General features: G+C 65.3%; 53 protein-coding genes and 2 pseudogenes (2 of these 55 only partly in view). 15 read left to right on the forward strand and 40 right to left on the reverse strand.

What is annotated here, in order from left to right; all coding sequences use genetic code 11:
- The 3 genes in view from kynB to kynA are tightly spaced (at most 23 nt apart) and all read left to right on the forward strand, a layout consistent with a single transcriptional unit that may run on beyond the window.
- On the forward strand, window positions 1-189 hold the end of the coding sequence (kynB, locus tag HZS63_RS03400; RefSeq protein WP_180682643.1) for an arylformamidase. It extends 450 nt beyond the left edge of the window; only the last 189 of its 639 coding nucleotides appear in the window; the start codon falls outside the window, past its left edge; it ends in the stop codon at window positions 187-189.
- 4 nt (window positions 190-193) lie between these two features.
- Window positions 194-1,477: a kynureninase gene (kynU, locus tag HZS63_RS03405; RefSeq protein WP_180682644.1), complete on the forward strand. Its 1,284-nt coding sequence runs from the start codon at window positions 194-196 to the stop codon at window positions 1,475-1,477.
- A gap of 23 nt (window positions 1,478-1,500) precedes the next feature.
- The gene (kynA, locus tag HZS63_RS03410; protein WP_180682645.1) at window positions 1,501-2,388 is read left to right on the forward strand and encodes a tryptophan 2,3-dioxygenase; all 888 of its coding nucleotides are present in this window, start codon (window positions 1,501-1,503) and stop codon (window positions 2,386-2,388) included.
- Between the two features lie 14 nt (window positions 2,389-2,402).
- On the opposite strand, the gene HZS63_RS03415 is transcribed toward kynA, so the two are convergent.
- The 6 genes from HZS63_RS03415 to HZS63_RS03440 all read right to left on the reverse strand — a co-directional run bounded on the left by HZS63_RS03415 (window position 2,403) and on the right by HZS63_RS03440 (window position 8,567).
- Window positions 2,403-3,320: a ribose-phosphate diphosphokinase gene (locus HZS63_RS03415; protein WP_180682646.1), complete on the reverse strand. Its 918-nt coding sequence runs from the start codon at window positions 3,318-3,320 to the stop codon at window positions 2,403-2,405.
- A 2-nt stretch (window positions 3,321-3,322) separates the two neighbouring features.
- Window positions 3,323-4,852 carry a thymidine phosphorylase family protein gene (locus tag HZS63_RS03420; protein WP_180682873.1) on the reverse strand — a complete coding sequence of 510 codons (1,530 nt, stop codon included), beginning with the start codon at window positions 4,850-4,852 and terminating at the stop codon, window positions 3,323-3,325.
- A gap of 70 nt (window positions 4,853-4,922) precedes the next feature.
- Window positions 4,923-5,942, reverse strand: a complete 1,020-nt coding sequence (locus HZS63_RS03425) for a Bug family tripartite tricarboxylate transporter substrate binding protein (RefSeq protein ID WP_246316125.1) — start codon at window positions 5,940-5,942, stop codon at window positions 4,923-4,925.
- 50 nt (window positions 5,943-5,992) lie between these two features.
- Entirely contained in the window at window positions 5,993-7,213 is a 1,221-nt protein-coding gene (locus HZS63_RS03430; RefSeq protein ID WP_180682647.1) for an FAD-dependent monooxygenase, read from the reverse strand.
- An 8-nt stretch (window positions 7,214-7,221) separates the two neighbouring features.
- Window positions 7,222-8,181 carry a S49 family peptidase gene (locus HZS63_RS03435; protein WP_180682648.1) on the reverse strand — a complete coding sequence of 320 codons (960 nt, stop codon included), beginning with the start codon at window positions 8,179-8,181 and terminating at the stop codon, window positions 7,222-7,224.
- 8 nt (window positions 8,182-8,189) lie between these two features.
- Window positions 8,190-8,567, reverse strand: coding sequence for a Rieske (2Fe-2S) protein (locus tag HZS63_RS03440; protein WP_180682649.1), 378 nt, complete (start codon window positions 8,565-8,567; stop codon window positions 8,190-8,192).
- Window positions 8,568-8,623: 56 nt separating this feature from the next.
- Here HZS63_RS03440 and HZS63_RS03445 point away from each other — a divergent pair, with 56 nt between their 5' ends.
- Both HZS63_RS03445 and HZS63_RS03450 read left to right on the forward strand, forming a co-directional pair.
- Entirely contained in the window at window positions 8,624-9,229 is a 606-nt protein-coding gene (locus HZS63_RS03445) for a Maf family protein (RefSeq protein ID WP_180682650.1), read from the forward strand.
- The gene (locus HZS63_RS03450; RefSeq protein WP_180682651.1) at window positions 9,226-10,002 is read left to right on the forward strand and encodes an SAM-dependent methyltransferase; all 777 of its coding nucleotides are present in this window, start codon (window positions 9,226-9,228) and stop codon (window positions 10,000-10,002) included. Before HZS63_RS03445 ends, HZS63_RS03450 begins: the two co-directional genes overlap by 4 nt.
- 513 nt (window positions 10,003-10,515) lie before the next feature.
- On the opposite strand, the gene purH is transcribed toward HZS63_RS03450, so the two are convergent.
- The 3 genes from purH to dusB are packed head-to-tail and all read right to left on the reverse strand — an operon-like array spanning window position 10,516 to window position 13,424.
- Window positions 10,516-12,114, reverse strand: coding sequence for a bifunctional phosphoribosylaminoimidazolecarboxamide formyltransferase/IMP cyclohydrolase (purH, locus tag HZS63_RS03455; RefSeq protein WP_180682652.1), 1,599 nt, complete (start codon window positions 12,112-12,114; stop codon window positions 10,516-10,518).
- Window positions 12,115-12,174: 60 nt separating this feature from the next.
- Window positions 12,175-12,414, reverse strand: a complete 240-nt coding sequence (locus HZS63_RS03460) for a helix-turn-helix domain-containing protein (protein ID WP_180682653.1) — start codon at window positions 12,412-12,414, stop codon at window positions 12,175-12,177.
- A complete protein-coding gene (gene dusB, locus HZS63_RS03465; protein WP_180682654.1) occupies window positions 12,411-13,424 on the reverse strand; it encodes a tRNA dihydrouridine synthase DusB in 1,014 nt (337 codons plus the stop codon). Before dusB ends, HZS63_RS03460 begins: the two co-directional genes overlap by 4 nt.
- A gap of 132 nt (window positions 13,425-13,556) precedes the next feature.
- On the opposite strand from dusB, the gene HZS63_RS03470 reads away from it, so the two are divergent.
- Window positions 13,557-14,045, forward strand: coding sequence for a YqaA family protein (locus HZS63_RS03470; RefSeq protein WP_180682655.1), 489 nt, complete (start codon window positions 13,557-13,559; stop codon window positions 14,043-14,045).
- 5 nt (window positions 14,046-14,050) lie between these two features.
- Here HZS63_RS03470 and HZS63_RS03475 read toward each other — a convergent pair whose 3' ends face one another.
- The 4 genes from HZS63_RS03475 to ettA all read right to left on the reverse strand — a co-directional run bounded on the left by HZS63_RS03475 (window position 14,051) and on the right by ettA (window position 17,438).
- On the reverse strand, window positions 14,051-14,386 hold the full coding sequence (locus tag HZS63_RS03475) for an Hpt domain-containing protein (protein WP_180682656.1): 336 nt from the start codon (window positions 14,384-14,386) through the stop codon (window positions 14,051-14,053).
- 11 nt (window positions 14,387-14,397) lie between these two features.
- Window positions 14,398-15,090, reverse strand: a complete 693-nt coding sequence (locus HZS63_RS03480; protein ID WP_246316126.1) for a helix-turn-helix domain-containing protein — start codon at window positions 15,088-15,090, stop codon at window positions 14,398-14,400.
- Between the two features lie 72 nt (window positions 15,091-15,162).
- A complete protein-coding gene (locus tag HZS63_RS03485) occupies window positions 15,163-15,774 on the reverse strand; it encodes a DUF1415 domain-containing protein (RefSeq protein ID WP_180682657.1) in 612 nt (203 codons plus the stop codon).
- Window positions 15,774-17,438 (reverse strand): energy-dependent translational throttle protein EttA, encoded by a 1,665-nt coding sequence (gene ettA, locus HZS63_RS03490; RefSeq protein ID WP_180682658.1) that lies wholly within the window; start codon window positions 17,436-17,438, stop codon window positions 15,774-15,776. The genes HZS63_RS03485 and ettA overlap by 1 nt, the downstream gene beginning before the upstream one ends.
- Window positions 17,439-17,686: 248 nt before the next feature.
- On the opposite strand from ettA, the gene HZS63_RS03495 reads away from it, so the two are divergent.
- Complete coding sequence (locus HZS63_RS03495; RefSeq protein WP_180682659.1) at window positions 17,687-19,366, forward strand: DEAD/DEAH box helicase; 1,680 nt, start codon at window positions 17,687-17,689, stop codon at window positions 19,364-19,366.
- Window positions 19,367-19,411: 45 nt separating this feature from the next.
- The gene (locus HZS63_RS03500; protein WP_180682660.1) at window positions 19,412-20,188 is read left to right on the forward strand and encodes an SDR family NAD(P)-dependent oxidoreductase; all 777 of its coding nucleotides are present in this window, start codon (window positions 19,412-19,414) and stop codon (window positions 20,186-20,188) included.
- 7 nt (window positions 20,189-20,195) lie between these two features.
- Here HZS63_RS03500 and HZS63_RS03505 read toward each other — a convergent pair whose 3' ends face one another.
- The 4 genes from HZS63_RS03505 to HZS63_RS03520 are packed head-to-tail and all read right to left on the reverse strand — an operon-like array spanning window position 20,196 to window position 23,472.
- Complete coding sequence (locus tag HZS63_RS03505) at window positions 20,196-20,999, reverse strand: slipin family protein (protein ID WP_180682661.1); 804 nt, start codon at window positions 20,997-20,999, stop codon at window positions 20,196-20,198.
- Between the two features lie 27 nt (window positions 21,000-21,026).
- Window positions 21,027-22,499, reverse strand: a complete 1,473-nt coding sequence (locus HZS63_RS03510) for an NfeD family protein (RefSeq protein ID WP_425505910.1) — start codon at window positions 22,497-22,499, stop codon at window positions 21,027-21,029.
- A gap of 41 nt (window positions 22,500-22,540) precedes the next feature.
- Complete coding sequence (locus tag HZS63_RS03515) at window positions 22,541-23,029, reverse strand: DUF6152 family protein (protein WP_219339072.1); 489 nt, start codon at window positions 23,027-23,029, stop codon at window positions 22,541-22,543.
- Window positions 23,030-23,052: 23 nt separating this feature from the next.
- Window positions 23,053-23,472 carry a hypothetical protein gene (locus tag HZS63_RS03520; protein ID WP_180682662.1) on the reverse strand — a complete coding sequence of 140 codons (420 nt, stop codon included), beginning with the start codon at window positions 23,470-23,472 and terminating at the stop codon, window positions 23,053-23,055.
- Between the two features lie 88 nt (window positions 23,473-23,560).
- Here HZS63_RS03520 and gloA point away from each other — a divergent pair, with 88 nt between their 5' ends.
- A complete protein-coding gene (gene gloA, locus HZS63_RS03525; protein ID WP_180682663.1) occupies window positions 23,561-23,974 on the forward strand; it encodes a lactoylglutathione lyase in 414 nt (137 codons plus the stop codon).
- A gap of 45 nt (window positions 23,975-24,019) precedes the next feature.
- On the opposite strand, the gene serS is transcribed toward gloA, so the two are convergent.
- From serS to HZS63_RS03540, 3 genes are read right to left on the reverse strand one after another with little or no spacing between them, the layout of a single operon-like run.
- Complete coding sequence (gene serS, locus HZS63_RS03530; RefSeq protein ID WP_180682664.1) at window positions 24,020-25,342, reverse strand: serine--tRNA ligase; 1,323 nt, start codon at window positions 25,340-25,342, stop codon at window positions 24,020-24,022.
- A 33-nt stretch (window positions 25,343-25,375) separates the two neighbouring features.
- Window positions 25,376-26,314 (reverse strand): 4-hydroxy-3-methylbut-2-enyl diphosphate reductase, encoded by a 939-nt coding sequence (gene ispH / locus HZS63_RS03535; RefSeq protein ID WP_180682665.1) that lies wholly within the window; start codon window positions 26,312-26,314, stop codon window positions 25,376-25,378.
- Entirely contained in the window at window positions 26,314-26,760 is a 447-nt protein-coding gene (locus HZS63_RS03540) for an FKBP-type peptidyl-prolyl cis-trans isomerase (protein WP_180682666.1), read from the reverse strand. The genes ispH and HZS63_RS03540 overlap by 1 nt, the downstream gene beginning before the upstream one ends.
- Window positions 26,761-26,836: 76 nt before the next feature.
- Here HZS63_RS03540 and radC point away from each other — a divergent pair, with 76 nt between their 5' ends.
- Entirely contained in the window at window positions 26,837-27,511 is a 675-nt protein-coding gene (gene radC, locus HZS63_RS03545) for a RadC family protein (RefSeq protein ID WP_180682878.1), read from the forward strand.
- Window positions 27,512-27,558: 47 nt separating this feature from the next.
- Window positions 27,559-28,221, forward strand: a complete 663-nt coding sequence (locus tag HZS63_RS03550; RefSeq protein WP_180682667.1) for a Smr/MutS family protein — start codon at window positions 27,559-27,561, stop codon at window positions 28,219-28,221.
- Between the two features lie 4 nt (window positions 28,222-28,225).
- Here the strand turns inward: HZS63_RS03550 and HZS63_RS03555 are convergent.
- Window positions 28,226-28,356, reverse strand: a pseudogene (locus tag HZS63_RS03555) (transposase); the annotation flags it as partial.
- Between the two features lie 36 nt (window positions 28,357-28,392).
- Between HZS63_RS03555 and HZS63_RS03560 the strand changes: the two are divergent.
- Window positions 28,393-28,542, forward strand: a pseudogene (locus tag HZS63_RS03560) (pirin-like C-terminal cupin domain-containing protein); the annotation flags it as partial.
- Between the two features lie 71 nt (window positions 28,543-28,613).
- Here the strand turns inward: HZS63_RS03560 and HZS63_RS03565 are convergent.
- From HZS63_RS03565 to upp, 5 genes are all read right to left on the reverse strand, one after another.
- Window positions 28,614-30,884 carry a xanthine dehydrogenase family protein molybdopterin-binding subunit gene (locus HZS63_RS03565; RefSeq protein WP_180682669.1) on the reverse strand — a complete coding sequence of 757 codons (2,271 nt, stop codon included), beginning with the start codon at window positions 30,882-30,884 and terminating at the stop codon, window positions 28,614-28,616.
- A 13-nt stretch (window positions 30,885-30,897) separates the two neighbouring features.
- Complete coding sequence (locus HZS63_RS03570; RefSeq protein ID WP_180682670.1) at window positions 30,898-31,362, reverse strand: (2Fe-2S)-binding protein; 465 nt, start codon at window positions 31,360-31,362, stop codon at window positions 30,898-30,900.
- Window positions 31,363-31,698: 336 nt separating this feature from the next.
- Entirely contained in the window at window positions 31,699-32,139 is a 441-nt protein-coding gene (locus HZS63_RS03575) for a group II truncated hemoglobin (RefSeq protein ID WP_180682671.1), read from the reverse strand.
- Between the two features lie 3 nt (window positions 32,140-32,142).
- Window positions 32,143-34,671 carry an ABC transporter permease gene (locus HZS63_RS03580; protein WP_180682672.1) on the reverse strand — a complete coding sequence of 843 codons (2,529 nt, stop codon included), beginning with the start codon at window positions 34,669-34,671 and terminating at the stop codon, window positions 32,143-32,145.
- Between the two features lie 45 nt (window positions 34,672-34,716).
- Entirely contained in the window at window positions 34,717-35,349 is a 633-nt protein-coding gene (upp, locus tag HZS63_RS03585; RefSeq protein WP_180682673.1) for a uracil phosphoribosyltransferase, read from the reverse strand.
- A gap of 113 nt (window positions 35,350-35,462) precedes the next feature.
- On the opposite strand from upp, the gene HZS63_RS03590 reads away from it, so the two are divergent.
- Window positions 35,463-36,794: a glutamine synthetase family protein gene (locus HZS63_RS03590; RefSeq protein WP_180682674.1), complete on the forward strand. Its 1,332-nt coding sequence runs from the start codon at window positions 35,463-35,465 to the stop codon at window positions 36,792-36,794.
- On the opposite strand, the gene HZS63_RS03595 is transcribed toward HZS63_RS03590, so the two are convergent.
- The 6 genes from HZS63_RS03595 to HZS63_RS03620 form a co-directional block, all read right to left on the reverse strand.
- On the reverse strand, window positions 36,776-37,663 hold the full coding sequence (locus HZS63_RS03595) for a formate dehydrogenase accessory sulfurtransferase FdhD (protein ID WP_180682675.1): 888 nt from the start codon (window positions 37,661-37,663) through the stop codon (window positions 36,776-36,778). The two genes, HZS63_RS03590 and HZS63_RS03595, sit on opposite strands and share 19 nt — an antisense overlap.
- 27 nt (window positions 37,664-37,690) lie before the next feature.
- Entirely contained in the window at window positions 37,691-38,875 is a 1,185-nt protein-coding gene (locus tag HZS63_RS03600) for a formate dehydrogenase subunit gamma (protein ID WP_180682676.1), read from the reverse strand.
- Between the two features lie 13 nt (window positions 38,876-38,888).
- Complete coding sequence (locus HZS63_RS03605; protein WP_180682677.1) at window positions 38,889-39,134, reverse strand: hypothetical protein; 246 nt, start codon at window positions 39,132-39,134, stop codon at window positions 38,889-38,891.
- Window positions 39,131-39,733 carry a formate dehydrogenase FDH3 subunit beta gene (gene fdh3B / locus HZS63_RS03610; RefSeq protein WP_180682678.1) on the reverse strand — a complete coding sequence of 201 codons (603 nt, stop codon included), beginning with the start codon at window positions 39,731-39,733 and terminating at the stop codon, window positions 39,131-39,133. The genes HZS63_RS03605 and fdh3B overlap by 4 nt, the downstream gene beginning before the upstream one ends.
- 10 nt (window positions 39,734-39,743) lie before the next feature.
- Window positions 39,744-42,704, reverse strand: coding sequence for a formate dehydrogenase subunit alpha (locus tag HZS63_RS03615; RefSeq protein WP_180682679.1), 2,961 nt, complete (start codon window positions 42,702-42,704; stop codon window positions 39,744-39,746).
- Window positions 42,705-42,774: 70 nt separating this feature from the next.
- Window positions 42,775-42,987, reverse strand: coding sequence for a formate dehydrogenase (locus HZS63_RS03620; protein WP_180682680.1), 213 nt, complete (start codon window positions 42,985-42,987; stop codon window positions 42,775-42,777).
- Between the two features lie 405 nt (window positions 42,988-43,392).
- Between HZS63_RS03620 and HZS63_RS03625 the strand changes: the two genes are divergently transcribed.
- Both HZS63_RS03625 and HZS63_RS03630 read left to right on the forward strand, forming a co-directional pair.
- Window positions 43,393-44,817, forward strand: coding sequence for a sigma-54-dependent transcriptional regulator (locus tag HZS63_RS03625; protein WP_180682681.1), 1,425 nt, complete (start codon window positions 43,393-43,395; stop codon window positions 44,815-44,817).
- 3 nt (window positions 44,818-44,820) lie between these two features.
- Entirely contained in the window at window positions 44,821-46,926 is a 2,106-nt protein-coding gene (locus HZS63_RS03630) for a sensor histidine kinase (protein ID WP_180682682.1), read from the forward strand.
- Window positions 46,927-46,941: 15 nt separating this feature from the next.
- Here HZS63_RS03630 and HZS63_RS03635 read toward each other — a convergent pair whose 3' ends face one another.
- From HZS63_RS03635 to HZS63_RS03670, 8 genes are all read right to left on the reverse strand, one after another.
- On the reverse strand, window positions 46,942-47,559 hold the full coding sequence (locus HZS63_RS03635; protein WP_180682683.1) for a TorD/DmsD family molecular chaperone: 618 nt from the start codon (window positions 47,557-47,559) through the stop codon (window positions 46,942-46,944).
- Between the two features lie 13 nt (window positions 47,560-47,572).
- A complete protein-coding gene (locus HZS63_RS03640; RefSeq protein ID WP_246316128.1) occupies window positions 47,573-49,747 on the reverse strand; it encodes a 4Fe-4S dicluster domain-containing protein in 2,175 nt (724 codons plus the stop codon).
- The gene (locus HZS63_RS03645) at window positions 49,744-50,373 is read right to left on the reverse strand and encodes a DUF3306 domain-containing protein (protein ID WP_246316129.1); all 630 of its coding nucleotides are present in this window, start codon (window positions 50,371-50,373) and stop codon (window positions 49,744-49,746) included. Before HZS63_RS03645 ends, HZS63_RS03640 begins: the two co-directional genes overlap by 4 nt.
- Window positions 50,366-51,004: a DUF3305 domain-containing protein gene (locus HZS63_RS03650; protein WP_180682684.1), complete on the reverse strand. Its 639-nt coding sequence runs from the start codon at window positions 51,002-51,004 to the stop codon at window positions 50,366-50,368. Before HZS63_RS03650 ends, HZS63_RS03645 begins: the two co-directional genes overlap by 8 nt.
- A gap of 79 nt (window positions 51,005-51,083) precedes the next feature.
- Window positions 51,084-52,394 (reverse strand): benzoyl-CoA 2,3-epoxidase subunit BoxA, encoded by a 1,311-nt coding sequence (gene boxA, locus HZS63_RS03655; RefSeq protein ID WP_180682685.1) that lies wholly within the window; start codon window positions 52,392-52,394, stop codon window positions 51,084-51,086.
- 4 nt (window positions 52,395-52,398) lie between these two features.
- Window positions 52,399-53,826 carry a benzoyl-CoA 2,3-epoxidase subunit BoxB gene (gene boxB / locus HZS63_RS03660; RefSeq protein WP_180682686.1) on the reverse strand — a complete coding sequence of 476 codons (1,428 nt, stop codon included), beginning with the start codon at window positions 53,824-53,826 and terminating at the stop codon, window positions 52,399-52,401.
- Between the two features lie 89 nt (window positions 53,827-53,915).
- A complete protein-coding gene (gene boxC / locus HZS63_RS03665; protein ID WP_180682687.1) occupies window positions 53,916-55,589 on the reverse strand; it encodes a 2,3-epoxybenzoyl-CoA dihydrolase in 1,674 nt (557 codons plus the stop codon).
- 131 nt (window positions 55,590-55,720) lie between these two features.
- Window positions 55,721-55,881 carry the end of a helix-turn-helix transcriptional regulator gene (locus tag HZS63_RS03670; RefSeq protein ID WP_425505913.1) on the reverse strand. 787 nt of this gene lie beyond the right edge of the window, so the window shows 161 of its 948 coding nt (coding positions 788-948); its start codon lies off the right edge, out of view; it ends in the stop codon at window positions 55,721-55,723.

Raw genomic sequence — 55,881 nt, forward strand, 5'->3', positions numbered from 1 at the left:
AGCATCGACCCGGCCGACAGCAAGACGCTGGACAGCCACCAGGTGATCCGCCGACGTGACATGCGGGTGCTGGAAAACCTGTGTCTGGACGCCGTGCCCGAAGGCGACTACGAACTCATCGCCCTGCCCCTCAAACTCATGACCGCAGACGCCAGCCCCGTGCGGGCCGTGCTGCGCACCCTGGACTGAACCCATGACCACCCTGACCGACTGCCAGAAGCTCGACGCCCAAGACCCCTTGTCGCCGCTGCGCGAGTTGTTCCGCATTCCCGAGGGCGTGATCTATCTCGACGGCAACTCGCTCGGCGTCATGCCCCAGGCCACACCGGCACGCGTGCAAACGGTGGTCGAGCAGGAATGGGGCGTGGGGCTGATCCGCAGCTGGAACACCGCCGGCTGGTTCGAATGGCCGCAGCGCATCGGCGACAAGATCGGCCGCCTCATCGGTGCCGATCCGGGCCAGACCGTGGCCACCGACAGCACCTCCATCAACCTGTTCAAGGTGCTGAGCCTGGCCATGGCCTTGCAGCAACGCCGATCCCCCGGGCGCCGTACCGTGATCAGCGAGCGCAGCAACTTTCCCACCGACCTGTACATCGCCGAAGCCCTGTGCCGGCAACACGGCTGGACGCTGCAACTGATCGATGCGCAGGATCTACCGGCCTGCCTGAACGCCAACACCGGCGTGCTCCTGCTCACCCATGTGAACTACCGCACCGGTGCCATGCACGACATGGCCGCCCTCACCGCTGCCGCACACGCCGTCGGCGCCCTGACCGTGTGGGACCTGGCCCACAGCGCCGGGGCCGTGCCGGTGGACCTGAACGGTGCGGACGCGGATTTCGCCGTCGGCTGCGGCTACAAATACCTCAACGGGGGACCGGGTGCCCCCGCCTTTGTCTGGCTGAATCCACGCCATGCCGCCGCGTTGGACGCCGACCTCTGGCAACCCCTGGCAGGTTGGTGGGGCCATGCCGCGCCGTTTGCCTTCATGCCGGATTACCAGCCAGCCCCCGGCGTCACCCGCTTCCTGTGCGGCACCCAGCCCATCATCAGTTTGGCGGCGCTCGAGTGCGGGGTAGACACCGTGCTGGCCGCAGAGCCCCTGGGCGGCATGGCGGCGCTGCGGGCCAAATCCCTCTCGCTGACCGACCTGTTCATCGACCTGGTGGAGACGCGCTGCGCCGGCCACGGCCTGGAAATGGTGACACCCCGGACCCATGCCCAGCGCGGCTCACAGGTCTGCCTCAGCCGGCAGGAGGGGGCCTACGCCATCGTGCAGGCGCTGATCGCGCGCGGGGTGATCGGTGACTTCCGCGCGGGCGATGCCGAACAACCCGACATCCTGCGTTTCGGCTTCACGCCGCTGTACCTGAGCCATGCCGACGTCTGGCATGCCGTGGAGCACCTGCGCCAGGTGCTGGAAAGCGGCGAATGGCAGCGACCCGAGTTTCACCGCCAACACGCAGTGACCTGACACCCAACCCGAGAGAAACTTCCATGTGCCCCCACGACCAGCCCCAGCACAGCGGTTGCCCGATGCATGCCACGGGTGCCACAGAAGCCATCGTCCACGAGGAAAAGGCCCAGCTCGATTTCAGCCGCGCCATGAGCTACGGCGACTATCTGCAGCTCGACGCGATCCTGAACGCGCAAAAACCGCTGTCGCCCGACCACAACGAGATGCTGTTCATCATCCAGCATCAGACCAGCGAACTCTGGATGAAGCTCATGCTGCACGAGCTGCGCGCCGCCGTGAACTGCGTGGCCAACGATCAGCTACCGGCGGCGTTCAAAATGCTGGCCCGGGTCAGTCGCATCATGGAGCAGTTGGTGCACGCCTGGGACGTGCTGGCCACCATGACGCCACCGGAATACAGCGCGATCCGGCCGTACCTGGCGCAATCGAGCGGTTTCCAAAGCTACCAGTACCGCTGCATCGAGTTTGCTTTGGGCAACAAGAACGCCGCCATGCTCAAACCCCACGCCCACCGGCCGGACCTGCTGGCCATGGTGCAGGCCGCTTATGAAGCCCCGTCGCTGTACGACGAGTCGCTGCGCCTGTTGGCGCGCCGGGGCCTGTCGGTGCCGGCCAGCCATGTCGAGCGCGACTGGACCCAGCCCTACGAGGCGAGCGACGCCGTGGAGGCCGCGTGGCTTCAGGTTTACCGCCAACCCGAGCAACACTGGGACCTGTATCAGCTCGGCGAGGAGCTCACCGACCTGGAAGATGCCTTCCGCCTCTGGCGCTTCCGGCATCTGACCACGGTGGAGCGGGTGATCGGCTTCAAGCGCGGCACCGGGGGCACCAGCGGTGTGGGCTACCTGCGCAAGATGCTGGACGTGGTGCTGTTCCCCGAAATCTGGAAACTGCGCACCGACCTCTGACGCCCGGTGCCGGTTCAGGCCGGCGGTATCATGGGAACGGGCGAAACCGCCAGCACGCCTTGTACGGCGGCAGCCAAGGCGTCCGACATGGACACCACGTTGGAGGGATGCGGGATGCAATCGGTGCTCCAGACCGCCCCCACGCCGGCCGCTTGCAAGACCTCCAGGGCATCACCGGCAAACAGCGCGTGCGTAACGGCCACGTCCACCGAGGCTGCGCCGGCTTGCCGCAACAGCCGCGTGGCTTGCGCCACGGTATGGCCCGTGCTGGCCATGTCGTCGAGGATCACCACCTGGCGCCCCGCCCAGGCCCGGTCGGGCAACTCGATGCGCACCGAACGGTCCCCATCCCGGACCTTGCGGCAGACCGCGCTGTCGTTGCCGTGCCGCCGGGCAGCCTGCGCCACCCATTGCGCGGACTCCTCATCCGGCCCCAGCAGCAGGGCTCCCGGACGCTGCTGGGCAATCCAGTCAGCCAACGCCGGGGCGCCACTGAGCACCACCGGCTGGGCCACCGGCACCGCTTCGGCCAACGTGGCCACCCGGTGCAGGTGTGGATCGACCGTGATCACGGCATCGAAGAGGTCGGCCAGAAACCCGCCGACGATGCGCTGACTCACCACTTCGCCAGGGCGAAATGCCATGTCCTGCCGCATGTAGCCCAAATAGGGGGACACGAGGCAGAGGTGCGCCACCCCCGCCTGACGGGCCGCCCGGGCCACCAGCAGCAGTTCGACGAGCTTTTCATTGGGCTGGTGCAACCCCCGGTACACGACCACCTGCTCGGGCAGAACCTCGGGCAACCGAAGCTTGAGCTCGCCGTCGGGAAAGCGGTGCCGCTCCACGGTCGTCAGCGCCCAGCGCCCGGCAGCGGCGAGCCGCCGCGCAGCAGCGCACTCGTCTTCGAAACACAGCAACAAGGGATCGGTCATGCTCAGAATTCCACGAACACGCCGGGCACCTCCTCAGGCGGCCCTACGCGATAGGCGCTGTCACGCTGGATGGCCTGTCTGGCAAAGGCCAGGTCGGACTGATAAGCCGCATGGACCCGGTACAGCACCTCACCGGCCGCCACCGCATCGCCCAACTTGCGCATCAGGTCCACCCCGGCCCCTTTGACCTTGGGCGCACCGGCCAGTTGGGCGATGCGGGCGATCTGCAGGTTGTCGATGCCAGTGACCACCCCGTCGCGCTCGGCCACCACCTCGAAGGTCAGCGAACCCAGGGTCGGGCGCTCGGGATCGAATGCCACCCCGCCTTGGGCCGCGATGATCGCCTGCATCTTTTCCAAGGCCCGCCCGGAGTCGAGGATGTCACGCGCGATGGCATAGCCATCGCCGCCGCGGATGTCCGGGTCGCACTCCAGCAACCGCCCCGCCAGACGCAGGGATTTCTGGCGCAGATCCTGCGGTGCCATCGGGTGGTTCTGCAGCACCCGCATCACATCGCGGGCTTCCAGGGCCGGGCCCACGCCCTGCCCGATCGGCTGACGACCGTCGGTGATCACGACGTCCAGGGACAGCCCAAGCCGGTGCGCCACGTACTCGAACAAGCGGCGCAACTTCTGGGCCTCCGGCATGGAGCGAACCTTGGCCGTGGGACCGATCGGGATGTCCAGCACCAAATGGCTGGAACCGGCGGCCATCTTCTTGCTCAGGATCGACGCCACCATCTGACCCGGCGAATCGAGCGACAAGGGCCGCTCGACCGCAATCAGCACGTCATCGGCTGGAGAGAGTTTGGCCGTGCCGCCCCAGGCCAGGCAGGCCCGGTGCTCGCGCACGATTTCGCTGAGACGGTCGAACGGCAGCTCCACATGGGCCAGCACTTCCATGGTGTCGGCCGTGCCTGCCGGCGAAGTGATGGCCCGGGAGGATGTTTTCGGGCATACCAGCCCGTGCGCCGCCACGATGGGCACCACCAACATGGAGGTGCGGTTGCCGGGTATGCCACCGATGCAATGCTTGTCCACCACCAGACGCTCGTGCCAGTCCAACCGGCGACCGCTGGCGATCATCGCTTCCGTGAGGAAGTACACCTCTTCGCGGTCCAGCTCCCCACGGTGGGTGGCCACCACGAAGGCCGAAAGCTCGATCTTGGAGTAGCGGTGCTCGGCAATGTCGCGCACGATGGCGTGAAAATCCTCTCGCGTCAGGCGCTCGCCGTGGATCTTGCGATGCAACGCGGCGATGGAAGCCGGGGGTTCGGCCTGCGAAATGAAAGCGGGATGCCCCGGCTCCACGCCCATCTGGGCAAAAGCATCTTCGGACAACCCGAGCTCGTCACACTGCACGATGCGCGGATCGGAGGTGACGTTGAGCGTGGCCAGGATGCGGCGGCCATTGGCACGGACTTCGACCTTGGACAAGGCCTGAAACCCTTCGGCACGGTACACCGCGCAATCCCGGTGCAGATAGGCCACGTTCTCGCGGTAGGTGTCGATCGCGACGCGGCGCAGCCGCAACCCACCGTCACCCGCATCAACCTCGGGTGTGCTCACTGGATCGTTGGTCAAAGGATTCACCACGCGCTCCTCACTGTGGACGGATGTTGTGGCGTTCGATCACGTCACGCATACGGGCAGTGTCCACCCGGACCCGGTTGGCCAACCCCTCGGCAGAGGTGCCGGCCACCTGCCAGCCCAGGGCGAAGATTTTGTCGCGGATCTCGGGGCGACGCACGATCTCGGCCAAGGCTGCCGACACGCGCTGGATATGTTTCGGGTTCATGCGGGCCGGGGCAGCCACCGCATTCCAGATTTCCATCTGGAAACCCGACAGACCCAGTTCCGCCAGACTGGCCACCTGAGGCACCAGGGCGCTGCGCCCCGCCGAAGTGAGACCGACGGCCTTGAGCTTGCCGGCCTGTACCTGGGGCATGGCCAGACCGGGAGGCAGCAGCGCGACCTGCACATCGCCCTGCATCATGGCGTTGATCACCTGCGGGTTACCAGGATACGGCACATGCACCGCCTGCCAGCCCGCCGCACCCTTGAACATTTCCATGCCGATGTGGGCCACGGTACCGACCCCGGGCGAGCCATAGTTCCAGCGCGCGCCAGCGGCACGGCCTGCGGCCAGGATGGCCGCGGCATCACCGGGCACCTGGGCACCGGCAGTCAGCACCAGGGGGGAAGTGGCCAGCAGGGAGACCGGCGCCAGGTCGGTCAACGGATCGTAGGGGGTGGCGGGATTGAGGATCTTGGCGATGGTCATGTTGCCGTTGATCAGCAGGCCCAAGGTGTGGCCATCGTCGGCACGGGCCACCGCGTCGGCCGCCACGTTGCCGCCGGCACCCGGACGGTTTTCCACCACCACCGGCTGACCCAGCGCCTGGGCCAGCGGCTCGGCGATGGTGCGCGCCATCAAGTCGGGCGAAGAACCGGGAGGAAAGCCCACCAGCAGGCGAACGGGGCGGCTCGGCCATGCGGTCTGGGCCCAGACCAGACCATGCGCCCAACCCAGACTGCTCAGCCCCAGACTGGCGGCCACCGCCTGCACGAGCCGACGTCGGCCGCGCTGTAGGGGTGGGTCCATGGAATGTTGTGGTGTCATGCGGGTATCGTATCCTGTGTAACGCAGACTGCTCCCTCAACCATAACCGATCAAGCGGGGGCCGCAGGCCCTGCGTACAGCCGGGGAACATCCAGCAGCCGTTCGCCCAGGCAGGCCATGGCGGTGTCGCGCCCCCAGCGCAGCCACCCATCGGCGTGAAAAATCGTCCCGTTGCGCTGGGATCGGGCCTGCACCCAGGCACAGCGCCGCCAGCGGTGCCCGGCCCAGTGCTGCAACACGGAGGACCAACGAATGGGCGGGGTCGGAACTGCCGTGAGCAACCGGCCCAGCGTCCAGGCGTCCTCCAGAGCCATGGCCGCTCCCTGGGCCAGATAGGGCCGCATGGGGTGAGCCGCATCGCCCAGCAGCGCCACCGGGCCCTGCGCCATGGCCTCGGGCCCTGACACGGGTGGGCGCCCGAACAGCGGCCACAGGCGCCAGCCTGAAACGGCCTCCAGCACCCGTTGCAGGTCTGGCGCCACCACCCCGGCGGCCCGATGCAAGCCCTCCACACTGGCCTGATGATCCCACCCCGCCGGCTCGCTGGGCAGCTCACCGTGGACCACCACGACCACATTGAGCCATTCGCCACGCCGCACTGGGTAGTGGACCGCATGCATGCGCGGGCCCAGCCAGGCACACACAGCCGAGGACACCCCGCCGACAGCCACATCGGCCATGCGGACCATGCCCCGATACGCCAGATGTCCACTGAACCGGGCCGGCTCGTCCCTCCACACCCGCTCACGGACCCGGCTCCAGAGCCCGTCGCAACCGAGCAGGACCCGAGCCTGCCAGCACGTGCTTTCGGCAGTGGAGGCGCTCACCCCCTCTGGCTCCACCTGAACCGTTTCGATGCACTGCCTCAGATGACACGACACCCCGCCCGAAGCGTTCACAGCGTCCAGCAGCAGCCGGTGCAGATCGGCTCGGTGGATGGTGGCGTAAGGCGCGCCGTAGCGATCCACGGCCCGCTCACCGAGCCGCAACGCTCCCAGCGCACGACCCGAGCGGGCGTCGCGCACACGCAAGTCAGAGGGAAAGGCGGCCACCGACCGCAACGCCGCTTCCAGCCCCCAGTCGCGCAACACGCGCACCGCATTGGGCCCCAGCTGGATGCCGGCTCCCACTTCGGAAAAGGCATCGGCCTGTTCCACCAGATCCAGTCGCATCTCAGGGCGCGCCTGACGAACCGCCAGCGCCGCAGCCAGGCCCGCCATGCCGCCGCCCACGACCAGCACATCGGTCTGGGCCGAAGCGGTTTCGGACATCGTCACGCTCAACGCAACACCCAGCCCCAATCCCGCAAGGTATGCAGGGCGCTTTCCCCCACGCCAGCCCCGAAACGGCGCGCCAGCCGCTGCGCCACGTTCTCGCGCTGCGTATAGTCGATGATCTCCTCGGCCTGAATCACGTCCCGGGCCACCTGTTCCAGGCTGGCCAGCTCGTCGGCCAGGCCGAGCGCCACCGCACGTTGACCGCTCCAGACCAGACCACTGAAGATTTCGGGCGTCTCCACGAGGCGTTCGCCACGCCCACGCCGGACCACTTCGATGAACTGCTGGTGGATGTCGTCGAGCATTTCCTGCACGTGCCGCATCTGCGCCTCGGACTGCGGGCTGAACGGGTCCATGAATCCCTTGTTCTCCCCTGCGGTCATGAGCCGCCGCTCGACACCGAGCTTGTCCATCAGCCCGGTGAAACCGAAACCGTTCATCATCACCCCGATGCTGCCAACGATGCTGGCCTTGTCCACATAGATGTTGTCGGCCGCCGAGGCGATGTAGTACGCCGCCGAGGCACAGGTTTCCTCGACCACGGCATGAATGGGTTTGCCGTGCAGCGCCTTGAGCCGGTGGATTTCGTCAGCGATGATCCCCGCCTGCACGGGGCTGCCCCCGGGAGAGTTGATCAGCAACACCACACCCTGGGCACCGGGATCCTCGAAAGCCGAGCGCAACGAGGCGACGATGCTCTGGGCGCTCGCCTCGGCATCGGCCGCGATGGCCCCCCGCACCTCGATCAAAGCCGTGTGCGGCTTGCTCACACTGCTTGAAAGCGACAAGTCGCGCTGAATCAGCCACACCAGCGTTGCCAGCAGCCCGATCCACAGCAACCGAAAAAAGATTTTCCAGCGCCGGGCGGCGCGCTGCTCCGCCACCGTGGCGAGAACGAGCTTTTCGAGCGTCTGCCGCTCCCAGCCGACGGAGGATGATTCAGAAGAGTGGGGATCTTGCATGTTTGAACTCAGAAGGACACCGGTTGAAGGTTGTATTGTGACCGCCAAAACACCACCCCTTCGTGCTCCAGCACCTCGATCTTCACCAGGGGTCCGCGCCCTGGCCCACCGACGCAGGCACCGGTATCGGGCCGAAACAGCGCACCGTGCGAAGCACAGACCAGCCAATGCCCGGTGAGATCGAAGACATGGTTGGGGCGCCAGTCCAGCTCCATCGCCACATGGCTACAGCGGTTGAGATAGGCATAGACCACTCCCTGATAGCGGATGGCGAACGCCCGGCACGTCTGGCCCCCATAGACCACGTCGAACGGACAGGCCAGTCCACCATCGACAAGATCGCGGCTGTTGCACAGGGCGTGGAGGTCGGGTTGCGGCGGCGTCATCGCCCTCTACGGTATCGCAAAACCGCCGGCCAGCGAAATATCCCGACAATACCGGCATGAACCACCCTTCCCCTGCCAAGATGGTCCGCCCCCTGGTGCTGGGCTCGACCTCGCGCTACCGGCGTGAACTGCTGCAACGCCTGCACCTGCCGTTCGATGTCGTCTCGTCCGATGTGGACGAAACCCCCCTGCCCGGGGAATCCCCTGCCGCGCTGGCGCAGCGCCTGGCGCTGGCCAAGGCCCGCGCCGTGGCGGCCCTGCGACCGGACGCCGTGGTGATTGGCAGCGACCAGGTGGCCGATCTGGCCGGCGAACCACTGGGCAAGCCCGGCAACCACGAGCGCGCTGTGCATCAATTGCGCCGCATGAGCGGCCAGACCGTGGTGTTCCAGACCGCCGTGGCCGTGGTGTGTGCGGCCACCGGCTTCGAACGGTGCGAACTCGCCGAAGTGCGCGTGGTGTTTCGCACCCTCTCGGACGCCGAAATCGAGCGCTACCTGCGCACCGAGCAACCCTATGACTGTGCTGGCAGCGCCAAGAGCGAAGGCCTGGGCATTGCGCTGCTCGATCGCATCGACAACGACGACCCGACCGCGCTGGTCGGTCTGCCGCTGATCCGCACCGCCAGGCTGCTGCGCGAAGCCGGACTGGTGCTGCCATGAACCCACTCACCCGCCCGGGCACGCTGTACCTCGTGCCCACGCCGCTGGATTTCGGTTGCGAAGCCGCGCCCGATCTGTCGCATGCGCTGCCCGAGGCGACCATCGCCATGGCCGCACGCCTCTCCCACTGGATCACGGAAAACGCCAAGAGCACGCGCGCCTTTCTGAAACGGATCGATGCCACGCACCCGCTCGCCGCGCCCTTGCAGGCGCAACAGATCACCGAGCTGCCGCGCCAGGTGCACAAAAAGGGCGATCACGACCCGACCAGCGCCTTCGATGCCCGCCCGCTGCTGGCCGCCGCCGTGGCGGGTGAGGACATGGGGCTGGTCAGCGAAGCCGGTATGCCCGCCATCGCCGACCCTGGCGCTTCCGTGGTGCGCGCGGCGCACGCCTTGGGGCTGCCGGTGTTGCCACTGGTGGGGCCGGTGTCGCTGATGCTGGCGCTGGCGGCCAGTGGGTTGAATGGCCAGCACTTTGCCTTTGTGGGCTATTTGCCCCAGGAAGCGACTGCAAGGGCCCAGCGGGTGCGGGAACTGGAAGCCCTGGCGCACAGGACCGGGCAGACGCAGCTGTTCATCGAGACGCCTTACCGCAACGAAGCCTTGTTGCAAGGGCTGTTGACCACGCTGAAGCCGACCACGCGGCTGGCGCTGTGCTGCGGGGTCACGCTGCCTGAACAGGCGGTGTTCAGTGGCACGGTGGCGGACTGGAAAAAGCGCAAACCGACATTGCCGTTGGCGTTGCCGGCGGTGTTTTTGGTGGGGCGGTGAGAGAGGGTTTGGGTTGCTGACAGGCTGAGACAGGTTTTTGGGTGGTAGTGCCTTTGGGTGGTCGAGTCGGGGGTGAGCCCATGGCCTCATACCGTCCGCTGCGCGGCCACAAAGCGGCCACAGGCTGCCCCCCGCCTCGCCTCGCGGCATCGCTTCGCGCCCCGAAGAACTCCCCCTCGTTGATCGGGGTACAGGCTCACCTTGGGATTCGCCAATGAAACACTTCGCACACTAAGGTCTGGGTGGGGCGCAGCCTGCCGGCCTCATACCGTCCGCTGCGCGGCCACAAATCGGCCACAGGCTCACCCCCGACTCGCCTCGCGGCATCGTTTCGCGCCCAGAAGAACTCCCCCTCGTTGAACGGGGTACAGGCTCACCTTGGGATTTGCCAATGAAACACTTCGCACACTAAGGTCTGGGTGGGGCGGAGCCTGTTGGCCGATTTGTGGCCGCGCAGCGGACGGTATGAGGCCGGCAGGCTGCGCCCCACCCAGACCACCCCGCCAACGCCAATCAATGCCGGAAGTGCCGGACCCCGGTGAACACCATCGCCACGCCACGCTCGTTGGCGGCGTCGATCACTTCCTGATCGCGCATCGAGCCGCCAGGCTGGATCACGCAGGTCGCGCCAGCGTCCACCACCACATCCAGACCGTCCCGGAACGGGAAAAAAGCGTCTGACGCCACCGCCGAGCCTTGCAGGCTCAGACCGGCATGTTCGGCCTTGATGCTGGCGATGCGCGCCGAATCCAGGCGGCTCATCTGACCGGCGCCCACCCCCATGGTCATGCCGTTCTTGCAGAACACGATGGCGTTGGACTTGACGTACTTGGCCACCTTCCAGGCGAACAGCAGGTCGTCCATCTCCTCGGCCGTGGGCTGCTTGGTGGTCACCACCTTCAGGTCGGCCAGCTTCATGTCGTGGTTGTCGGCCGTCTGCAGCAGGATGCCCGAGCCGACGCGCTTGACATCCACCGCGTTGCGGCCGTTGTCCCAGTCGGTGGTGCCGCCGTTGGGCAACGCGATCTTCATCAACCGCACGTTGGCTTTGCTCTTGAAGACGGCCAGCGCCTCGGGGGTGAAGTCGGTGGCGATGAGCACTTCCACGAACTGCTTGACCACCGCGTTCGCCGCCTCGCCGTCCAGCGGGCGGTTGAAGGCGATGATGCCGCCGAAGGCGCTGGTCGGGTCGGTCTGGAAGGCTTTGCTGTAGGCCTCCAGCGGGTGGGCACCCACCGCCACGCCGCACGGGTTGGCGTGCTTGACGATCACACAGGCCGGTACATCAAAACTCTTGACGCATTCCCAAGCCGCGTCGGCATCGGCGATGTTGTTGTAACTCAGCTCCTTGCCCTGCAGCTGCAACCCGGTCACGAGCGAACCCGGTGCAGGGTACAGGTCGCGGTACAGGGCGGCTTGCTGATGGCTGTTTTCACCGTAGCGCAGATCCTGCACCTTGACGAAGCGGCCATTGCTTTGGCCGGGGAACAGCAGGCGCCGGGGCTCGCTGGCGGTGTCAGGCACGCCGGCGCTCAGATCCACGGCCGACAGGTAGTCGCTGATGGCGGCGTCGTAGTTGCTGATACGGTTGAAGGCGGCCACAGCGAGCTGGAAGCGCGTCAGATCGCTGACCTTGCCGCTGTCCTTCAGTTCGGAAACAACAACGGCATATTGGCTGGCATCGGTCAGCACGGCCACGTCTTTCCAGTTCTTGGCGGCGGAACGCACCATGGCTGGACCGCCGATGTCGATGTTCTCGATCGCGTCGGCCAGGGTGCAGCCGGGCTTGGCCACGGTGGCCTCGAACGGGTAGAGGTTGACCACCAGGATGTCGATGGCACCGATGCCGTGCCGTTGCAGTGCGTCCATGTGCTCGGGCAGGTCACGGCGGGCCAGCAGCCCGCCATGCACCATCGGATGCAGGGTCTTGACGCGACCGTCCAGCATCTCGGGAAAGCCGGTGATTTCGGCCACCTCGGTCACCGGCAGGCCGTTATCGGCCAGCAGCTTGGCGGTGCCGCCGGTGGAAATCAGCTGCACGCCCAGCGCATGCAGTTCGCGCGCCAGGTCGAGCACGCCGGTTTTGTCGGAGACCGAGAGAAGAGCTTTCATCGGGAGGGTTCCAGGAGTCAATGAATCGGTGGGATCGGCCGCAGTGGCTGAGCCTGCGGTTCAACTGTCGAGCAGGCCATGCTCCAGCAGTTTTTTGCGCAAAGTGTTGCGGTTCAGGCCCAGCCATTGCGCGGCACGAGACTGGTTGTGCTGGGCGCGCGCCATCACCACCTCCAGCAAGGGCTTTTCCACCGCGCGGGTGAGCATCTCGTGCATGTTGGCGGGCTCGGTGCCGTTGAGATCGTTGAAATAGGCCTCGATGTTGGCCTTGACGCAATCGGTCAGTGTGGGGGTGCTCATGCGGCCAGGATCCGGGGTTCTTGAGCGACGGCCTCGTCAAAGTAGGCACGGACGCATTGCAATTGGGCGTCACAGCTTTCGCTGCGGTTGATGGCTTCGCGAAACAGCGCGGCACGTGCCGGGTGACCCGGCAGCGAGCGGGCATACCAGCCCAGGTGTTTGCGCGCCGTGCGAACGCCGGTGTATTCCCCATACAGGGTGTAGTGGTCGTGCAGGTGTTCCAGCATCCATTCCCGCAGTTCAGCAGGGGTGGGGGGCGGCAGGCGCTCGCCCGTCGCCAGGAAATGAGCCACCTCCCGGAACAACCAGGGTCGGCCCTGGGCGGCGCGGCCGATCATGATGGCGTCGCAGCCGGTGGCTGCGAGCACGTCACGGGCTTTCTCGGGACTGTCGATATCGCCATTGGCCACCACCGGAATGCGAACGCTGGCCTTGATGGCGGCGACCGTTTCATGTTCGGCCACCCCCTTATAGCCCTGCTCGCGGGTGCGGCCGTGGATGGTGAGCATCTGCACGCCAGCGCTTTCGGCGGCGCGCGCCAACACCGGGGCGTTTTTGGCGGTCTGGCACCAGCCCGTTCGCATTTTCAAGGTGACGGGCACCCCTTGTGGCGCGCAGGCCGCCACCACGGCCTCGATGATTTCCAGCGCCAGCGCCTCATCCTGCATCAGCGCCGAGCCGGCCCACTTGTTGCATACCTTCTTGGCCGGGCAGCCCATGTTGATGTCGATGATCTGGGCGCCCCGATCGATGTTGTAGCGCGCGGCCTCGGCCATCATGGCCGCGTCGGTCCCCGCGATCTGCACGGCGATCGGCCCAGGCTCGCCCTCGTGATTGGCCCGGCGCGAAGTCTTCAGACTGTCGCGCAACTCCGGGCGCGAGGTGACCATTTCGCTGACCGCATAACCCGCGCCCAGCCGCTTGCACAGGCGGCGAAACGGCCGGTCCGTCACCCCGGCCATGGGGGCGACGAACAGCCGGTTGGGCAAGGAATACGGGCCGAGGTGCATGGACAGAAAACAAAAGCACCCGCCTCGGGCGATACCCAGGCACGACGCGGGCACGCCAACGGATGCTGAAATTTTGTGCACGATTGTAACGCCCTGACCCGGCATCATGCGATCTCCCTATACTCCCGCCCCATGGAAGCCTGGTTGTGGTCCCTGCTGGAAACCCTGAGCCTGCCTCAATACGGGTTGAGCTCGGTGTTCGTGGTGGCGTTCGTCTCGGCAACCTTGTTGCCCATGGGGTCGGAGCCTGCGGTGTTCGGTCTGGTCAAGCTCAACCCCGAACTGTTCTGGCCCGCCATTCTGGTGGCCACGGTAGGCAATACGCTGGGGGGCGTGGTGAGCTGGGCCATGGGTTACGGCGCCCATCAGGCCATCGACAAGGCCCGGGGTTCGTCCACCCATCTGAAAGCGCTGGACTGGCTCGAACGCTTCGGCCCCAAGGCCTGTCTGTTGAGCTGGCTGCCCGTCGTCGGCGACCCACTCTGTGTCGTGGCGGGCTGGCTCAAATTTCCCCTGCTGCCATGCATGCTCTACATGGCCATCGGCAAGTTTCTGCGTTATCTGGTGATGACGGCGGCACTGCTGTGGCTGCTGCCGGGCGACTGGCTGCCTGCAGTGTGAGCCCCTCAACGAGGCGGCAGCGCAAACGCCGAGACGATGGCCTGCTCCAGGCCGTGCCAACCCGATACGGCCTGCGCCCAGGCCGATGCATGCACGAGCTGCTCCAGATCCCGGGCCGCTGCGCCGAGCTCGTCATGCCCCAGCGTTTGCAGCACGCTCTTGAGACTGTGCACGATACGCCGCAGCGCGACCCGGTCTTGCGCCGCGATGGCGGCCGCGGCTGCCGAGAAATCGGCCTGGAACTGGGCGATGCATGTGGCCTTGAAGGCGAGGAACAGTTCTCCATCCCCTTCGAAATAGCGGTCAACGGCCAGCCGTTCGCCTGCGGTCCAACCGGACACCTCACCCGGCATCATGCCGCCGCCGGCGCCTCGGTGAGTGGCTGGTCTGCGGGCATGAGGTGCGCCATCGCCTCCTGGATGAGAGGCGGCAACTCCTGTACCAGCCGGGGCTTGTGCACCACTGGCACCCCGTCGAGGGCAAAGGCATAAGGCGCGCGCTGCTCGTCGTCCAACGAGGTCAGAACGATCAGCTGGCACTTCCCGAACAGGGCGTGGCGACGCAAACCGGTGATCATGGTGGCCCCGTCGATGCCCGGCAACAGAATGTCAACGATGATCAGGTCAGGCTGCAGGTGCCCGAACGACACCAAGCCCGTGATGCCATCATGGGCGATGTGCAGCTCGACGGCTGGAAACCGCTGCTTGACCAGCATCGACACCAAATTCTGAAAGTGTGAAGAATCCTCGATCAACAGGATGCGCGGCACATGCACGGCGACCCGACGGCGGCCGCCGGAACGGCCCTCGGGGCTGCCGTGCAGGGCGGCCACCCCGGTGACCCCGGCGCGGCTGCCCTGTATCCACCGCTCCAACGACTCCCGGGTGATGCGCCGGTGACCCCCTGGGGTCTTCCATGCCTGCAGATCACCTCGATCGACCATTAACTGCACCGACCGCACCGCCATGCCCAGGATCTTCGCCACCTCAAGCGTGGTGTAGTAACTGCCGGACGACATGTCTCCGTGATTCTTCACCGTGTTCATGGTGCCATTCTGCAACAAAAGGTGAGTGAAATGCAACGGAAATGGCAATAAATCATCCGCCTTCTGCTAACGCTACCCACTTCCCCGGTCATACAACGCCGCTGCCTGTAGGCGCATACAGCCCCCCTCGTCCATCCATGCCTGCCAGCCCTCCAAGCCCAGCCGGCGCAAAGTCGCCTCATTGCGGGCAACGATGGTGTCGGCATCGTCGCCGCCAGCCACGGCGCGTTCGATGCTGGCTTCGCGCAGCAGGTGCAGGGTGGGGTACGGCGCCCAGTTGCTGGCGTTGGTGATGTCTCCAGCCTCCACGCCTTCGAACTGGAAGCGGGGATGGAACGGTGCCACCTGCAGCACGCCTTCCAGATCATGCTCCCGGATCACCTCGTCCACCACGCCCAGGAAGTCATTGAAGACGAGAAAGTCGGGAAACAGCGTCGGGTGCACCAGCAGCGTGGTGTCCACTTGCGCGGCAGGGATGTCACGCAACAGGAGCAGCTCGCGGTCCAGGTCGTCCAGAAAGCCGTCGAGGTGGCGTGCCCGGCTCACGACGATGCGCACCTGTCCCTTGACATAGACGGCTTTGGCAAACGGACACAGGTTCAGGCCGATGACGGCGCGCTCGATCCAATGGCGCATGCGTGCCACGACCTGGTCGTCGGTCTGAGGGGTGGTGGGTGCGTCCATCAGGCCAGCGACTTGAACCGGGCCCGCTTGGGACGTGCACCCTCCTCCCCGAGGCGGCGCTTCTTGTCCGCCTCGTACTCGGTGAAGTTGCCGTCATAGAAGTACCACTGGCTGTCACCCTCGTAGGCGAGGATATGGGTACAGATGCGGTCGAGGAACCAACGGTCATGCGAGATGACCATGGCGCTGCCGGCGAATTCCAGCAGCGCTTCTTCCAGCGCACGCAGGGTTTCCACGTCGAGGTCGTTGGAAGGTTCGTCGAGCAACAGCACGTTGCCACCTTGGGCCAGCGTCTTGGCCAGGTGCAGGCGGCCACGCTCCCCGCCAGAGAGGTTCTTCACCAGCTTCTGCTGGTCGTTGCCTTTGAAATTGAAGCGACCGATGTAGGCGCGGCTGGGCATCACGAACTTGCCCACCGTGATGTTGTCCAGCCCGCCGGACACATCTTCCCAGACCGTCTTGTCACCGTCCAGCGAGGCCCGGCTCTGATCCACGAAAGCCAGCTTGGCGGTCTGGCCGATGAGGATCTCGCCGCTGTCGGGCTGCTCCACCCCCTGGATCATACGAAACAGCGTGGACTTGCCCGCCCCGTTGGGGCCGATGATGCCCACGATGGCACCGGCCGGAACGTTGAAGGACAGGTTGTCGATCAGCAGGCGGTCGCCGAAACTTTTGCTGACGTTCTTGAACTCGATGACCTGCGAACCCAGGCGCTCGGCCACCGGAATGAAGATTTCATTGGTTTCGTTGCGGCGCTGGTAATCGACATCGCTGAGCTCTTCGAAGCGGGCCAGGCGCGCCTTGCTCTTGGCCTGACGGCCCTTGGCATTGGAGCGGACCCACTTGAGCTCTTCCTTCATGGCCTTGATGCGCGCGTCTTCGCTCTTTTGTTCCTGCTCCAGGCGGCGCTCTTTCTGGTCCAGCCAATCGGAGTAGTTGCCCTTGTAGGGAATACCGTGGCCGCGATCGAGTTCGAGTATCCACTCGGCGGCGTTGTCCAGGAAATAGCGATCATGGGTGATGGCCACCACAGTGCCCGGAAAACGCTGCAGGAATTGCTCCAGCCAGTGGACGCTTTCGGCATCCAGGTGGTTGGTGGGTTCGTCCAGCAGCAGCATGTCGGGCTTGGACAGGAGCAGGCGGCACAGCGCCACGCGGCGCTTCTCGCCGCCCGAGAGGTTTTTGATTTGCGCATCCCAAGGCGGGAGGTTCAGCGCGTCGGCAGCCAGCTCCAGTTGCAGGTCCGCGTTTTCGGAGCCACTGGCAGCAATGATGGCCTCCAACTCGGCCTGCTCGGCGGCCAGGGCATCGAAGTCGGCATCGGGTTCGGCATAGGCGGCATACACCTCTTCCAAACGCTGCTTGGCGGCCAGCGCTCCACCGATGCCTTCCTCCACCGCCTCACGTACCGTCTGGTCGGGGTTGAGCTCCGGCTCTTGGGGCAGGTAACCGATCTTGATGCCGGGCATGGGAATGGCTTCGCCTTCGAACTCCTTGTCCACACCGGCCATGATTTTGAGCAGGGTGGACTTGCCCGAGCCGTTGAGCCCCAGCACACCGATCTTGGCACCGGGGAAGAAGCTGAGAGAAATGTCCTTCAAGATCTGCCGCTTGGGCGGCACGGTCTTGGAGACGCGGTTCATCGAAAAAACGTATTGAGCCATGGTCGTGCTGTGAAAAATGCAACGCCTGAAAAGGCGTGTGAAGCTCCGATTATCCCTTTATGCGACAATAGCAGCTGTGCGCACCTTCAGTCAGTGCCACATCAGCGCCCAGCTGGGGTTTGTTCTGCTCAGGCAGTTCACTCGTAACAAACCCGATTTCACGACCCATCAGCCACCCTGACTGGCCCGCACGAGGTGCGGGAAGCGGCCGATACTCCTTGCGCCCAGGATGGGCGCCCGACACCTACATGACATTTGAAGAACTGAAACTGGCCCCGGCCATTCTGGACGCCGTGCGTGAGCAGGGCTATGACCAACCCACCCCCATCCAGGCCGAGGCCATTCCCGCCGTGCTGCAAGGCCACGACCTGCTCGCCGGCGCCCAGACCGGCACTGGCAAAACCGCCGCCTTCACCTTGCCCATGCTGCACCGGCTGCAAGAGGGCTGGGAAGCCCCCAAGCGCGGTCAGAGCCGCCCGATCCGTGCCCTCGTACTGACCCCCACGCGTGAACTGGCCGCCCAGGTCGAGGAGTCCGTGAAGGCTTACGGCAAGCACCTCAAGCTCAAATCGGCCGTGATCTTCGGCGGCGTGGGCATGAACCCGCAGATCGAGAAGCTCAGCAAAGGCGTGGACGTGCTGGTGGCCACCCCCGGCCGCCTGCTGGACCTCGCCGACCAGGGGCATCTGGATCTCAGCCAGGTACAGATCCTGGTGCTGGACGAAGCCGACCGTATGCTGGACATGGGCTTCATCCACGACGTCAAGAAGGTGCTCAAGCTGTTGCCAGCCACCAAGCAAAGCCTGCTCTTCTCGGCCACCTTCAGCGACGAGATCAAGGAGCTCGCCCATGGTCTGCTGCGCAGCCCGAAGCAGATCCAGGTCACACCACCGAACACCACGGTGCAGCGCATCAAGCAGACCATCCATCCGGTGGGGCGTGGCAAGAAGAAGGCGCTGCTGGTGCACATCATCAACCAGCACAACTGGAGCCAGGTGCTGGTGTTCACCCGCACCAAGTTCGGCGCCAACAACGTGGCCGACTACCTGAACAAGCACGGCATCACCGCCATGGCGCTGCACGGCAACAAGAGCCAGACCGCACGCACCCAGGCGCTGGAAGGCTTCAAGACTGGCGCCATCCGCGCCCTGGTGGCCACCGATATCGCGGCACGCGGCATCGACATCGACGACCTGCCGCACGTGGTGAACTACGACATTCCCAATGTCTGCGAAGACTATGTGCACCGCATCGGCCGCACCGGCCGTGCGGGCGCCGAGGGTGAAGCCGTGAGCTTGGTGAGCCTGGATGAAGAAGGCTTCATGATGGCCATCGAGAAGTTCACCCAGCAGGAAATCCCGGTCCAGATCTTCCCGGAATTCATGCCTGAACCCGGCGAAAAGGCAGAGCCCATCGCCATGGGCCGCCAGACCATCTGGGGCGGGGCCGGCAAGCCACCGAGCCGCGAAGTCATGGCCGCTGCCGCCAAGGCCGCACGCCAGGAGATGATGGAGCGCATCCGCGAGAAAAAGCAACAGGAACGCCAGCCCAAGCAGGCCCAGGCTTCAAACCAGGACGACCAGGCCGACATGGCGGACGACGGTGCCGACGACGGCCAGCCGCCACGCCAGCACGGCCAGCCGTTCAACCCGAACGGCCCGCGCCGCAAGAAGCGCAAAAACCGTGGCGGTGGCCAGCAAGCCCAGCCTGGCCAGCAGCCCCGCCAAAACCAGGGGCAAGGTCAGGGTCAGCGCACCCATGGTCAGGGTGGCGGCGCGCAGCAGCCCCGCCAGCCCGACCCGCTGCGCACCGGCATCGATGCGTTGGGCGAGCGCGGCGGCCGCAACCGCCACCGTGGCAACCGCCCCGGCAAAGGAAGCGGGGGCGGCATCGACCCGCTGCGCACCAGTTTTGGCCGTATCAAGTAAGGCCAGACGCACATATCCGCCCCCTCATGGCGCTAACATGGCGCCATGACACGACGCATCTCATTCGGACTGGAAGGGCGGGTGGCCATCGTGACCGGTGGCGCCCAGGGTATCGGCGAGGCCTGCGTACGCCGCTTGCGGCAGGAAGGCTCGCAGGTGGTGATCGCCGACGTGGCCAGTGAGGCGGGCAACCGACTTGCGGGCGAGACCGGGGCGGCCTTCGTCCACACCGACGTGGGCAACAAGATGCACGTGGACGCCATGGTCGCCAAAACCCTGCAGATGTATGGACGGGTGGACATTTTGGTGAACAACGCCGGCATCTTCAAGGCGGCCCCGTTTCTCGAAGTGACCGAAGCCGATTTCGACGCGGTGTTGCGCGTCAACCTCAAGGGGGCGTTTCTCGTCGGGCAGGCAGTGGCGCGCGAGATGGCCCGCCTCGGCAGTGGTGGTGCCATCGTCAACATGAGCTCGGTCAATGGCGTACTCGCCATCCCCTCCATTGCCAGCTACAACGTCAGCAAGGGTGGCATCAACCAGCTCACCCGGGTCATGGCGCTGGCCCTGGCCGACCATGGCATCCGTGTCAACGCGGTGGCCCCCGGCACCATCGCCACGGAGCTGGCCGCGCAATCGGTGCTCACCAGCGAGGAAGCGCGGCTGAAAATCCTCAGCCGCACGCCCATGAAACGCCTGGGCGAACCCGCCGAAGTCGCCGACGTGGTCTGCTGGCTGGCCAGTGATGCCTCCAGCTATGTGACCGGCGAAATCGTCACCGTGGACGGTGGACGGATGACGCTGAACTACACCGTGCCGGTGTGAACGGGCTTCAGCCTGTGCTGCCGGGCCCTGCGGCAGGGGGCGGGGGTGGGGGCGGGGATTTGTCCAGCAGCCTGCCCAACACGTCTATGGGCAGCGGAAGCACCACGGTCGTGGCCCGGTCGCCGGCGACCTGGGTCATGGTCTGCAAATAGCGCAGTTGCATGGCCTCGGGGCGCTGGGCCAGCATGGCGGCAGCTTCCAGCAGGGCGGCGGCGGCCTGTTTCTCGCCTTCGGCATGGATGACCTTGGCCCGCCGCTCACGCTCCGCCTCGGCCTGACGGGCTATCGCTCGGACCATGGATTCGTTGAGGTCGATGTGCTTGATCTCGACATTGGTCACCTTCACGCCCCAGGCATCGGTCTGGGCGTCGAGGATCTGCTGCACGTCCAGGTTGAGCCGTTCGCGCTCGGCCAGCATTTCATCGAGTTCGTGCTTGCCCAGCACGACGCGCAAGGTGGTTTGCGCCAACTGGCTGGTGGCCATCAGGTAGTTTTCCACCTGGATGATGGCTTTTTCCGGATCGACCACCCGGAAAAACACCACCGCATTCACCTTCACCGACACGTTGTCGCGTGAGATCACGTCTTGCGGTTCCACGTCCATGGTCACGACGCGCAGGTCCACGCGCACCACCTGCTGGAGCCCGGGAATCACGATCACCAACCCCGGGCCCTTGACCTTCCAGAAGCGCCCGAGCTGGAACACCACGCCGCGTTCGTATTCGCGCAACACCCGCAGCGACGACGCCAGAACGATGATCAGCACGGGGATGAGCACCCCGCCGAGCCCGATATTGAAGTCCATGAACATGTGATGCCTCCTGAAAAATGGCTGTCATCAATGCGGTGACGAGGGGTGCGCGGCGGGCGTCTCAGCGACCGGCTCCACCTCCAGCAGCAGCCCGGCCATACCGGTCACGCGCACCTTCTGCCCCACAGTCAACGGCACCGTTGAGCGCACTTGCCAGCGCTCGCCATGCACCAGCGCCCACACCTGGCCATCGACCGCCGCGATCACCTGGCCCGTGGCTCCCACCATCTCTTCACGTCCGCTGACCACCCGCGCCTTGCGAGCCCGCAGCGCCATGCTGCCACCCACCAGCACACCGGCCGCCGTCGTCAGCGAAATACCGAACAGCAGGGGAAGCGGAACGCCCATACCCGGGATGTCGCTGTCAAACAGCAGCAGCCCCCCGGCCATGAAGGCGATCACCCCACCCACGCCCAGCACGCCGAAAGCCGGCGTCAACAACTCCGCCGCGAGCAAGGCAAAACCCAGCAGAATGAGCGCGAGCGCAGCATAGTTGACCGGTAGCATCTGCAAGGCAAACAGCGCCAGCAGCAAACAGATCGCCCCCACCGTGCCCGGCAGACCGAACCCTGGTGACGTGAATTCGAAGATCAGACCGTAAATACCCACCATCAGCAGCACCAGCGCGAAGCTCGGGTTGGCGATCACGCTGAGCAGGCGGTGCCGCCAATCTGGTGGTTGAGCAACCACGGCCAGCCCTTGGGTGGAGAGGGTATGCTCGCCAGTTGCCAGGCGAACGGTCCGGCCGTCGATCTGGGCCAGCAAGTCCTGCAGATCGGCGGCCACCACGTCCACCACACGCTGTTCCAGCGCTTCGGCAGCGGTCAGGCTCACGGCCTCGCGCACGGCCCGCTCTGCCCATTCGGCGTTGCGCCCATGCTGTTGGGCCAGTCCCCGAATGAAAGCGGAAGCGTCATGCACCTGCTTGGCGGTCATGGCGTCTTTCGGGGCTGAAGTGGCCGGTTGAGGATGGCCGGCCTCAGAGTTGCCAGCCTTGTCGCCCGGCCCCGAGTCGTCCTGTTTCGTCTTTTCTCCAGAAACGCCGGGCTGGGGTGGGCTGGGCATACCGATCGCCACCGGCGTGGCCGCCCCCAGGGTGGTGGCCGGCGCCATCGCCGCCACATGGCTGGCGTAGAGAATGAAGGTGCCGGCACTGGCGGCCCGAGCGCCTTGAGGACTCACATAGGTGACCACCGGCACCGGAGACGCCAACACCGCCTGGATGATCTGACGCATGGAGGTATCCAGTCCGCCCGGCGTGTCGAGTTCGAGCACCACCAGTGCGGCCCCTTCGCCGGGCGCTTTCTGGATACCCCGCACCACATAGTCTGCCGAAGCGGGCCCAATGGCGTCGTGCACGGTCAGCACCTTCACGAAAGGCGCCTGCGCCGCTGCCATCCACCACCAGACCAACACAGGAACGACACCGATCCACCAGCGCCAGCGGACAAGCCAGGACTGGTTGCGCACATGAGGCACAAAGCGGGATATCGACATCATGACCATCCTGCCTGACATTCGACACCAGGGAGGCCGCCGAGTCAACCCGCCGGAGCGGAGCGCATGCCGTAAATCTGGTCGCCCAGGAACAGGTATTCGGCCCGCAGGACGGCATCGCCTCGTTCACCGGTGAAAGTGAACCCGATCAGGGCCAAGGCCGTACCGTCGGTGATTTCGGGCACACGCCACTGGTTCATGCGGGTCAACGGAGCCAGTTCCACCTCCCAGCGGGCGTCACGGCGGTTGGGCAGACGGGTGTTCGCCAGCAGCGTCTGTGTGTCCACCCGGGCCATCTGCTCGGGCAGGCGGCGCGAGGTGAGATCGGCCGGCAGGGTCAGGTTGGATGCCACTTCCAGCACCCATTCGACATGTGGGTTGCGCCAGCGCACCTCACGTGCCACCCCTTCCAGGTAGAGGGGACGCGTCTGGTCGAAACTGCTCCAGCCATGGTGCGCATGTGCCAGCCAGGGCCAGCTCCCCAACGCCACCACCGAGCCTGACAGGCAAAACAGGGATTCCCGACGGTTCATGGTCACTCTCCTTTCGCATCAGGTCAGATGTACGCGATCCAGCGCCCGGCCAGCACGATGCCGATCCACAGTGCCGCCGACGACAGCATCAACAGCCGCGCGGTCAGATCCAGGCGGTGCAGCGAGCGCCGGCCATGAAACCAGGCGGCGTTGCCACCCGCCAGCATGAGCAGCACCATCTTGGTTAGGAAGGCCCGATTGGCCAACAGTTCCTCGGCCTGCGTGGCAAACATGAGGAGGCCGCTGCCGACCGCCAAGGTGAACCCCAGCGCCACCAACACGAGGCTGAGCCGCGCCAGGGCCAGCACCGGCAGCGATGCGGCCCCACCCCACACCCGAACCTCCAGTGCCATGAGGTTGCCGATGATGAGCGCAATGCCCCAGATGTGCACCACCTCCAGAAGCGGGTAAGCCCAAGGATGGGCCGACAAAGCCATGAACATGCGGCAAGCCTAGCGCAATCCGGCTCCATGAGCCGGCAGGCATCCCCATGCCCGACCCGGAATCCCCAAAACCGGCACAATACGTCTTATGCGTATCCTTCACACCATGCTGCGCGTGGGCAATCTCCAGCGCTCCATCGATTTTTACACCCAGGTGCTCGGCATGACGCTGCTGCGCACGTCCGAAAACCCCGAGTACAAGTATTCGCTGGCCTTCGTGGGCTTTGACGGCGGCAACCCCGGACAGGCCGAGATCGAGCTGACCTACAACTGGGGCGTGGAACAGTACGACCACGGCAACGCCTACGGGCACATCGCCCTGGGCGTGCCCGATGTCTATGCGGCGTGCGAAAAGATCAAGGCCGCCGGCGGCAACGTGACGCGTGAGCCGGGCCCGGTCAAAGGCGGCACGACCGTGATCGCCTTCGTGACCGACCCCGACGGCTACAAGATCGAATTGATCCAGCGCGACTCCCACGCGCCTGGCGCCGGTCTGCGCTGACCGAAAAGCGCGCGGCGGGGTGCGCGCCCCCGCCCCCCGGGAAGTTCAGAGCGTTTCCACCCCGCCCAGGTAGGGGCGCAGCACCGCTGGCACGGTGATGCTGCCGTCGGCGTTCTGGTGGTTTTCCAGCACCGCCACCAGCGCGCGGCCCACGGCCAAGCCGGACCCGTTGAGGGTGTGCACCAGTTCGTTCTTGCCCTGGGCGTTCTTGAAGCGGGCCTGCAGGCGGCGCGCCTGGAAGGCTTCGCAGTTGCTCACGGAGCTGATCTCGCGGTAGGTGTTCTGGGCGGGCAGCCACACCTCCAGGTCGTGCGTGCGGGCGGCGCCGAAACCCATGTCACCTGTGCACAAAACCAGCACACGGTATGGCAGGCCCAGCTTCTGCAGCACGGCCTCGGCGTGGCGGGTCATTTCCTCCAGCGCCTCGTAGCTCTTGTCGGGGTGGACGATCTGCACCATCTCGACCTTGTCGAACTGGTGCTGGCGGATCAGGCCGCGCGTGTCTCGCCCAGCGGACCCGGCCTCAGACCGGAAGCACGGGGTGTGCGCGGTAAGCTTGATGGGCAGGTCGGCCTCGGCCACGATGTCGTCGCGCACGAAGTTGGTCAGCGTCACCTCACTGGTGGGGATGAGGTACATCGCCGATTCGTCGTCGCCCTCCTGTCCCCCCTTCTTGGCGGCGAACAGATCGGCCTCGAATTTGGGCAGCTGGCCGGTGCCGCGCAGCGTCTGGGCGTTGACGATGTAGGGGGTATAACACTCGGTGTAGCCGTGCTCCTGGGTCTGCACGTCGAGCATAAATTGGGCAAGTGCGCGGTGCAGGCGGGCCACCTTGCCTTTCATGACCACGAAGCGCGAGCCGCTGAGCTTGGCTGCGGTCTCGAAGTCCAAGCCCAGGGGCTCGGCGAGTTCCACATGGTCTTTGGGCGTAAAGCCCAGCTCGGGCGGATGCGCCCCGTAACCTCCTGACGGGGCCCAGCGGCGAAGCTCCACATTGCCCGACTCGTCGGCGCCCACTGGCACGCTCTCGTGCGGCAGGTTGGGCACGGCCAGCAGCAGGGCCTGCAACTCGGACTGGATCTGGTCCAGCCGCGCGGCCGAAGTCTCCAGCATGCCTTTGATCGCGCCGACCTCGGCCATGACCGCTTCGGCTTCGGCGTGCTGGCCCTTGCCCTTGAGCATGCCGATCTGCTTGGACAAATGGTTGCGGCGGGCCTGCAGCTCCTCCGTTCTGACCTGTAGCGCCTTGCGCTCGTGCTCAAGCGACTGGAAAGCCTCTACGTCGAGAAAGGACTGGGGGTTTTTACGGGTCTGCAGGCGCGCGACGACGGCATCGAGGTCTTTGCGCAGGAGGGTGATGTCTAGCATGATGCCCCCGATTTTAGGGGCGCATCCAGCAGCTCATTCGATCTTCAGGCCCTTGGGCAGCGGGAATTTCGTGGTTTCGCGAACCCCATCCAGGCTGCGGACCGAAACGGCCCCCAACGCCTTGAGCCGCTGCAGCACCCCTTGGACCAGGCCCTCGGGGGCGGAGGCGCCCGCCGTCACGCCCACGCGGGCGCGGCCCTCGAACCACTCGTCGCGCAGCTCCGAAGCATCCTCCACCATGAATGTGGGGACACCCATGCGCTCGGCCAGCTCGCGCAACCGGTTGGTGTTGGAACTGGTGGGGCTGCCCACCACCACCACGGCGTCCACCTGACGGCTCATGAGCTTGACGGCGTCCTGCCGGTTTTGGGTGGCGTAGCAAATGTCCTGCTGCTTGGGTTCGCGGATGTTCGGGAACCGTGCCTTGACGGCCGCGGTGATCTCGGCAGCGTCATCCACGCTCAGCGTGGTCTGCGTGACCACGGCCAGCTTCTCGACCTGGGCGGGTTGCACCCGGGCCACATCGGCCACGTCTTCCACCAGGTGGATACCGTTGTCGAGCTGGCCCATGGTGCCTTCCACCTCGGGGTGGCCCTTGTGGCCGATCATGATGAATTCGTAGCCTTCCTTGTGCAGCTTGGCCACTTCCACGTGTACCTTGCTGACCAGCGGGCAGGTGGCGTCGAAGATGCGAAAGCCGCGCCGCTGGGCCTCGCGCTGGATGGCCTGACTCACGCCGTGGGCGCTGAACACCAGCGTGGCACCGGCGGGCACCTCGTCCAGCTCTTCGATGAAGACGGCGCCCCGGGCCTTGAGATCGTTGACGACGTGGGTGTTGTGCACGATCTCGTGCCGCACGTAGATGGGACGGCCGAATTTTTCCAGCGCGCGCTCGACGATCTCGATGGCGCGGTCCACCCCGGCACAAAAGCCGCGCGGCTCGGCCAACAGCACTTCTTGCACAGCAGCCATCACAACACCCCGATGATCTGAACCTCGAACCGCACCGGCTGGCCAGCGAGCGGGTGGTTGAAGTCGAACAGCACGGCGCCATCTGCGCGCACCTCACGCACCGCCCCCGCATAACTGCCCAAGCCATCGGGGGTGGGAAACTGCACCACGTCGCCTGCCGCGTATTGCTCGTGCGGATCCCCCAGCTCATCCAGCAGCTTGCGCGCCACCCATTGCACCATCTCGGGCTGGCGCTCGCCAAACGCTTCACCAGCCGCCAGCTCGATCACCGTGTGCGTGCCTTCCTCCAATCCGATCAGGCGCTGCTCGATGGCGGGCGACAGCTCGCCACTACCCAAGCTGAGCGTGGCGGGCTGGGCGCCGAAGGTGTTGATGAAGTCGCGACCATCGGGACCCGACAGGCGGTAGTGCAGCGTGAGGAAAGATGCGGGTTGAACGTGGGGCATGGGTATCGGGCTTGCAGGCACAATGGCGTAACAACGTATTGTAGAAACCAGGGAGATGGTGATGACGACAGTACCCCTGCCGCTCAAAGGGCTGCCCGCCGATGCCCGGCCACGCGAGAAGCTGCTGCAGCGAGGGCCCGGTGCCCTCAGCGATGCAGAGCTGTTGGCGCTGCTGCTGCGCACCGGCATTCAAGGCAAGAATGTGCTGCTGCTAGCGCAAGAGCTGGTGGACCGCTTTGGCGGCGTCGCGGGGCTGCTGCACAGCGGGGCCGACGCCCTCAAAGCCATCAAGGGACTGGGGCCTGCGAAACGGGCCGAACTCATGGCCGTGGTGGAACTGGCCCGGCGCGCGCTGGCGCAAGAATTGAAAGAGCGTGCCTTGTTCGATTCGCCGCAGGCCGTGGCGCACTACCTGCAGCTGCATCTGGGCCACAGGCCGCACGAGGTGTTTGCCGTGCTGTTCCTGGACAGTCAGCACCGACTGCTGGCCATGGAAGAACTGTTTCGTGGCACCTTGACGCAAACCAGTGTGTACCCGCGCGAGGTGGTGCTGCGCGCCTTGCACCACCATGCGGCGGCCGTGGTGCTGGCCCACAACCACCCCAGCGGCACGGCCGAGCCATCGCGCGCCGACGAGGCACTCACCCAGACCCTCAAGTCCGCCTTGGCCCTGGTGGACGTGCGGGTGCTGGACCATTTCATCGTCACGGCCGGCGCGTGCCGATCCATGGCCGAGATGGGCCGGGTCTGAACGCCCCTGTGCTGGCAAGGCATGGTCCGCTGGGCCACAATCCCGCCATGAAAGTGCACAGCCTGTCTGAACTCAAGCGCCTGAAAAAAGCCTTGGTCGACCGTGCTGCGCGTGAAACGGCCGAGCGTTTGGCGCAGGAAGCCGCCCGGCGCGAAGCCTTTGATCGCCAGCATCGTGACCGGCTGCTGTTCGAGCAAGCCATCGGCCGGGTGCACCGTCTGCCCGATCACGGCCGGCACCTGGCGCTCCCAGCCACGCCGCTGCCTCGACCCGTGCAGCGTCAACTCGACGAAAAGGCCGTGATGCGTGAGGCGCTGAGCGACGAATTCGACGCGGAGACGCTGCTGCACACCGATGAGCACCTGAGCTTTCGCCGCCCGGGCGTGGGGCCGGAAGTCGTGCGCAAGCTGCGCAAGGGCGACTGGTCGATCCAGGCGCAGATCGACCTGCATGGCCAGCGCACCGACGAGGCCCGGGAGTCGTTGGGTCAATTCATCCGCGAGGCCTGGCGCCACGGCCTGCGCTGCGTGCGCGTGGTGCATGGCAAGGGCCTGGGTTCACCCGGCAAGACGCCGGTGCTCAAAGGCAAGGTGCACAGCTGGCTGGTGCAAAAAAGCGAGGTGATGGCCTTCGTGCAGGCGCGGCCGGCCGATGGGGGCGCCGGGGCGCTGGTGGTGTTGTTGCGGCCTTCGGCCCGCGGCCAGACCTAGCGATTTCATCAGGGTTGAGTTCAGGGCTGTAGCTGGGCGGGTAGAACACCACGATCTGGCCCTTGTGCTCGAGCAGCCACGCCTTGACCGGCTTGCTGTGGTGTACCCGCGCAGGTTGTCCAGAATCATGGAAATGGTGCAGTTGTAGGTGAACCTTCCCGCCAAGGATAAGATGGCGCCGCCCGGCTACTCGTCATGGCTGGCGAGCCGATCAATGAGCCAGTGGTAGGACACGGCCCGTTCGTGGTGAACAGCGAAGCCGATATCCCTCAGGCGATCATGGACTTCAACAACGGCAAGTTCGGGCAGGTGCCGGCCTGAGCCTGAACGATGGCAGGAAGCCTGGCCAGGCCAGGCTTCCTGCCGTCAAGCCCTTATACCCTTCAAGCCGTTCAAGCCAGTTTGAACGGCAGCTCCCGCAGCGGCTTGCCGGTGAGCTGAGCTATGGCGTTGGCAAATGCCGGTGCCAGTGGCGGCACCGCCGGTTCGCCCATGCCGGTGGGTGCATCGGCGCTCGGCACGATGTGCACCGCCATGGTGGGCATGTCGGTGATGCGCGGCACCGCGAAGTCACCGAAGTTGCTCTGCTCGACCACGCCGTCCTTGAACGTGATGGCTGCCCCGGGCAGGCACATGGACAGGCCCATGAGCGCGCTGCCCTGAACCTGTGCTTCCACGCTCTTCGGGTTCACGGCCAGGTTGCAGTGCACACCCGCCGTCACGGCATGCAGCTTGGGGGCGCCGTTCACGATGGAAGCTTCTACCACATACGCCACCACCGAGCTGAAGGACTCGTGCACGGCCACGCCCCAGGCGCGGCCGGCCTCGAGCTGCTTTTTCCCGTAGCCGCTCTTGTCCACCGCCAGCTGCAGCGCGGCACGGTGGCGCGAGGCGCCAGCGTCCATGAGCTTCATGCGGTAGGCTACCGGGTCCTGCTTCGTGGCGCGGGCAATCTCGTCGATCAGCGTTTCCATGACATAGGCGGTGTGGGTGGAGCCCACGCTGCGCCACCACAGCACGGGCACATTGTGCTTCGGGTGGTGGGCCGACAGGCGCATGGGCACCTGGTAGGGTGCCTTCATGCCTTCCACCATGGTTTCGTCCACGCCGCCCTTGACCATCATGGGCTCGAAGAAGGTACCCGCCATGATGGACTGTCCCACGATCACGTGGTCCCAGGCCAGCACATTGCCCTGGGCATCAAAGCCGATCTCGGCGCGGTGCACGTGCATGGGCCGGTAGTAGCCACCGCGGATGTCGTCTTCGCGGCTCCATAGCGTACGCACCGGCACATTCAGGCCGGCGGTCTGCGCGGCCTTGGCCACGGTGCAGGCTTCCACCACATAATCGCTGGTAATGATGGCGCGCCGGCCGAAGCCACCACCGGCCATCTGCACCTCCATGGCCACGTTCTCGGGTTTGACCCCTAGCACGCGTGCGGCAGCGGCGGCGTCGATGCCCGGCATCTGGGTGCCCACCCACAGCTTCGCTTTTGCATCGGCCCCGGTGCCGGTGATCTGCACGGTGCAGTTCAGCGGTTCCATGGGCGCGTGGGCCAGGTAGGGGAAAGTGAATTCAGCGCTGATCCGGTTCGGTGCGCTGGCCAGCGGTGCCATGTCAGCGTCGAACTTGATGTTGCCGGTCTTGGCCGCGAGTTCGCGGTAGCTGGCAAGCTGACGCGCGCTGTCCACCTTCTCGCGGCCGGTGTCGTTCCATTGCACCTTCAGCGCTTCGCGTCCCTGCTTGGCCGCCCAGTAGCCGGTGGCCAGCACGGCCACACCCTCGCCACCGTCGTGAAGTGGCACGCGCAGCACGGCCTTCACGCCAGGCACGGCACGGGCTGCGGCGTCGTCCACCGAAGCCACCTTGCTACCAAACACAGGCGGCCGGGTCACCACCGCGGTGAGCATGCCGGACAGGTTCACGTCGATGCCAAAGTTCTGCTGGCCGCTGGACTTGTCCTTGGCGTCCAGGCGCGTGGTTGGCTGACCAATGATCGTGAAGCGCGACGGGTCCTTGAGCACCACCTCGGCAGGTACCGGCTGCTGCATAGCGGCGTCAGCGAGTTCGCCGTAGGGCAGGCGCTTGCCACCAGGACCGATCACCACACCGCGTTCAGCAGACAGCGAGCCCACCGGCACGTTCCACTGCTTGGCCGCGGCTGCCAGCAGCATGGCGCGGGTGCGCGCGCCGAGTTCGCGGTACTGGGTGTACGAATGTTTCACCGAGGTGGAGCCACCGGTGATATGGATGCCGAAAGCCGGGTCGGCGTAGGCCATGTCGGCAGTGCCGTGTACGGCCTTCACGCGGCTCCAGTCGGCGTCCAGTTCTTCGGCCAGCACCATGGCCAGGCCGGTGTGGGTGCCCTGGCCGAACTCCAGCCGGTTGACCGTGACGGTCACGGTGCCGTCCCGCGCAATGCTCACGAACGCTGCGGGCAACTGGTTGGCTTTCAGGCTTGTGGCAGCGGTAGGTGCCACTGTCTGCTCGGTGTTGGCCAGCAGCGGAAAGGCGCCCAGCGCAAAGCCGGAGGCGGTGGCCACTTTGAGGAAGGTGCGGCGCGGCACGCCGCTGGGGACTTCGGTTTCTTCGCGCAGCCGGTGGGCCAGTGCGGGTGGCAGTAGGGACTGAAGCTGTTCGCCGGAAAGGGATTCGAAATGCATGGTGGGTCTCCGGTTAGGCCAGCGAACGCGCGGCGTCGTGGATGGCGGCGCGGATGCGCACATAGGTGCCACAGCGGCAGACGTTGCCGGCCATGGCGGCGTCGATGTCGGCGTCGGTGGGCTTGCGGTTGGTTTTGAGCAGTGCGATGGCGCTCATGATCTGCCCGCTCTGGCAGTACCCGCACTGGGCCACGTCGTGCTTGACCCAGGCGGCATGCACGGCCGAGCCCACGCGGTCGGCGCCGCCGGTGGCGGCTTCAATGGTGGTGATGGCCTTGCCCTGCGCGGCCGACACTGGCGTGACGCAGGAGCGGATGGCCTGGCCGTCAAGATGCACAGTGCAGGCACCGCACAGCGCGGCCCCACAGCCAAACTTGGTGCCCGTGAGGCCCAGGGTGTCGCGCAGCGCCCAGAGGATGGGGGTTCCGGGGTCCACATCGACCGTTTGGGTCCGGCCGTTGACGTTCAAGGGAATCATGGTTTGCTCCAGATGGGGGGTCGCTGAATCAGAGACCGGATGGGTGGGTGTGGGAGCAAGGGCTTGACGCACCTGACGGGGCGACGCGCCACTCCACCACCTACCCATGCAAGCGCATGGCGTCCGGTCTGCCAAGGCTGAAGTTTCGCATTTGGGCGTTGTCCATGTTCGGCCTGGCTGGAATGACCCTATCCAGTGCCCAAGGCATTGCACCAGCGCCGCGCTGGCCTGCCCGGTTTGGTGAAAACTGGCCCCGGGTGACCAACCAACCCTCCCCCGGCCTCCCCATCCGCTGCTCTTCTCAAGAGAAGGAAAAAACCAAAGCAGAGCATGAACTCAGAGGGTCGTCTTTACTAACGAACCTTGGTTGACCATCCAGTCGGCGGTCTGGAAAAAGCTCTGGTTCAGGCGCTTGCGCAAGTCGGCGGGCACACCGGTGTCGCGCATGGCCTGGTCCATGCAGGCCAGCCACTGATCCCGTTCGATGATGCCGATTTTGAAGGGCATGTGGCGCAGGCGCAGGCGCGGATGGCCGAAACGCTCCTGGTAGTGCTGGGGGCCTCCGAGCCAGCCGCAGAGGAACCAGAACAGCTTCTGCCGGGCGTCGTCCAGCGTGGTGCCGTGGCTGGCACGCAGCTCGCGGTAAGCCGGCTCCAGATCCATCAGGTCGTAGAAGCGGTCCACCAGGGCCCGCACGGCGGGTTCCCCACCCATCCATTCAAAAGGCGTTACGGGCAGGCCCTGCGCATTTGTCGGTGGAGGTTCTTGTATTTGCATGGCTTATTGTGCGGCCTTGCGCAGCGTCTCGACGACCGGGGTGCGCAAGACGCCGCGCAAGCCCCACCAGCCAGCCGCCAGCGCCAACCACGCCCCGGCCAGCGCGCCGGCCAGCGGCACCCAAGCCGAGACATTCCATTCGAATTCGAACGCATAACGCGCCAGCGCCCAACCGACGATCACCGCCACCACCGAGGCCAGGAAACCCGCCAGCAGGCCCACACCGAGCAGTTCGGCCCGCTGCACCTGACGCAACAGCGTGGCTTGAGCCCCCACGGCGCGCAGAATCGCGTATTCGCGCTCGCGCTCGGTCCGCGTTGCTGTGACGGCGGCGAACAGCACCACCAGCCCGGCGGCCAGGGTAAAGGCGAACAGGAACTCGACGGCGCGGATCACCTGCCCCAGCACACGCTGCACCTGCGCGATCGTGCTGCTCATGTCCACGTTGGTGATGTTGGGAAAGGCGCGCACCAGCGCGTTGTCGAAACCCGGGGTATCGGGGGCGCGGTAGGCGCTGATGTAGGTCAGGGGCACATCCTCCATCTGGGAGACAGGGTACATGGCGAAGAAGTTCACGCGCATGGACCCCCAGTCCACCTTGCGCAGGCTGGTGATGCGTGACTCCACGGGGATGCCGGCGATGTCGAACGTGAGACGGTCGCCCAGCTTGAGGCCGAGGGTTTGCGCCAACCCTTCCTCGATGGAAATGGCGTCAGGCTCCTCGGGTTGCCAGCGCCCGGCCACGATCTGGTTGTGCGGCGGCGCGGTGGCGCTGTGCGAGAGGTTGAACTCACGGTCCACCAGGCGCTGGGCCCGATCGCCCTCGAAGTCCTCGGGCACCACGGTGCGGCCGTTGACGGCCACCAGCCGGCCGCGGATCATGGGATACCAGTCGTAGCGCTCCACCCCCTGCTCGCGCAGCGTCTGCTGGAAAGGTTCGGCCTGCTCGGGCTGGATGTTGATGACGAAACGGTTGGGTGCGTCGGGCGGCGTGGCCTGCTGCCAGCTGGTGATGAGGTCGGTGCGCAGCAGCACCAGCAGCACCAGCGCCAGCAAGCCAACCGACAAGGCACTGACCTGCACCACCGCATACGCAGGCCGGGCGCTGAGCTGGCGGGTGGCCAGGCGCAGCCAGCGCGGCGCCATGCTTTCATTGACCACGGCGCGCAACACCCGCACCGCGATGTAGCTGGCCAGAGCGAACACGGCCACTGCAGCGGCGAAACCGCCGACCGCGATGAGTCCCAGGGTGAGGTCTCGACTGGCGACCAGCAGCAGCGCGGCAAAACCGGCTGCCCCCAGCCCCAACACGGCCAGGGAGGCGGGCTTGAGGTTGCCCACCTCGCGCCGGATGACGCGCAACGGCGGCACCCGGGCGAGCTGCAGCACCGGGGGCAGGCCGAAGGCCAGCATCAGCGTCAGACCCACACCCAAACCAAACACGGCAGGCCAGGCGCTCGGCGCCGGCATGTCGGTCTTGACCAGTTCGGCCAGCAACACCACGAAACCGTGGTGCACGATGTAGCCCAGCACCACGCCTGCCACGCCCGCCAGCAGACCCACGACCACGAAGGACAGGGTGTAGGCCTTGGCCATGGTGGCCTGCGACAGGCCCAGCACGCGCAACATGGCGCAGTCGTCCAAGTGCCGGCTGGCGTACACGCGCGCGGCGATGGCCACCGCCACGGCGCTCAGCAAAGCGGCCAGCAAGGCCACCAGATTGAGGAATTTCTCGGCCCGGGCCAAGGTCTGCTGCATTTCGGGGCGGCCGCTCTCAAACGACTCCAGGCCCACCCCCCGCACGTCCGGCCGGGCCACTTCGGCCTCAGCCCACTGGATGTAGCGCCGCACGGCGGCATCGTCACCCGCCACCACCAGCCGGTAGCTCAGGCGGCTGGCGGGCTGCACCAGACCGGTGGCAGGCAGATCGTCGGCATGAATCATGACCCGCGGCGCAAAGCTCATGAAGCCTGCGCCCCGGTCGGGTTCGATGACGATGACCCGGTCGATACGGAACTGCCGGTCGCCCAGCCACAAGGACTGCCCTACCTCCAGATCGAGCGCTGCCAGCAGCGCTGCATCCACCCAGGCGGTGCCCGGCGCAGGCACCTCGCGGGTGGCTTCGTCCGGGGCATCGGGCGCCATGGCCACGCGCAACTGACCGCGCAACGGGTAGTTGCTCTCCACCGCCTTGAGCGCCACCAAACGCGCCGCACCCCCTTGTTCGTCATCGGCTCGACCCATGGTCGGGAAACCCACATGGCGGGTCACTTCCAGACCCAGGGCGCGCGCTTGCTCCTCGAAGGCGGGGGGGGGAGGCTGGTCGCTGCGGACCACCGCATCCCCACCGATGAGCTGGCGCGCGTCGCGATTCAGGCCGCTTTGCAGCCGGTCGGCAAAGAAACCCACCGCGGTGAGCGCCGCCACCGCCAGCGCAATGGCCAGCACCAGCACGTGCAGTTCGCCCGCACGCCAGTCACGCACGAGCGCGCGCCAGCCGATGGACCAAAAGGAAGCGGAAGGGGTATGCATGGGTCAAGGTTAGCGCAAACCCTTATTCCGTGCGATAGCAGTCGTTTATTTGGTGCCGAAGATGCGATCGCCGGCGTCGCCCAGGCCCGGCACGATGTAGCCGTGGTCGTTCAAGCCCCGGTCCACGGCCGGGGTGTAGATGGGCACGTCCGGATGATGCTTGTGGAAGGTGGCAATGCCTTCGGGGCAGGTGACCAGGCACACGAACCGCAGCGAACGCGGATGGCAGGCCTTGAGCCGGTTCACCGCCGCCACCGCCGAATTGCCGGTGGCCAGCATGGGGTCGAGCACGATCACGTCGCGCTCCTCCATGCCAGAGGGCATCTTGAAGTAGTACTCCACGGCCTGCAGGGTTTGCGGATCGCGGAACAGGCCGATGTGCCCCACACGGGCACTGGGCAAGACCTCCAGCATGCCGTCCAGGAAGCCGTTGCCGGCGCGCAGGATGGAGGCCAGCACGATCTTTTTGCCATCGATCACGCGACCGGTGGTGCGCTCCAGCGGCGTCTCGATCTCGACTTCCTGCATCGGCATCTCGCGCGTGACCTCATAGGCCAGCAGTGCGCTGAGCTCATGAACGAGCTGGCGAAAGCTCTTGGTGCTGGTGTCCTTGCGGCGCATCAGCGTGAGCTTGTGCTGCACCAGCGGGTGTTTGATGATATGGACTTGGGGTGTCATGAAAATCGGGGCGCTGCAGCGGCCACAATAACGTCAATGGACCGTATGCTAACGGCTTGGGCTTACGCCGAGTGGACCCATTGCCCACGTCGGACACCCCGCACAATGCACCTATGCCACCCGCCATCCTCACCACACTGGAACAACAGCTGCGCGCTGCCAGCCACGCGCGGTTCTTCACCACCGATATCGACGGCGTCTGCCGGGGCAAGACGCACTCCGGGGACAAGATGGCCGAATTGCTCACAGGTGGTGGCACCATCGCCAGCGCGGCCTTCGGCTGGGACATTGCCGATGACCTCTACACCCACACCGTACGGTTCGCTGGCCTGGGCACGGCGCTCGGCGAGATCGGCTTGCGGCTGGATGCGGCGACCGCGCGCCAGTTGCCCTGGGACGAAGGGCGCTGGGCGCTGATCGGCGAGCACCTGCTGCCCGATGGCACCCCTTTGCCCATGTGCCCCCGGCAGGTGCTCAAACGTGTGCTGGCCCAAGCCGCCGACATGGGGCTGGACGTGCAGGTAGGCGTGGAGCTGGAGTGGTATGTGTTCCGCGAAACCGAACGCAGCGTCCGGGTCAAGGGCTACCGGGAGCTGGAAGCGGCCACCGAATCGGTCACCAACTACTCACCGTTCCGCATCGATGCCGTGGCCGGTTTCGTCAACGACCTGTTCCGCTGGCTGCCACAGGCCGGCATCCCGCTCGAGACGCTGCACACCGAAGCCGGCCCGGGCAACCTGGAAGTGGCCCTGACATACGGCCCGGCCCTGGAGAGTGCCGACCGGGCCGCCCTATTCAAGCAAGCCACGCGCGAAATCGGGCGGCGGCACGGGCTGCTCAATACCTTTATGGCGAAGTGGTCACCCGCCTATGCCGGCTGCGGCCAACATTTGCACCAAAGCCTGTGGCAAGACGGCCGCAACCTGTTCCACGATGCGCAGGCGGCACACGGCGTGAGCGAGACATTGCGGCATTACATCGCCGGGCAGATGCACGCCCTGCCCCACCTGTTCGCGGTGTACGCACCCTTCATCAACAGCTACAAACGGCTGGTGGATGGCATGCTGGCCCCGGTGCAGGCCACCTGGGGCATCGACAACCGGCACGCCGCCTTTCGGGTGGTGCCGGGCAGCGCCCGCTCGCAACGGCTGGAAACGCGCGTGCCCGGTGCAGACGCCAACGCTTATCTGACGATCGCAGCGGCGGTGGCATCGGGCCTGCACGGCATCCGCCACCGGCTGGACCCCGACGCGGTGGACACCGGCGCCCCTCTGCCCCAGAACCTGGAGCAGGCGACCGCACTCATGGCCGAATCGGCCCTGGCCCGCGAATTGCTAGGGGACGGTTTCGTGGACCACTTCGTGCAGACCCGCCAGTGGGAGATCAGCCGCTTCCGACTCGCCGTCACCGACTGGGAACGGGCTCGCTACATGGAGCTGGTGTAGGTTGCGCGAACGGGTTCAACGTCCCGCAGCAGGCGCTGCGGATGGGAAAAACACAGAAAACGCTGGTGGGTGGCCCGACCAATGGCGCACACCCCGACGCGCTCGGCCACTTCAAGCCCCATCTGCGTGATGCCGCTGCGCGACACCACGACCGGCACGCCCATCTGTGCCGCCTTGATCACCATCTCGCTGGTCAGCCGGCCCGTGGTGTAGAAGGTCTTGTCAGTCCCCTCCATGTCGGCCGGGTTTTGCAGCCACATCCAGCCGGCGATGGTGTCCACCGCGTTGTGGCGGCCCACGTCCTCCACGAACAGCAGCATGTCGGAACCCCGGAACAAGGCGCAACCATGCACCGAACCGGCCTGCTTGTAGGTCGAGTCCTGCTCACGGATGGTCTTGACGATCTGGTACAGATCGGACTGCCGCAACTGCGCCGTGGGCGACAGCCGGATGCGGTCCAGTTCGTCGAGGATGCCGCCAAACACGCTGCCCTGCCCGCAACCGGTCGTGACCACACGCTTGGCCGTGCGCTCTTCGATGTGGTGCAGCCCGCGCCGGGTCTTCACGGCAGCGGCCCCCACCTCCCAGTCCACCGTGATGGATTCGATGTCGTGCACGGATTCGACGAGGCGCTGGTTGCGCAGATAACCGAGCACCAGCCATTCGGGGTGCCCCCCAAGCGTCATGAGCGTGACGAGTTCGCGCTTGTCCACATAGACCGTAAGGTCCCGCTCGGCGGGAATGGACAGGGAGCGCCGCTCACCGCACTCGTTGACCACCGTCACGTCGCGCGTCAGCGGCACGCGTGCCCGCGACAGGCGGGGCAAAGGAAGCTGGAAGGCGGCTTGCTGCGGTTCCGTCAACAACACCTTCGGCCTCCTGTCGTGGATCGGTCGTCAAACAGCCTTGGCCTTGCCCACAGCGGGCTTGCCACTTGCGGGTGTGCTGCGTTCTGCCGGAATCTTGCCCGCCTTGATGTCGTCATACCAGAGTTCGTGATGTTCCTTGGCCCAGGTCTCGTCCACATAGCCCGTTTTCATGGCCTGGTAGGCACCTTGCATACCCAGTGTACCCATGTAGATGTGCCCAAGGAACATGGCCATCATCATGACCGCAGCCGACGCATGAATCATGTGCGCGATCTGCATGTCGGCACGGAGGTAGGCCAGCCCGGGAATCAGCTTGTCGAGCACGAGGCCTGAGGCCACGACGATGAAGCCGAGCAGGAACACCCCACCCCAGAAAACGGCTTTTTCACCGGCGTTGAAGCGGTGCGAAGGCACCTCCTGGCCGCTGAACAGACCTCCCCCCTTGAGCAACCACTGGATGTCATCCTTGCTGGGCAGGTTGTCGCGCAGGAAGGTGAAGAACACGATCACCAGCGACACGGCAAACAGCGGCCCGACGAAGTTGTGGAGGTTCTTCATCGCGTAGGTCAGCCAGCCAAACAGCGTGCTTCCCATGATGGGCAGCAGGAAGAACTTGCCAAAGGCCATGATCAGACCCGAAACCGCGAGGGCGACGAAGGCGAACGCATTCGTCCAGTGAGCGGCGCGCTCGAAAGCGGTGAAGCGCTCGATCTGGCGACCGGTCTCCTGACCATGTAGACGAATGGGGCCCTTGCCGAAGTAGAACAGCGCAATCGCCACCACCACGATGAGCAGCAACGCGCCTCCGTAGGGGAGAATCACCTCGTTGCGCACTTGCCGCCAGGCCTCGCCCGCATTGGTCAGACGAGAACCCGGATATTGCACGAAAGGCTGAATGAGCGTGCCGTATTCGGGATAGGGGAAGTTGGTGACCCCCGTGACACCCTGCCCTACCTGACGCCACATGGGGGCGTTGTTGCCGGGCTGAACCTGCCTGCGCTCCGCGTTCGACTGGTTCATGTAGTTGGGGTCGGTGTCGGCATCCGGGGCGATCTGGAAGATGTTCGCATTCTGGATGCCGCCTCCAGCCTCGGGCATGGTGCCCGGGGTCGTCGTCTGTGCCACAGCAACACCGAGACCGACCGCCATGAGGAGCGCCACACACCAGCCCCGCCATGGGCGCAGGGCCGCTGCGTTGAGGAGAGTTCGCATGGGGTCCTCCTGTTCAGTGGACACGGGTGTATTCGTTCTGACCGTAGGCGGCACGGGCACGCAATTGCTGTTCCCAGCTGGTGCGGTCTCCGGGCTGCCAGCCACGCTCGGCGAACTGGCTGGCACCGACACCCTGGTAGGCCGGGGTGCCGGGCTTGACGGCCGCCGTATTCAGATCCTGGGGCACCTCCCCACAGGCGGCCAACAGGGCCACGCCAGCGGCCACGAAGGCGATTTTCAAGATGCGTGCGCGAATCATGAGCGTCCTCCCTGGGCGCTGCCATAGGCAGTGCCCCAACCCCACACTTCGGCCCCCTTGCCTCGCCGCAGAACCCGGCTGCGGAAGATGTCGGCCACCACATCGCCGTCACCAGCGAGCAGGGCCTTGGTAGAGCACATCTCGGCGCAGGCGGGCAGCTTGCCTTCGGCCAGGCGGTTGCGACCGTATTTCTCGAATTCGGCCTGGCTGCCGCTGGCTTCGGGGCCGCCGGCACAGAAAGTGCACTTGTCCATTTTGCCGCGCACGCCGAAAGTGCCCTGGCCTGGGAACTGAGGGGCACCAAACGGGCAGGCATAGCTGCAATAGCCGCAGCCGATGCACACATCCTTGTCGTGCAGCACCACGCCCTCGTCGGTGCGGTAGAAACAGTTCACTGGGCAGACGGCCATGCAGGGGGCGTCGGAACAGTGCATGCAGGCCACCGAGATGGACTTTTCGCCCGGCACCCCATCGTTGAGGGTGACCACACGGCGACGGTTGACCCCCCAAGGCACCTCGTGTTCGTTCTTGCAAGCGGTCACACAACCGTTGCACTCGATGCAGCGTTCTGCATCACAGATGAATTTCATGCGTGCCATTCGTTGCTCCTCATGCGCGCTCGACGTTGCAGATGGTGGTCTTGGTTTCCTGCATCATGGTCACGATGTCGTAACCATAGGTGGTGGCGGTGTTGACCGCCTCCCCGCGCACGATCGGCGCTGCACCTTCTGGATACTGCTTGAGCAGATCCTGCCCTTGCCAGCGACCCGAGAAGTGGAACGGCAAGAACACGGTGGTCTCATCCACACGAGGCGTGACTTGTGCCTGCACATTGATGCGAGCCCCGGTCGGGGTGGTCACCCACACCCGGTCGCCGTTGCGGATGCCGCGCTGGGCTGCCGTGGCCGGGTTGATCTCCACGAACATCTCCTGCTGCAGCTCGGCCAGCCAGGGATTGGAGCGGGTTTCCTCGCCACCGCCTTCGTATTCGACGAGACGCCCGGAGGTCATGATCAGCGGGAATTTCTCGTACACCTTGTCTTCGACGTTCTTTTGCTGCAGCGTTTTGTAAAGGATGGGCAGGCGCCAGCGGTTCTTCTGGTCGTCGTGACTCGGGTACTTTGCGATCAAATCCGGCCGGGTGCCATAAACCGGCTCGCGGTGCTGGGGAATAGGATCCGGGAAGTTCCAGACGTAGGCACGAGCCCGGGCATTGCCGAAGGGGTGGCAGCCGTGCTTCATGAACACGCGGATCATGGCACCCGTCGGGTCGGTGGTCCAGGTCTTGCCTTCCGCGGCGGCCTGCTCTTCAGGCGTCAACTCGTCCCACCAGCCGAGTTTCTTGAGCAACTGGTCGGTCAGCATGGGATACCCGGTGGTGATCTCGGCACCCAGTGAATGCGAGCCATCGGCTGCCAACAGGCTCACGCCGTCGCGTTCCACGCCAAAGTTGGCCCGGAAGTTGCCACCCCCGTCCATCACGTGCTTGGAGGTGTCGTACAGGTTGGGCGAGCCCGGGTGCTTCATCTCGGGGGTGCCGTAGCAGGGCCAGGGCAGGCCGAAGTAGTCGCCGGTCATGTCGTAGCCGGTTTCCTTGTCGACCACATGGCCCTTGCACTTCAGCGTCTTGATGTCGAAGGCATGCATGTTGCGCATGTGAGCCTTCAGGCGTTCGGGGCTGTGCCCGGTGTAGCCGATGGTCCAGACACACTTGTTGATCTCGCGCAGGATGTCCTCGACCACCGGCTCGTCCATGCCGCCGACCTTCTGCAAACCATAGTTCTTGCAGAGCTCGTTGGCAAAACCCAGGCGCTGGGCCAGCTGGTACATGATCATGTGGTCGCTGCGGCTTTCCCACAGCGGCTCGATCACCTTCTCACGCCACTGGATGGAACGGTTGGAAGCCGTGCAGGAACCACTGGTCTCGAACTGCGTGGCCGCCGGCAGCAGAATCACCGTGCGGTTGGGGTTCAGATCCTGCGGGTTGCCGGGCATCGCGGCCATGGCGGCCGTCGCCGAGGGGTATGGGTCGATCACCACCAGCAGGTCCAGCTTGTCCATGGCCCGCTTCATTTCCAAGCCGCGGGTCTGGGAGTTCGGGGCATGGCCCCAGAAGATCACACCGCGCAGGTTGCTGCTCTGGTCTATGGCCTCCTTGTCCTCGAGCACACCGTCGATCCAGCGCGATACGGTGATGCCCGGCTTGGACATCATGCCTTCGGCGTAACGCGACTGGATCCAGTCGACATCCACTCCCCAGGTGGCGGCGAAGTGTTTCCATGCGCCCTCGGCCAGACCGTAATAGCCCGGCAGGGAATCGGGGTTGGGCCCGACATCGGTAGCCCCCTGCACGTTGTCGTGACCGCGGAAGATGTTGGCCCCGCCGCCGCTGACTCCGATGTTGCCCAGTGCGAGCTGCAGGATGCACGATGCGCGCACGATGGCGTTGCCAATGGTGTGCTGGGTTTGCCCCATGCACCAGACGATGGTGCCCGGCCGGTTCTCGTGCAACATCCTCGCGACCTTGAGTACCTGCTCCTCCTTGACGCCGCAGGCTTCCTCGACCTGATCCGGCGTCCATTTGGCCATCACTTCCTCGCGCACCTTGTCCATGCCATAGACGCGGTCGCTGATGTACTTCTTGTCTTCCCAGCCATTCTTGAAGATGTGGTACAGCACTCCGAACAGGAAGGGGATGTCGGAGCCGGAGCGAATGCGCACGTACTCGTCGGCCTTGGCCGCCGTACGGGTGAAGCGCGGGTCGACCACGATCATCTTGCAGCCCTGCTCTTTGGCGTGGAGCATGTGCAGCATCGACACGGGGTGTGCTTCGGCAGCGTTGGAACCGATGTACAACGCCACTTTGCTGTTTTGCATGTCGTTGTAGGAGTTGGTCATCGCACCATAGCCCCAGGTGTTGGCCACACCCGCAACGGTGGTCGAGTGGCAGATGCGCGCCTGGTGGTCGCAGTTGTTGGTCCCCCAGAAGCTGACGAACTTGCGCAGCAGGTAGGCCTGTTCGTTGCTGTGCTTGGAAGACCCGATGAAATACATGCTGTCAGGGCCGCTGGCCTCGCGCAGCGCTTTCATCTTGGCCACGATTTCGTCGTAGGCTTGGTCCCAGGTGATGCGCTGGTAGTTGCCGTTGACCAACTTCATCGGGTAACGCAGACGGTACTCGCCATGGCCGTGCTCGCGGACGGAGGCGCCCTTGGCACAATGCGCACCCAGGTTGATGGGGGAGTCGAACACCGGTTCCTGACGGACCCAGACGCCGTTTTCCACCACGGCGTCGACGGCGCAACCCACCGAGCAGTGGGTGCAAACAGTCCGCTTGACCTCGACCTTGCCGGTACCGTCGATGGAGCCGCCGGATGCGGCCTCGGCCTTCTTCACGAGCGAGAGTTGAGAGGCCGCGAGGCCGACGCCCAGGCCCAGACCTGAGCGGCGCAAGAAGGCGCGACGGTCCATGGTGGGCACGGCATGGGCAAAACCGCGCCGAAGGCTGTTGACAAAGCTGCCCGATCCAGCCGAGCCTACGCGATGCCCCGTTTTTTTGGTCAGCAACATGGCTTGTTACCTCTGGAGTTGAAACGAAATGGCTGCCGCGGAGACCCTCAGACCACTCGCGGCCAAGGGTTCAGACGCGAGTGGTCTGGTAATAGCGCTTGACGTGCTCTGACAGCTTGTAGCCGCCTCCGGAACGGGGGGCCGTTGCCGCTGCTGCCGTGGCCTCGGTCTGGACCACCGCCTTGGGAGCCACGGCGGCAACCGCTGCGACCGCTCCCACGGCACCGGCTCCGGCAAACCAGCGGCGACGGGAAAGGAAATGGGATTTGTTGGGGGTGCCCATGCATGTCTCCTCAGATGTGGACCACAAACCGCTCCATGCGGCGGTATGAAGTCATGTACATAAACAGCGAATCTACCGCCGGCCGGGAAAGTCAGCAAGGACGTCAACAGGACGACCGCGCGCGTCCAGGTTAGGCCGCACAATCAGGGCCACGATACAGAGAATGACCGCGGAACGCCCCTCCTCCCGAAAGCAATATGCAGGCCAACAGTGATTGCTTATGAATCGATTTTTACCTTGGGTCACAACCCCGGAAATGGTTTCGGGATTACCCTGAATGTCGACGCTTTGTCGCGCCACGAGACGACAAGTTGTCGCATCCATCCAAACACTCGTACCACTGGAGGTCAGCCTCCTCCTGTCTCGAAAACCCCAATTCCCGAGTTTTTTATTCAGGAATAAAGAATGGAACGTCTGGTGAATTCCCCCACTGCGCCTCCTCTTTCTGATCGATTCAACACCCCTGGTCCGACCGACGGGTGGCCCCACTGGTCCATTCTGGTGGTCGATGACGAGCAAGGCATGCGCAACTTTCTCGTGAAGGTGCTCGCACCTCGATGCCGCTTCGTCGCCGTGGCGGCCAGCGCTGAAGAGGGGTCCGAGTGGATGCGCGCCCAGCGGATGGATCTGGTGATCTTGGACATCTCCCTGCCGGGCAAGAATGGCGTGGTCTGGCTCAAGGAATTGAGGGAGCAAGGTTACAGCGGCGAGGTCATTCTCATCACCGCCTTTGCCGACCTGGAAACGGCGATCGAAGCCTTGCGGGCGGGCGCATCCGACTTCATCCTCAAGCCTTTCCGCATTCCACAGATCCTCAACGCCATCCAGCAATGCCACGAGCGCACCCGGCTGCGGCGTGAGAACTACGTGCTGCGGCGCGAAACCAAGCCGATGGCCCGCCGGTCGGGTTCACCCATCGTGGGCCGTTCTGCTGCCATGCAAGCGGTGCGGGATGCGATCGAGCGCACCGCACCGATGCCAAGCACGGTGCTGCTCACCGGAGAGTCTGGCACCGGTAAGGAACTGGTGGCCAGAGAGCTGCACGCGCGCAGCGCCCGAGCCGGCGGGCCTTTCGTGCCGGTGAACTGCGCCTCGCTCTCCCCGGAAGACATGGCCATTGAACTGTTCGGGCATGCCAAGCCAGGCGGCCACGGCAGTGCGCATGCGAAAGACGGGCTCTTCTATTACGCCCAGGGGGGCACCCTGTTTTTCGATGAGGTGGCCGAACTGCCGCTGCCTGTGCAGGCGGCGCTGCTGCGCGCCATCGAAGACCTGCGGATACGCCCGGTCGGCAGTCAACAGACCTTGGCGGTGGACGTGCGCATCGTCGCAGCCACCAACCGCGAGTTGACCGCTGAGGTGGCTGCCGGGCGCTTCCGGTCCGACCTGTACTACCGCCTCAAGGTGGTGGATATTCATTTACCCCCCCTGCGCACGCACAGCGAGGACATTGCGGACCTGATCAACCACTACATCCACGAATTGGCCCCGCTGCTCGGGGTGGCCCCTATAGAAGTCTCCCCAGAGGAGCTCCAACTGCTCATGCAATACGGCTGGCCGGGAAACACGCGCGAGCTGCGCAACTTCATCGAACGTTCGCTGATCCTGGGCACCCTCAATGTCTCCGCGCTCTATCCGTCCATGTCGGCAGCGTCTACCCGTTTGGCCCACGGCCCCATCGATTTGCAGACACTGGAAAAGCAGCACATCCTGTCTATCCTGGAGTCGGTGCAAGGCGACAAGACCCGGGCTGCCCAGTTGCTCGGGGTTTCCAGGCGCACGCTGGAGCGGCGCGTTGCAGAATGGGGAATGAACTCGCACCACCCCTGACCCATGGCCTGGTTCAAGACGCCCCGCTGGATGAACCATTCGGTTCGTCACAAGCTGCTGGCCATCGCTTTGCTGCCACTGGCCGTCGTCTTCCCGCTGCTGGTACTGGCCCTGATGCTGTGGAGCCATGTGGCTTACGACCGCCTGCTCACCGCCAAGGTGCGCGCCGACCTGGCGGTGGCCAACGGCTACTTCCAGCAGGTGCTCTACGAGGTGGGGGCAGGCACCCGGGGGGTGGCGATGTCGCTGGCGCTACACCAGGCGCTGGAAGGTGCCCGTGCGCATGGCGGTGCCCTCGTGGCCCCACATCCGGGCGGGGTGGCGGCATACGGGGATCGATACCCCGACCTGATCGACCTGCACGACTTGTTGCTGGATGAGCGAGAACGCCTTGGACTCGACATCCTGATACTGGTTCGCCACGGAGAGGCTCCAACCGGCCCACTGAACGGGCCCAAAGACTACAGCGCCACGCTTAGGCTGATGTCGCCCTCCGAGCTGGCCGAATGGGGCCCCCACTTGCTGGAACGCACCTCCATTCCCCTGGTCGACACCCTCAATGCCAGCCCCACTCAACGTCAGATCGAAAACCGGGCCATGGTCATGTTGGCCAGTCTGCCCGTTCCCGATGCCCAGGGGCGTCCCTGGGCCGTGTTGCACGGCGGATTGTTGTTGAACCAGAACCTGGCGCTCATCGACCACATCAATCGCATCGTGTACCCGGAGGGCTCGCTGCCGTTCGGGAGCCTGGGCACGGCCACCCTGTTCCTGGACGACGTGCGCATCTCCACCAACGTGCGCCTGTTTCAGGGCCAACGGGCCATCGGCACCCGGGTCTCTCAGGCCGTGCGTGACGCGGTGCTGGGCCAAGGTCAGACATGGCTGGACCGGGCCTTCGTGGTGAACGACTGGTACGTGAGCGCCTACCAGCCCCTGCAGGACGCGCGGGGTGAACGGATCGGCATGCTGTACGTGGGTTACCTGGAACGCCCGTACCGCTGGATGCGTTACGGCATGCTCGGAGTCATGGGTCTGATCTTCCTGGCGGTCATGGCCCTGGCCGCCGTGTTTTCGGTCCGCTGGGCGCGCAGCATCTTCCGACCGGTGGAACAAATGAACGCCACCATCGAGCGCATCGAGAAAGGCGAGTCCGGGGCCCGCGTGGGCACGATCGTGGCGCGTGACGAACTCGGCGCATTGGCGAACCACCTCGATCACCTGCTGGACGTGGTGGAGGACAACACGCGCCGGCTGCGGGAATGGGCCCAGACGCTGGACCTCAAGGTGCAGGAACGCACCCGCGAACTGGAGGCGAGCAACGCCTCGCTGCGGCAGGCCCAGCAGCAGCTCGTCAAATCGGAAAAACTCGCGGCCATCGGCCAGCTCACGGCCAGCGTCGCGCACGAGATCAACAACCCCATCGCCGTGATGCAAGGCAACCTGGACCTGATCCGCCAGGAACTCGGCCCGGCAGCCGATCCCGTGCTCGGCGAACTCCGGCTGCTCGACGAACAGGTCGAACGCATGCGGCTCATCGTGACCCAGTTGCTCCAGTACGCCCGACCGACCGAATTTGCCGGCTACGTGGACCAGCAGGACGTCAACCAGATCGCCTCCGATTGCCTGGTGCTGGTGGGCCACCTGCTGCAACAGCGACGGATCCGTGTGGAGCAGGATTGCCAAGCCTCGGCTCGCGCGGGCATCAACCGGCAGGAACTGCAGCAGGTGATCATCAACCTGATGATCAACGCCATCCAGGCCATGCCCGACCAAGGCTGTTTGACCCTGCGGACGTTCGATTGGGTGGATGACGCCTCTGGCACGACTCTGGGCCCCGTCGTGGAGGTGGCCGACACCGGACCGGGCCTGAGCCCGGCCGTTATGGAGCGGCTGTTCTCGCCATTCTTCACGACCAAGAACGACGGCAATGGCCTTGGACTCTGGATCAGTCAGGGCTTGGTGGAGCGGTACGGTGGGCAACTGGAAGCCGGTAACCGGCCCGATGCCCAGGGTGCCGTGTTCCGGTTGCGCCTGTTGACGGAGCCGCATGTGCCCTCCGCAGCGCAAGGGCCGACCGGCGATGGCCGCCCCGGTCGGCTCCAGCCCTGAGCCTGGCAGCCGGGATCAGTCGAGCATGTCGAAACCCTGTGCCTCCACGCTCATGAAGGCCCGCGTGAAGCCCGCCAGCGCGGCATAGAAGCGGCTGCGTGGATGGGCGGCCAGCGCGTCGCACATGTCGTTGACCCAGGGCTGCAAGTGCTTCGCAAAAAAGGCTTGCTGCCGGGTGAGGTTGGAGACGGCTACGTCCTCACCCGCGATGAGGAAACGCATGACTTCACACAGGTAGGCAATGTGGTCTTCGGTTTCCGGCATCTGCTCGTTGCGCGTCAGGCCCAGATCGGCCAGGTCGGAACGCAGCGCGACCAGGGGCTTTTCGTTCAGGAAGCCGCTGAGGTAATGCGAGCCGAAAAGGTAGATTTCGGGTTTGCCGACGCCGCCGAACAGGGTGTCGAACTCGTCGGCGATGATCGCGTCGTCCAGCTCGCGGGCCGTGGCCACCAGGCCACGCCACGGCTCTTCCAGGAAAGCCCCGGCGGCCGGCGCCTCGGTCACGGACACGCGAAGCTGGGCCAGCAATTCGGGCGCCGGTGGCGCATAGTAGAGGGCCGCCAGCAGGCCGTAGATTTCGGCACGCGCGGTTTCCTCGTCCAGGGCGGAGGTCACGGGAATGTGGGGTGTCATGGGGGCTTTGTGCTCAAAGGTCGGTGATCTTGACTTCGTTACCGGTGTAGATATCGATGACGCGGCAGTCACCGCACATTTTCAGCCGCTCCGCCGCCGCGCCCTGGAACATGGCATGCCCGGACAGTCGGCCCAGCATGGCCTCGACCCCCTTGAGGGTGCCAAACGGCTTACCACAGCGGATGCAGGCATAAGCCGGCTGTTCATTCACCACGCGCGGCTGGCGCCGCTGCTCCGACAACCAGAAGCGCGGCTCCAGCCGGATGGCATGCTCCGGACAGGTTTTGACGCACAGCCCGCACTGCACGCAGTTTTTCTCGACGAAGCGCAGTTGGGGCACGGCCGGGTTGTCTTGCAACGCCCCCGCCGGGCACGCACTGACGCAACTGAGGCACAGCGTGCAGGCATCGGGGTTGACATGGACGCTGCCCAAGGGAGCTCCAGCAGCCGGCAGCCCAATGGCCGCGGGCAAGGCGCTGGCGGGCGCCTGCTTCACCAAGTGCTCCAGCGCCAGCTCCAGCGTGCTCCGTTTGGAGGCTTGCACCGCATACGTGGCCGGCTGGCGAACCGTGACCGCCGGGGCCACCCGCACCGCCTGGTCGACGTGGGCGATGTCTCGCGCATCCCGGGCCTGGATCAGCCGGAAGTGCTCACCGCCGTAACCCAGCCCCTGCAACAAGGCTTCGCCCACCGCCATCTGCTCCTGCAGGGCGCGAACGTAATCGGGAGCCTCCTCGTCGGTCACGAGGACGAACACCTGACTGGCACCGTAGGCAATGGCGCTGAGCCAGACCTCCAGGCCCAGGCTGGCCGTGTGCCAGCAAGATACGGGGATCAGCCGGGCCGGGACGCCGCGCACCGAAGCATCGAGCTGAGCCGCCCGCCCCCAGTCGTTGACGAACCGCTGCCCGGCCTGCTCGCTGTGCAGCAACAATGCGGCATTCTGCCCCCCGGCATGGGCGTAGGTGGTCAGCAGGGTACGCAGCCGCTGCCCCTGATGGCCCACACCCGGATAGGCATAGCTCAGCGCGCCGGTGGGGCACACCGTCGTGCAGGCGCCGCAGCCCACGCACAAATGGGGGTTGACGTGGATCTGCTGCGCATCACCCCGTACCCCCACGCTGCGCTGCCCCCCGAGAGGGCTCTGGTCAGCTTGGGGCGGCCCGGCGCTGACCAACCGACTCGTGATGGCCGACGCCGAGCAGATCTCCACGCAGGCATTGCAACCGACCTTCTCGTTGCGGCCATGGGCGCAGATGTTGGGCTTGTACTGGAAGAAGCGCGGTTTTTCGAATTCGCCCACGGCATCGCGCAGCTTGACGATGGCTGCCATGTGCGCATCGGCACCGGCAGCCGCAGGCAGATGCAGGTAGCCCTGCGGCAGGGCATGGCGGGTCAGTGCGGGCGAGTCGCGAAGGTCCAGCACCAGGTCGAAGGTGTCCTGGTGGGTCACGGGCTCGCGCTGGAAGTCGATGGCACCCGGGGCCTCGCACACGCGCACGCAGTCGCGGTGGCTGCGGCAGGCGCTGAGGTCGATCTGGTAGTCCAGCCCGATCGCGCCTTCCGGACAAGCCGCGACACAGGCATTGCAGCGGGTGCACAGGTCCAGCGCGATGGGGTTGCTTTCCGTCCATTCGACCTTGAAGGCCCCCAGCCAGCCGTCGAGCCGACGCAACTCACCGGCCAGCACGGGATAGCGCCGCTCCTGCGCCCCGGCTCCACCGGTGGCAAACAGGGTCACGTCCAGCACATCGTCCAACTGTGCAGCCAGTGACTGCGCCCGATCGAGTGGCCCGATCACGAGCAGGCGGCCGGCGCTGCGGTAGGTGACCGTGGGCACCGGGTCGGGGTCGGGCAGCCGGGCCGCCGCGAGCAAGGCCGCCATTTTCGCGGTGGCCTGCGTACCTTCCTTGCCCCAGCCACCGGTTTCGCGCAGGTTCACGAACCGGATGGGGCGCTCATCCAAGGCAACGGCGCCTTCGGTCTGTTCGGACAGTTCGCTGAACAGGCGCTGCTCCTGGGTGCAGGCCACGATCAAGTCCTCCCGGCTGCGGGTGGCTCGCTGAAACGCTGGCGCTTCGCGGCGACACAAGGTCGTGTGGACGGTCAAGGGTTCGTCGAGCACGCGGCTCAGGGCCTCGCCGTCCAGCGGCAGGGTGCGGTTGCAGTTGCAGATGAGCGTGGTCATGGTTGTCGGGGAGCTTGGGGCGGGTCGGATTCCGGAGCCGGTTCAGGGTCAGGCGTCGCAACCGCCTCGGGTGGCTGGCCCAGGGGAGCGGGCCGGGGGGCAAGTTCGCTGGATGGCACCGCAACGGGCGAGGGCTGCTCGTCCTGTGGTTCGTCGAACAGCTTCATGAATTGGGCACTCACGAGTTTGCGGGCCAAGCTGGCGGGCAACGGGTCTGGCTTGGAATAGTCGTCGATGTAAATGTCCAACCCGTCCATTTCATTGAAGAACGGATCGGAAAAGAGTTTTTTCATCGCCGCGTTGCGCACATCCGGCGACACCTCGGGCGCCACAAAACGGCTGAAATCGGCATCGGGCGTCAGGGCGCGCACATCGTCCAGCGTGGGCAGGGGTGGTGCGGCTTCGGTAGGGCGCTCTGCCTCCGGCAAGGGTGGCGCAATGGGCTGCCCGGGGGCAGCTGGCGGCTCGACGGCCAAAGGGGCGGAGGGGGGGGTCGGGATGGGTGCGGCAGCTGCGGGGGTTGCGCCCACCGCCTGCCTCGTGGGCCGGTCCACGGCCTGTTCCTCCTGCCTGGCCTGGGCCTTGCGCCGTGACCAGCGGCTGAAAAAACCTTCGTCGTCAGCCATGACGGTCTCCACCACGCACCTTGTCGGTGGTGATGCTCACGGGATGACCGAAGCGGTCGGATAGCGACTGAAAACTGGCCGGGCGCTTGCGCCGCTTGGGCTCTGGCTGGTAATGCAGTTTGGTGAAACCGGCCATCCAGTCGATCACGCCGGATGGAGCGGGCACCTGATCCACCCGCTCCTGAGCGTCGAGCCAGCGGCCGGCATCGTGATAGCTCACGGTGACGATCAGGGGCTGAGGGAAGGCGTCGTCGGACTGCTCGTTGTCCAGCCGCCACATCACCCAGAAGCACGGATGCGGGGAAGTCAGGTTCAGGTAATAACCCTCCGCGTCGTCGCGGTGCAGCGTCACCTCGAAACCCGGATACAACCAGTGCGTTGCCCCTTTGGGCAACGCGCCCTCGGGCTCGATGGGGATGGGGGCACTGGCAGCACCCGGTGCGTCCAACGCAGGCAACGGGGGCAAGGTCTCCTGGGGAACCACATCGGCCAGTACCCAGCGGAAGGCCTGCCAGCGGCTCATGGGGCCTTGAACCGGTTCACGGCGCATGATCACGCCCACCTGAAGGGTGGGGTGAATGGCGCCGATGGTCTCCTTGGATGCGTCCATAGCGATGGAACTGTACGGCATTGGCCGCGACAATTTGTCGCAACCCGCCCAGCCATACGCCTATTAGGGGATTATCCCGAGGCGCACCGCCCATGGAGGCTCAGTACGTCTCCAGATGCAGGCGCCCCTGCTTCCTCAGCTCGGCGCCCAGAGCCTCCCAGTCCAGTCCCGCGGCCTGGGCCACATCGCGCAAGGCCATGACCACGCCCTCTTCCATGCTCTTGAGACCGCAGACGTAGAAGTAGGCGTTCGGGTCCTGCAGCAAGGGCACCAGGTCGGCGGCGCGCTCGCGCATGACATCCTGCACGTAGCGCTTGGGCTGGCCGGGTACACGGCTGAACGCGAAGTTGATGTCGATGAAGTCCTTGGGGAGCTTCTGCAGCGGGCCAAAGTACGGCAGCTCCTGTGGCGTGCGCGCGCCAAAGAACAGCATCAGCTTGCCACCTTCGAACTTGCCGCTGGCGCGCAGGCGGCGGCGCCATTCGGTCATGGCACGCATGGGGGCACTGCCGGTACCGGTGCAGATCATGACGATGCTCGACCGTGGATGGTTGGGCATGAGGAAGCTGGCACCGAAGGGGCCGATCACCTCTACCTGGTCACCCACCTTCAGGTCGCACATGTAATTGGAGCCGACGCCACGCACGGGGTTGCCGTCGTGGTCTTGCAGCACGCGCTTGATGGTGAGGGACAGGTTGTTGTAGCCGGGGCGCTCGCCGTTGCGCGGGCTGGCCACCGAATACTGGCGGGCGTGGTGGGGCTTGCCGCGTTCGTCCAACCCCGGCGGGATGATGCCGATCGACTGCCCCTCCAGCACCGGAAATGGCGTGTTGCCAAAGTCCAGAACGATGTGGTGGGTGTCGTAGTCGGAACCCACCTCCGTGACGCGCACGTTGCCGGTCACGGTGGCGGTGATGGATTTCTGCGCCGCCTTGGGACCGTAGAGGTTGGTGTAGGGATGTGCGGCCGACCACGGGGGCACCGTGGCTCCGTAGGTGGCACTGTTGAACACCGCGCCCTGCTCCGCAGCCCCCACCGATGCCCACGACGTCTGGGCGGCCGCCGAAGCCAAGGCTGCCTGGGCGGCCTCGGCCGCTGCCACCGCCGGGTCTGCGCCGCCCCCCAGAGCCGCCAGCGCCTCCTCACTCCAGGCCGCGGGCAGCTCGTCCCAGCCGAGCTGCTCTTCCACGCTGTAGGCCCGATCGCGCGGCACGGTGCGCCAGTTGTCGATCGAGCCGGTCGGGCAAGGCGGCACACAGGCCATGCAGAGATTGCACTTCTCCGCGTCCACCACATAGTTGCGCGCGTCGTGGGTGATCGCGCCCACCGGGCAGGTGGCCTCACAGGTGTTGCAGCGGATGCAGATCTCGGGATCGATCAGGTGCTGCTGGATCAGGACGGCGGTGCTCATGGCGTCAGTTGAATCGCACGTACTCGAAATTGACCGGCTGGCGGTTGATGCCCATGACCGGTGGCGCGATCCAGTTGGCGAACTTGCCAGGCTCGACCACGCGGCCCATCAAGCTGGCCACATAGGCGCGGTCCTGATCGGTGGGCAGCCATTCGGCCTGGTGGGCGCTCCACTCGGCGTCGCTGACCACACGGCCATCGGGACTGACCTTGACGCCGGCCAGGGTGCCGATGTTGCGATGGAAAGCCTTGTGCGGCACTTTCAGCCGGAAATCGATACCGGCCTTTTCGATCAGTCGGTTCCAGCGCTCGACGCCGGCCTTGGAGTCGGTGATGTAATCATCGCGCAGGACCTCGTTGAGGGCGTTGAGCATGGGCACTTCCTTCTCGACCAGGGTGCCGTTGCTCACGTCCAGGATCTTGTAGGTGCTGCCCTTGAGCACATGGTCGTCGGTGCGTTTGCCTTCTTCGTAGCGTCCCTTCAACCCCGAGCTGTAGAACGTGGCGGCGTTGGAGGACTGGTCGGCACCAAACAGGTCGATGGTCACCGAGAAGTGGAAGTTCAGGTACTTCTGGATGGTGGGCAGATCGATCACCCCGGCGGCGCGCAGCTTGTTCACGTCGTCGGTCTTGAGCTGGTTCATCACCTCGCAGGTACGGGTGATCACCCGACCCACGCCCGATTCGCCCACGAACATGTGGTGGGCCTCCTCGGTCAGCATGAACTTGGTGGTGCGGGCCAGCGGATCGAACGCGCTCTCGGCCAACGCGCAGAGCTGGAACTTGCCGTCGCGGTCGGTGAAATAGGTGAACATGAAGAAGCTCAGCCAGTCGGGCGTCTTCTCGTTGAAGGCCTCCAGGATACGCGGGTTGTCATCGTGACCACTGCGGCGCTCCAGCAAGGCTTCGGCTTCCTCGCGGCCATCGCGGCCGAAGTACTTGTGCAGCAGGTACACCATGGCCCACAGGTGCCGACCCTCTTCCACATTCACCTGGAACAGGTTGCGCAGGTCGTACTGGCTGGGGCAGGTCAGGCCCAGATGGCGTTGCTGCTCTACCGAGGCCGGCTCGGTGTCGCCCTGGGTGACGATGATGCGGCGCAGGTTGGCACGGTGTTCGCCGGGCACGTCCTGCCAGGCGGCTTCGCCCATGTGGTCGCCGAAATGGATCTTGCGGTCCTGCTCCGCCGGGTTGAGGAAGATGCCCCAGCGGTAGTCGGGCATTTTCACGTAGCCGAACTGCGCCCAGCCCTGCGGGTCCACGCTCACGGCGGTGCGCAGGTACACGTCGAAGTTCTGCGAGCCTTCCGGGCCCATCTCCTGCCACCACTGCAGGTAGTTGGGCTGCCAATGCTCGAGTGCACGCTGCAGGGTGCGGTCTTCGCTGAGGTTGACGTTGTTGGGGATTTTTTCACTGTAGTTGATGCCGGACATGAGAGTCTCCGAAAAACAGAAACACGGTGGAAATGGCATTCGGTTGCGACAAGCTCCACCGGGAAACCCGCCGCACAACGAGAGGGGGGTCAGACGCGGTTCATGTCGAACTGGGCTTTCTCGCCCTTGCCATACACCTTCAGGGCTCCTTTTTCACCGACGGCGTTGGGGCGCTGGAAAATCCAGTTCTGCCAAGCGGTGAGGCGACCGAAAATACGGGTGAGCATGTTTTCCTTCTGGGCGAAGCGCAGATTGGCTTCCAGGCCGGTCAACGCGTCGGGCGACATGGCGGCACGCTGCTCCAGCTCCAGGCGGATTTCGTCGGCCCAGTCGATGTCGTCCAGCGCGGCCGTGACCAGACCGAGCTTGGCGGCCTGATCACCGTCCAGGGCTTGTCCAATGGCGGCACGGGCAGCCCCCATGGGCCCCTCTTCCTCGTAGAAACGGCGGGCCAGACGGGACTGGTCATTGACCATGGGGTAGGCGCCGAAGTTCAGCTCACTGAGTTGCAACGTGGGCTGCTGCTCGGGCGCATCGGGCAGCACCTGCATGTAGGCTCGGTCGGCGGCGAAGGCCAATTCGGCCAGCGTGCCGGCAAAGCAGGAGCCGGACTCGATGAGCGCAAACAGGCTGCGGCTCGATACATCCAGGCGCGCCAGCGTGCGACGCAACATGCCGAGGGTTTCGTTGACGAACCAGTGATCCCGGTGGGCCCGCAGCGTCGCATCCATGGCCAGCACGGCGGCCGGCTCCCCCTCCGTCTTGAGCACCCAGGTGCCGATGTCCAGCTCGTTGGTGCGCATGTGCAAAACGGCGTCGTCGAGCTCGCGTGCCATTTCGAGCGGATACCACTTGGCCCCGGCAGCCACGATGGCGGCGATGTCGCCAGGCTGGGCACCGGTGGGCGCCTTCACCGTGAAGGTGGCGTGCCGCTTGCTGCGGTCGATCTGTACCGTCACATGGGTATAGGTGAGCTGGTCCGCCTCGATCGTGCGGTTCAACGGGGTCAGGGCTATGCCCTGTGCACCTGCGCCCGGGCGGCTGCTCCCGGCGCTGAGCTTGACCGCACGTTCGCGCACCACCTGCTGGAACTGTGCGGGCTTGGCAATCGCGTCCACGAGGCGCCAATCCACCGCCTTCTGACCACGCACCCCTTCGACGCTGGTACAGAAAATGTCGGCCAGGTCGTGACGCACCTTGCGCTTGTCGGTCACACGGGTCAGACCGCCGGTGCCGGGCAACACGCCCAGCAACGGCACCTCGGGCAGGCTCACGCTGGAAGAACGGTCATCGACCAGCACGATGTCGTCACAGGCCAGGGCCAATTCGTACCCGCCGCCGGCACACGCGCCGTTGAGCGCGGCCACGAACTTCAACCCGCTGTGGCGGCTGCTGTCTTCGATGCCATTGCGCGTTTCGTTGGTGAACTTGCAGAAATTCACCTTCCAGGCGTGACTGGACAGGCCCAGCATGAAGATGTTGGCACCCGAGCAGAAGATGCGGTCGCGCAGGCTGGTGACGATCACCGCCTTGACCTCCGGGTGCTCGAAGCGGATACGCTGCAAGGCGTCGTGCAATTCGATGTCCACCCCCAGGTCGTAGCTGTTGAGCTTGAGTTTGTAGCCTGGGCGCAGGCCACCGTCTTCGTGGATGTTCAACGCCAGGGTGGCCAACTCCCCGTCGAACGACAGGGTGACGTGCTTGTACTGCGTCGGATCGGTCTGGTAATCGACCCGGGGCTGGGTGACGGGATTCTGACTCATGGAGGCTCCTCAACGGCTCAACAGGGAAATGAATGCACATTCATGCATGCGGCACATGAATAATAATTCATCTATTGAGGCTCGGTCAAATGAATTTTAGTTCATCATGTCGGTATTAACCCTGATTTCCTTCAAACCGGCAACTCCAGAAAGCGCCGGACATCCTGGCGCAACTGCGCAAAGGCTTCGTCCAGCGTGTAGGCACTGGTGTTGAGCGTCAGATCGGCCTTGGAGTAGAAGGCCGATCGGCCTTCGAGAATGCGCTTGAGGTCTTCCAGCGCCTCGCGACTCG

The sequence above is a fragment of the Tepidicella baoligensis genome (assembly GCF_013432195.1).
GTDB lineage: Bacteria > Pseudomonadota > Gammaproteobacteria > Burkholderiales > Burkholderiaceae_C > Tepidicella > Tepidicella baoligensis.

Excerpts from the sequence above, each read along its gene's own strand:
- HZS63_RS03575 (WP_180682671.1), bottom strand. The coding sequence starts at position 32,139 with ATGCAAATACAAGAACCTCCACCGACAAATGCGCAGGGCCTGCCCGTA.
- HZS63_RS03430 (WP_180682647.1), bottom strand. The coding sequence starts at position 7,213 with ATGTCCGAAACCGCTTCGGCCCAGACCGATGTGCTGGTCGTGGGCGGC.
- HZS63_RS03635 (WP_180682683.1), bottom strand. The coding sequence starts at position 47,559 with ATGACACCCCACATTCCCGTGACCTCCGCCCTGGACGAGGAAACCGCG.
- kynU (WP_180682644.1), top strand. The coding sequence starts at position 194 with ATGACCACCCTGACCGACTGCCAGAAGCTCGACGCCCAAGACCCCTTG.
- HZS63_RS03510 (WP_425505910.1), bottom strand. The coding sequence starts at position 22,499 with ATGATGTCGATATCCCGCTTTGTGCCTCATGTGCGCAACCAGTCCTGG.
- upp (WP_180682673.1), bottom strand. The coding sequence starts at position 35,349 with ATGACACCCCAAGTCCATATCATCAAACACCCGCTGGTGCAGCACAAG.
- ettA (WP_180682658.1), bottom strand. The coding sequence starts at position 17,438 with ATGGCTCAATACGTTTTTTCGATGAACCGCGTCTCCAAGACCGTGCCG.
- HZS63_RS03605 (WP_180682677.1), bottom strand. The coding sequence starts at position 39,134 with ATGATTCGCGCACGCATCTTGAAAATCGCCTTCGTGGCCGCTGGCGTG.
- HZS63_RS03515 (WP_219339072.1), bottom strand. The coding sequence starts at position 23,029 with ATGAACCGTCGGGAATCCCTGTTTTGCCTGTCAGGCTCGGTGGTGGCG.
- HZS63_RS03645 (WP_246316129.1), bottom strand. The coding sequence starts at position 50,373 with ATGGCTGACGACGAAGGTTTTTTCAGCCGCTGGTCACGGCGCAAGGCC.
- HZS63_RS03485 (WP_180682657.1), bottom strand. The coding sequence starts at position 15,774 with ATGGACGCACCCACCACCCCTCAGACCGACGACCAGGTCGTGGCACGC.
- HZS63_RS03435 (WP_180682648.1), bottom strand. The coding sequence starts at position 8,181 with ATGCAAGATCCCCACTCTTCTGAATCATCCTCCGTCGGCTGGGAGCGG.
- HZS63_RS03415 (WP_180682646.1), bottom strand. The coding sequence starts at position 3,320 with ATGACCGATCCCTTGTTGCTGTGTTTCGAAGACGAGTGCGCTGCTGCG.
- boxB (WP_180682686.1), bottom strand. The coding sequence starts at position 53,826 with ATGTCCGGCATCAACTACAGTGAAAAAATCCCCAACAACGTCAACCTC.
- HZS63_RS03615 (WP_180682679.1), bottom strand. The coding sequence starts at position 42,704 with ATGTTGCTGACCAAAAAAACGGGGCATCGCGTAGGCTCGGCTGGATCG.
- HZS63_RS03625 (WP_180682681.1), top strand. The coding sequence starts at position 43,393 with ATGGAACGTCTGGTGAATTCCCCCACTGCGCCTCCTCTTTCTGATCGA.
- dusB (WP_180682654.1), bottom strand. The coding sequence starts at position 13,424 with ATGCACCTCGGCCCGTATTCCTTGCCCAACCGGCTGTTCGTCGCCCCC.
- HZS63_RS03580 (WP_180682672.1), bottom strand. The coding sequence starts at position 34,671 with ATGCATACCCCTTCCGCTTCCTTTTGGTCCATCGGCTGGCGCGCGCTC.
- gloA (WP_180682663.1), top strand. The coding sequence starts at position 23,561 with ATGCGTATCCTTCACACCATGCTGCGCGTGGGCAATCTCCAGCGCTCC.
- HZS63_RS03630 (WP_180682682.1), top strand. The coding sequence starts at position 44,821 with ATGGCCTGGTTCAAGACGCCCCGCTGGATGAACCATTCGGTTCGTCAC.
- HZS63_RS03550 (WP_180682667.1), top strand. The coding sequence starts at position 27,559 with ATGAAAGTGCACAGCCTGTCTGAACTCAAGCGCCTGAAAAAAGCCTTG.
- HZS63_RS03600 (WP_180682676.1), bottom strand. The coding sequence starts at position 38,875 with ATGCGAACTCTCCTCAACGCAGCGGCCCTGCGCCCATGGCGGGGCTGG.
- HZS63_RS03480 (WP_246316126.1), bottom strand. The coding sequence starts at position 15,090 with ATGAACACGGTGAAGAATCACGGAGACATGTCGTCCGGCAGTTACTAC.
- HZS63_RS03650 (WP_180682684.1), bottom strand. The coding sequence starts at position 51,004 with ATGCCGTACAGTTCCATCGCTATGGACGCATCCAAGGAGACCATCGGC.
- HZS63_RS03540 (WP_180682666.1), bottom strand. The coding sequence starts at position 26,760 with ATGCCCCACGTTCAACCCGCATCTTTCCTCACGCTGCACTACCGCCTG.
- HZS63_RS03505 (WP_180682661.1), bottom strand. The coding sequence starts at position 20,999 with ATGTTCATGGACTTCAATATCGGGCTCGGCGGGGTGCTCATCCCCGTG.
- HZS63_RS03520 (WP_180682662.1), bottom strand. The coding sequence starts at position 23,472 with ATGTTCATGGCTTTGTCGGCCCATCCTTGGGCTTACCCGCTTCTGGAG.
- HZS63_RS03440 (WP_180682649.1), bottom strand. The coding sequence starts at position 8,567 with ATGACGCCGCCGCAACCCGACCTCCACGCCCTGTGCAACAGCCGCGAT.
- HZS63_RS03590 (WP_180682674.1), top strand. The coding sequence starts at position 35,463 with ATGCCACCCGCCATCCTCACCACACTGGAACAACAGCTGCGCGCTGCC.
- purH (WP_180682652.1), bottom strand. The coding sequence starts at position 12,114 with ATGAAAGCTCTTCTCTCGGTCTCCGACAAAACCGGCGTGCTCGACCTG.
- boxC (WP_180682687.1), bottom strand. The coding sequence starts at position 55,589 with ATGAGTCAGAATCCCGTCACCCAGCCCCGGGTCGATTACCAGACCGAT.
- HZS63_RS03640 (WP_246316128.1), bottom strand. The coding sequence starts at position 49,747 with ATGACCACGCTCATCTGCAACTGCAACCGCACCCTGCCGCTGGACGGC.
- boxA (WP_180682685.1), bottom strand. The coding sequence starts at position 52,394 with ATGAGCACCGCCGTCCTGATCCAGCAGCACCTGATCGATCCCGAGATC.
- HZS63_RS03620 (WP_180682680.1), bottom strand. The coding sequence starts at position 42,987 with ATGGGCACCCCCAACAAATCCCATTTCCTTTCCCGTCGCCGCTGGTTT.
- HZS63_RS03450 (WP_180682651.1), top strand. The coding sequence starts at position 9,226 with ATGAACCCACTCACCCGCCCGGGCACGCTGTACCTCGTGCCCACGCCG.
- HZS63_RS03495 (WP_180682659.1), top strand. The coding sequence starts at position 17,687 with ATGACATTTGAAGAACTGAAACTGGCCCCGGCCATTCTGGACGCCGTG.
- HZS63_RS03460 (WP_180682653.1), bottom strand. The coding sequence starts at position 12,414 with ATGAGCACCCCCACACTGACCGATTGCGTCAAGGCCAACATCGAGGCC.
- fdh3B (WP_180682678.1), bottom strand. The coding sequence starts at position 39,733 with ATGGCACGCATGAAATTCATCTGTGATGCAGAACGCTGCATCGAGTGC.
- HZS63_RS03500 (WP_180682660.1), top strand. The coding sequence starts at position 19,412 with ATGACACGACGCATCTCATTCGGACTGGAAGGGCGGGTGGCCATCGTG.
- serS (WP_180682664.1), bottom strand. The coding sequence starts at position 25,342 with ATGCTAGACATCACCCTCCTGCGCAAAGACCTCGATGCCGTCGTCGCG.
- HZS63_RS03445 (WP_180682650.1), top strand. The coding sequence starts at position 8,624 with ATGAACCACCCTTCCCCTGCCAAGATGGTCCGCCCCCTGGTGCTGGGC.
- kynA (WP_180682645.1), top strand. The coding sequence starts at position 1,501 with ATGTGCCCCCACGACCAGCCCCAGCACAGCGGTTGCCCGATGCATGCC.
- HZS63_RS03470 (WP_180682655.1), top strand. The coding sequence starts at position 13,557 with ATGGAAGCCTGGTTGTGGTCCCTGCTGGAAACCCTGAGCCTGCCTCAA.
- ispH (WP_180682665.1), bottom strand. The coding sequence starts at position 26,314 with ATGGCTGCTGTGCAAGAAGTGCTGTTGGCCGAGCCGCGCGGCTTTTGT.
- HZS63_RS03570 (WP_180682670.1), bottom strand. The coding sequence starts at position 31,362 with ATGATTCCCTTGAACGTCAACGGCCGGACCCAAACGGTCGATGTGGAC.
- HZS63_RS03565 (WP_180682669.1), bottom strand. The coding sequence starts at position 30,884 with ATGCATTTCGAATCCCTTTCCGGCGAACAGCTTCAGTCCCTACTGCCA.
- HZS63_RS03425 (WP_246316125.1), bottom strand. The coding sequence starts at position 5,942 with ATGACACCACAACATTCCATGGACCCACCCCTACAGCGCGGCCGACGT.